Below are 57,671 nucleotides of genomic sequence, written 5' to 3'. Positions count from 1 at the left end.
GTATTTTTGGGCAGTCATTTTGGTAGCAAACTGTCCCCCAGGGTTATCCAGCCAATTATGGGAACCCTGTTATTAGCCATCGGTATGCGTTTTGTACTGGTGGGCTAATGGCTGGATAGTCTGAATTAAATAGAATTTCTGAATTGTAATTTTTATAGGGTGAGGGCCGGTTAGCCGGCGGTAATAGACATGTATCAATATAACGAACAGGATCAGACTCTGATCAATGCGCGGGTTGAGCAATACCGCGATCAGACCCGCCGTTTCTTGGCTGGTGAAATTCCGGATGAGGAATTCCGTGGCCTGCGCCTGATGAATGGCCTCTATATTCAGCGCCAAGCGCCGATGCTGCGGATTGCAGTGCCATATGGCCTGATGAACTCTGTACAGCTGCGTAAGCTGGCGGATATCACCCGTAAATATGATAAAAATTACGCCCACTTTACCACACGGACCAATGTTCAGTTGAACTGGCCGAAGTTGGAAGAGGTGCCGGATATTCTGGCTGAGCTGGCTGAAGTGCAGATGCATGCGATCCAGACCAGTGGTAACTGTCTGCGTAACACCACCACCGATCATTTTGCTGGCATTGTGCCAGAAGAGATTGAAGATCCACGTCCTTGGTGTGAAATTATCCGTCAATGGACCACTTTCCACCCCGAATTTGCTTACCTACCGCGTAAGTTCAAAATCGCCGTAACCGGTGGCCCTGAAGATCGTGCTGCGTCTCAGGTTCATGATATCGGTTTGCACATGGTGAAAAATGACGCCGGTGAAATAGGCTTTGAAGTGCTGGTCGGTGGTGGTCTTGGTCGTACGCCGGTGATTGGTAAATTGATCCGTGAGTTCTTGCCCAAGCGTGATCTGTTGACCTATCTCGAAGCGATTCTGCGGGTCTACAACCTTAATGGTCGTCGGGATAACAAATACAAAGCGCGTATCAAAATTTTAGTCAATGCGTTAGGTATTGAAGAGTTTAGCAAAAAGGTTGAAGCGGAATGGAACATCATTCGTGAAACCGAACTAGCGCTGACCGATGATTACATCGCTAAGATTAAAGGCTATTTTGAACCGCATCCTTATGCGGCTGATGCGGTCGATGGGTTGTCTGTGCTGGAAAATCAGCTGGCCGATGATCTTGAGTTCCGTGCTTGGTATGAACGTAATACCCGCGAGCATAAGATCGCCGGTTATCGGGCGGTGGTCATTTCGTTGAAACCTCATCTGAAGCCGCCGGGTGATATCACCGATGTGCAGCTGGATGCGGTTGCAGATCTAGCCGACACCTTTAACTTCGGTGAGATTCGCAGCACCCACGATCAGAACCTAGTGTTCGCTCATGTGGCCGCGGGTGATTTGTATACGCTGTGGCAATCATTGCGTGACCTGAATTTGGCACGCGCCAACATTGGCACCCTGACCGATATGATCGTCTGCCCAGGCTTTGATTTCTGTTCACTCGCGAACGCCCACACACTGGGCGTGGCTGAGCAGATCAATGCGAAGTTTGATGATCTCGATTATCTCTATGATATTGGTGATATCAAACTGAATATGTCCGGTTGTATCAATGCCTGCGCCCATCACCACGTGGCACACATTGGTATCCTCGGGGTTGATAAAGGCGGTGAAGATTATTATCAGATCACCCTCGGTGGTTCATCCCGCGAAGATGCTTCACTGGGTAAGATTATTGGTAAATCAGTGCCTCAAGTTGAGGTTGCCGATACCGTTGAAAAGATCCTGCAAGTCTATGTAGAAAATCGCCTTGAAGAAGAGCGTTTTATCGAGACCGTACGACGTATAGGTGTTGCACCGTTTAAGGAGAGAGTTTATGCCACTGTTAATTAATCGAACGGTTGTTGAAGACAGCTGGTTACTGGTTGACGAAGATAATCTGACGGCTCATATCAACGAAGATATTGTTGTCCCCTATGAGCTGTTTGCACAGCACCTAGACTCACTGCTTAACGCTAAGGGTAAACTCGGTGTCCGTATTAATGGTGATCAGGATCTTGATCTACTGTTGCAACACCTTGATGCCTTGTCTCTGGTGGCTATTGAGTTTCCGGCCTTTACCGATGGCCGGGGCTTTAGCTTTGCGCGGATATTGCGTCGTGCAGGGTTCACGGGGCAGATTCGTGCGGAAGGTGATGTCAGCCGTGATCGTCTCGATCATATGCAGCGTTGCGGCTTCGATGCTTTTGCTATTCCGGCTGATCGCTACAGCGATGATATTCTCAACGCATTTGGCGAAATCCCTGTCCATTATCAGGGCAGTGCCGATGATGAACGGCCTATTTTCCGCCAGTAACAGACTAGGATATGAGTCATGAGTGAGTTATTAACCGCAGAACTGGACGCTAAAGTTGCCCATACGATTGAGGTGCTAAAGCAGGCGGCGGCCGAGAATTCAGATGCGAGTGTGGTGTTTGCTAATAGTCTTGGCGCTGAAGATGTAGTGATTACTGATCTGATCAGTAAACATACGCCACAACTCGGCATGTTTGTGCTCGATACCGGCCGTTTACCGGAAGAAACACTGAAATTACTCACCGATGTGCAGGCGCTTTATGGCAACCTGAAAGTGCAGGTTTACTATCCTGAAGCGGCTGATGTCGAAGAGTATGTGCAGACTAACGGCGTCAATGCTTTCTATGAAAGTCAGGCGATGCGTAAAGGCTGTTGTTTTGTCCGTAAGATTAAACCGTTGAAACGGGCACTGGCTAACCGAGACGCTTGGATTACCGGCCTGCGTCGGGAACAGTCAGTTACCCGTGATGAGATCGGTTTTAAAGAGTTTGACGAAGGCAACGGCATCGATAAGTTTAATCCTCTAGCGGATTGGACTGAGCAAGAGGTCTGGGCCTATATTCGTGCTTACAAAGTGCCTTATAACGCACTGCACGATCAGCATTATCCGAGTATCGGTTGTGCTCCCTGTACCCGTGCGGTTGCCGAGGGCGAAGATGTTCGCGCCGGACGCTGGTGGTGGGAGAACCCTGAAACCCGTGAGTGTGGCTTACATTCAGGCGCACCGGCCGTTAAGTCTACTGAGGCTAAACCGGTCAATGTTATGGATTTTCTGCCTAAGTAAATTCATTCTGCATCATTTAAAAGAGCCCGCTATTAGCGGGCTCTTTTCTGCATCGCTTTTTTATATGCTATTTTAGATAGCAGTATTACCTTAATACCTTATCTCAGGTTATTTTACCGCGCTTGCTGAGGACGACACATTGGACTATTTGCCGTTATTTTTTAAGCTGAACGACCGGACTGCACTGTTAGTTGGGGGTGGCCAAGTGGCGCTGCGCAAGGCGAGCCTATTAACTCGGGCCGGTGCGCGGGTTATTGTGGTGGCCCACCGGGTCGAGCCGGAGCTGGTTGAGCTGATTGAGCAGCACAACGGTCAGGTCATTGTTGGGGAATATCACAGCGGTTTATTGACCGATGCTTATCTGGTGATTGCCGCAACCGATGATGATCAGCTTAACGAGCGAGTTCATTTTGATGCGGTTGAACGGAATATTCCGGTTAATGTTGTTGATAATCAGCCGCTGTGTACCTTTATTTTCCCCGCTATTGTTGATCGCTCGCCCATCGTTATCGGTATCTCCTCTGGTGGTGAGTCACCGGTGTTGGCTCGTTTGCTGCGGGCTAAGTTGGAAACCTGGATTCCACAAGGTTATAGCCGCCTAGGTAAGCTGGTTGGGCAGTTCCGGCAGCAGGTCAAAGAGACCTTTAGCAATGTCGAACGTCGCCGTATCTTCTGGGAAAAAATCCTGCAAGGTCAGGTGGCTGAAAAGGTGTTTGCCGGTCGAGATAAAGAAGCGCGAGCGTTGTTGGAATCCGCACTCGAGACCGCCGACCCTGATCATCAGGTCGGCGAAGTTTATCTGGTGGGCGGTGGCCCAGGCGATCCTGAACTGCTGACCTTTAAAGCGCTCAGGTTGATGCAGCAGGCGGATGTGGTGCTTTATGATCAGTTAGTATCACCCGCTATTGTCGATCTGTGTCGCCGCGATGCTGATCGTATCTTTGTTGGTAAGCGGCGTAATAACCACGCGGTTCCACAGGATGATATTAATGAGCTGTTGGTGAAGCATGCCCTGCAAGGGCGGCGAGTGCTGCGCTTGAAGGGAGGGGATCCTTTTATTTTTGGTCGCGGAGGGGAAGAGCTAGAAACCCTCAAACAGCATAATATCCCGTTTCAAGTGGTGCCGGGGATTACCGCCGCCAGTGCCTGTTCAACCTATGCGGGCATTCCACTGACGCATCGTAACTATGCACAGTCCGTCAGATTGGTAACGGGCCAGTTAAAAAACCGCACCTCCGATCTGAATTTTGACGAGCTAGTGCATCCCAACCAAACCATCGTATTTTATATGGGGCTGCATACGTTGCCCTCACTGTTTCAGCAGTTAATCGCCCATGGTAAACCGGCAGAGACGCCGGCGGCGATTATCTCTAACGGCACCCGTGCGGATCAGCAAGTGTTAACCGGCACCTTAAGCAGCTTGCCCGAGTTGCAAGAAAAAGCCAAACTGCCGGCGCCCGCGTTGATTATCGTCGGTGAAGTGGTGCAGTTGCATGACAATCTGGCTTGGTTTGGCGAGGAGGTTTTGCATAATCACGGCTTGATTCTGCCGGATGCCAATCCGCATTAAGTGCCGTTTGGCGTTATTTATCGGTCTGTAATTACTTTATGCACCAGAGTGGTTATGGAATAAACGGCCGATCGACAAATAGTAACTATAATGAAGGGGTCTATAGGTCGGAAGGTGGTGTTGTGCCGGAGCAAGCTAACGCAGTATTTAGCCTCGAATTGATCAACGAATGTATTCATACGCTACCTTTGTTACGCAGTGTTGCGACGCAGTTGGAACAGCGGAGTCACGAATCGGTTGATTTTTACCCGAAGGTTGCTGAACTCGCCGGTGAGGATCCTTTCCTTGCGGCCAAAATTCTCTCTGCGGCACACTCCGTTCCATGTGGTCCCCTAAAACCTGTGTATAGCATCGAAAAAGCACTCGAGCGGATCGGGGTATTTAATACGCTGGAACTGATCAAAGAGCTGACGCAGATAGATACAGAAACCATCACTCCAGGTTATAGAATCGGCTGGCGCCACTCTGTCGAGACTGCTGTCTTTAGTCGCTTTCTGGCGAACAATATATCTACTTTCAATGTGAGTGCTGATCTGGCCTATATGGCGGGGTTGCTGCATGATATTGGCCGTTTTATTCTGTTAAAGATGGCCCTCGATGCGGGTATTAGCGTTGAAACTGGGAGTTGGAGCTCGCTCGATGAGTTGCCTGAGATTGAGTTGCAGCAGTATGGCTTTACACATACCGAAGTGGGGTATATCGCGGCGCAATGCTGGAACCTCCCTCGAACCCTAACCAATGTACTGCGTTTTCATCAACACTATGATCTGTGGGAATTTAAAACGGTTTCGCTACCGTTTAAACAGTTGATGACCGTTGTTCAGTTTGCTGACTTTCTTAGTACGTTACTGATTAAAAATCCAGAGTGGCCCGCTTGGTCAACTACACAGCTAAAAGGTTTCATTACCGAACACTGTATACATGTTGCTTGGCCTGAGATCGATTTTCCGGTTGAATTATTGGCCGAGCAGCTGCCCGCTTTATCAGAGCAGTGTCAGCGGCTAGTGATTAATGCTGAGAAAACACCGGAAGTGGGTGATCTCTGATTATGATGGTGCGATTAATGCTGTCTGCTTTGGAGTCAGAGGAAGGTCGATCTTAAAGTATGCGCCGTGATTATTGGGTAGGCATTGGATTTGGCCTCTCAATAGCTGGCTGACTAAGTTATACACAATATGCATACCCAAGCCGCTGCAGCCTCGGTTGCGCTTGGTGGTCATAAAGGGCTCAAAAAGCCGCGTATGCCAACCCTCTGGAATACCCACGCCATTATCTCGATACTCAATCTGCATTCGGTCGGCATAAGGGGTAATCGTCATGGTGATTTTGCCACCGGTTTTGTTGTCAAAACCGTGTAGTAGTGAGTTAAGTATTAGGTTGGTAAAAATCTGATAATAGCCGCCGGGGTAGCTGTTGAGTATAAGTTGGGCAGGCCCCTTTATACTGATATCTGGATTGGACTGCTTTAATTTGGGTCTTAACGAGTGCTGGATTTCATCAAGGTATTGAATCAAATCAAAGCGGCGGCATTGTTCACTTGCTTGGTCGACAGACACCTGTTTAAAGGAACGAATGAGTTGAGCGGCACGTTCTAGATTTTGGCAGATCAATTGGCTACTTTCGACCGCCGTTTGGGCGAGCGGATTATCCTGATGTTGTTGTTGATAAAGTTGTGCTTGATCGGCGAGGAAGGAGGCGGCGGTATAACCGATGCCAATCGGTGTATTAATCTCATGGGCGACCCCAGCGACTAAACCGCCCAGTGCCGCCAGTTTTTTCGATTCGACCAGTTGTTGTTGCGCTTCTTGTAGTTTTTCTAACGTAGCCCGTAGCTCTTCGTTACTCTGCTCTAACGCTTGGGTGCGATCGAGTACGCGTTGTTCCAGTTCGGCGTTTAAGCGGGCCAGTGAGCGCTCGGCATCCTCCCGTTTACCCATATCAGTCAGCATGGCTTGGCGCATGTTGTTCATCGAATTGGCAACCTGACTCAGTTCATCCTCACTTTGACGTGGTTTACGTTTCAAAACCAGTGGGGTATTCAGTTGATCAAGTTTGAGTCGCTGGGCGTATTGCGCCATAGTGCTTAGGTGACGGGTAACCAGCTGATTAAATAGAGCCAGAATAAAGATCGATACCAGAAAGGTTTTGATGCCTTGCGAGGCGAGAATCAATAGCACTTTATCGGCGAGGCGATTGTAAACTTCATCTAGGCTGACGATAAGAGTCAGATCACCCACGTTAACCGCTGCGTTACTGCTATCGGTGTAATTCAGGGCATAATGTCGTTCGACCGTTGCGCCGACATCGGGTTTATCCCCAGCGGTATATTGATCGCCAAACTGAGATTTGAGTTCCAGATAACGGACATCGGGTAACTGCAAGATGCCATCCAACTGCACCTGAATCTGAGTCGGACTGATCTCCCATAGACTGTTGGCCAAGCTGTTGAGTGAACTCGCTTCAATCTGTTGCAAGCGCTCCTCGATGGCCGACCGCTCATAGCGATAATCGAGCCAGAGTTGGGTGGCGGTGGCGACTAGGGTAATGACGGAGCTGTAGAGCAAAATCGCGGCCAGCAGGCGTAATCCCAACGGCTTTTGGTTGCACAGTTCGTAAAAACGTTGGCTTAGGGACGATCTATTCAACTGGCTTACCTAGCATTGATCTCAGCCCTTAAACCGATAACCTTGCCGACCGTGCGGTTCCAGTTAGCAGCACATTCAGGGCCACAGCGCTGCGTCCAGCGGGGTAATATAACGTCTTTGGCAATCTGATCACGAATGGCGAGATCTGCTTCGGAGGGCGCAACGAGTGTCATATTGCCAATGTCGCCGATCGGGCAAGGCCCTCTTGATAAACAGGTCAGTGCGCTGTCATCAACGGTTGCGGTTTTCTGCCACATGTTGTCTGTGAGGGTGGTAATCTCCTGTTGCAGTAATACTTTTTGAGGGGCACTTAAGCGATTCCATTTATCCAAGTTCATGGCACCGAACGCCAGCCCCCAACCGACTCTGAGGGTAAAGCCATAGGGTGTTTGTGAATACAGCTTGGCGGTATAAGCCGACATACTGCCGGTGATGACACAATCGACTTTGTGCTGTGCGAGTGCATCAGGCACATCATGATAAGGCACGCTGACCGGAATCGCGCCAGCGCCATCAACGAAGTCAGCGAGGGTTTTTAGGAAGACTCTGATGCGTCGTCCTTGTAGGTCCTTAATGTTGTTGACCGGCTCCGTACACCAGATCATCTGGCTTGGAAATGGATAGAGCATCATTAACTTAGCATTGTACTTCTCAGAAAACGCCCGCTCTAACGTCGGGAAGTAAGCATTCGCCACTTTTCGTTGGACGGCTATATTCTGCACCAGTGATGAGAGGTCGGCGCCTTCGAATATTTCACTTTCTTCCATGGTGTAAGCGGGTAAACCAAAGGCGAAATCGAACACGCCATTCTTTAACAGGCGCATGATTTCGAAGCCCCGTACACCGAGTTCATCCTGAGGTTTTATCTCACCGACAATTTGTCCCTTGGACACGTCGGCAATATGTTGATTCCAAAAAGGTCCTTCATGTTTTGGGTAGTTATGGAAATAGCTCCAAGTACCCACGGCTTTGATAATGATGGTATCGTTAGCCACACTTAAACGGCTGATGCCGGTGATCACTAGGCCGATTAACAGTACCGCTATGTAGTATTTAATGGTTTTCATATCTGCCGTTTTTTATACATAGGGGGCGCTCGATGCGTCATGTCGCCTAGCCTATTATGATAAGGGTTGAGTATAACCTACTGTCTTAGGCAGGTGAGAGGTGGATTTTTAATTAACTGCTGAAATAGCTATTATTCAGTATTGTTTTATTATGGCGTCCTTTTTATGAAAATTGGTTATAAGTTAGGTATTAGAGGACGTTTTTTCTTAGCCTTTGGTGCCTTGAGTGCGCTGACCCTGTTGGCAACGATGATTAGTTGGATCTCCTTTGACCGTTTAGGGGATGAACTGAGCCGTTTGGTTGAAGGCAATATCCAGACCCTCAGTCTGATCTCTGATTTAAAGGAGGGCGGCACCAAAATAACTCTTATGGCGCCGACGCTGCTGGCGGTAGAGGATGAAGCGAACCGTCAACAAATCTTGGCGGATCTTGATCTCAGTATCACGATGATGAAGGGCTTGTTGCCGTTGATTGCTGCGGTGACGCCCGACCCGCAACGGCAAGGCTCTTTGCTGAAACAGATAACAAAACTGCAGACGACCCTGTCCGAACTCGATCAGAATGTTGTCAATAAACTCGCCATACAGCAGCACAAAGCACAGGAGAACCGGCGTCTTCGGTGGGCGGGTGCGAGCTTCCTGGCGGATATTAAAACGGTCACTGAAAATGCGCAGCTGCACCTGTTTAGTCGTATTAATGAGGATTATCCCGATGGCTGGGCGGTAACAAACTATTTTGGCAACGCGTCGGTGCGGGAGATCAATACTGATTTGCAACGTTTGTACCGTATTGAGGCGGACGTCAATTTGCTGACTAACTTAGTTGATCGCGCTGGGCATTTGCCAGACCTTAATTCTCTGATCGCGACCCAGTTGCATTCCGCTGATATTGTTAAGCGCATCCAGCAAGACTTGCAGGCCGTGAATGAACTGTATGCGCTGCAAAACCTAAAACAGTCGGTGGACAATATTGTGCGGCTGGCTCAGGGAGAGGGGAATATTTTTACCATCAGGCGTGAAGAGCGACTGACGGGGCAGGCTGGTGAACAGTTGTTGCTAGCGATCAGTCAAGAACTGGATGATTTAAATCAGCTGATTGCGGTGCAGACCGCGAATACCGAGGCCGCGGCGCAGAGCTCGGCTAATATTGTGCGAGCAACGATCAAGAAAGGTCGCGTGTGGATGCTGCTGTTGGTGGCCATGAGCTTAATGTTATCTACTTTGATTGTTTGGTTATACGTTGGCCGAAATATGGTGGCCAGAATCACTAGCTTAGATGCCAGTATGCGTTCAATTGCGAGTGGTAATCTTGATCAGCAGGTGGTTGTTAAAGGGGGCGATGAGATCGGCACAATGGCGGGCTCGCTCGTTAGCTTTAGGGATCAGCTCTCTAATCTGCAAGAAGAGTTGGTTCAGGCGGGTAAATTAGCCGCCCTTGGTCAGCTTTCGGCGGGTATTGCCCATGAGATTAATCAGCCATTATCTGCCATTGGGCATTACTCCCACAACGGCATTCGTTTTCTTCACGCCGGCAAGCTTGAGGAGGTCGAGAAAAATCTCAATCAGATCTCTAACCTTAAAAAGCGTGCGGCGACCATTATTACCCGGCTGAAGTCATTAGCTCGACCACAAAAAGAGAATTGGGAGGCGGTTGAACTGCAACAGGTGGTGGATAATGTATTGCTCATGTTGGCGGGGGACGAGGTCAGAAAGCTAACCGATATCCACGTTACCTTTGAAGACCCGCAAAACGTGGTCAATGCCGATCCGGTCCAGTTGGAGCAGGTGGTTTTGAATTTGGTCACGAACGCTTTGGATGCCATACATGAGCAACCGGAGAAACAGATCCATATTGATTGCCGACATCATAATGATTGGATAACCATCTATGTCAGCGATAATGGCCCGGGTATTAGTCGTGAGCTGCGGGAACAGATCTTTGAACCGTTTTTTACCACCAAACGCCGGGGGCAGAGTCTTGGGCTTGGATTATCGATCTCTTATAACATCATTAATAGTTTGGGTGGTAAGTTGAGCGTCGACCTTGAATCTCGTCAAGGGGCCTCATTTTCTATCCAGTTACCCGAATACCGGAGAAGCAAGTCATGAAATCATCGATCTATGATGGCCAGATAATCGTTATCGATGATGAAGAGATCGTCCGTGAATCGATGATTCAGACGCTGGAGCTAGAGGGTTATAACGCCCAAGCTTTTGAAAACCCATCGGAGGCGATAGCTGAATGTTCGTTGGGCTGGTTCGGTGTGGTGATCTGCGATGTGCGGATGGGTAGCATGGGTGGGCTTGAGGTATTGCAGAAAATAATAGACGTGGATGCTGAAATACCGGTCATTATGTTTAGTGGTCATTCGGATATTGCTATCGCGATACAGGCCATCAGGATGGGGGCTTATGATTTTTTGGAAAAGAATGATGACCCTCAACACCATCTGAATACTGTTCAGCGCGCTTGGAAGAAACGCCAACTGGTGTTGGAAAACCGTGCTTTACGGCAAGCGGTCGAGGGACAGCATGAAATCCATAATCGCTTGATTGGTCAGACCGCCAGCATCACGCGCTTGCGGGAAACCGTTATACAGTTGGCTCAGGTGGATGTTGATCTGATTATCAATGGTGCAACCGGAACGGGTAAGGAGGTGGTCGCCCGCTGTTTGCATGACTTCAGCCCGAGAGCCAAGAAGCCATTTGTTGCGCTTAACTGCGGTGCGCTAGCGGAAACGCTGATAGAGAGCGAGTTGTTTGGCCATGAAGCCGGTGCCTTTACCGGGGCCAATAACAAACGTATCGGTAAAATCGAATATGCCAGCGGTGGGACCCTGTTTCTCGATGAGATTGAAAGCATGCCGGCTTCGTTGCAGGTACGTTTAATCCGGGTGCTGCAAGAGCGAGTGTTGCAGCGGCTCGGTGGTAATGCCGATATTAAGGTGGATATCCGGGTGCTCGGCGCCTCGAAAGTTGATCTACGGGTGGCGGCAGATGAAGGCTCTTTTCGAGAAGATCTGTATTACCGTTTAAATGTTGCCAGTATTGATATTCCTCGTCTCGATCAGCGCAAGCAGGATATTCCCTTTTTGTTCAGTCATTTTGCCGATCTGGCATCTCAACGTTTTAATCGCGATAGTCAGCCGATACCGGAATCCCTTCTGCTAGCGCTCACTTCGCGGACTTGGCCGGGGAATGTGCGTGAATTGCGTAACGTGGCGGAACGCTGGGTCTTGGGGTTAGGGGTTGATGACAGTGAACCGACTTCTCTTGACCGTGAGGGGCAGTTGGATGAGATGGTTGCCGGCTATGAAAAGCGGGTCATTACGGCGGCACTAAAGGCCAACAAGGGACAGGTGGAGTTAACCGCCGATAAGCTAGGTATCCCACGGAAGAAGCTCTATCTACGTATGAAAAAACACGCTATCGAGCGAAGCGACTTTATCAGTGGTTGAGTCAAAAGTGACTCATTGGCTTTAAATGAGTCGAGTCAAAAGTAACTCATTAGTCTTGTGATATTTGTTTTTTATTTATCTAACTCTTTGTATTTTAATTAATTATTTTATTTTTGTCGGTTTGGTATAGCGATTGCTTTAGTCAGTGTTAGTGAATGGTCATTAATGCCACTGCTATTGCAAGCCAACCTATACTTGGAGAATAAAAATGAAATATCTAATTAAGCGAGCCGCGGTACTTTGTGCTTCTGTCATGATGTTGGGTTCATCCGGTGTGGCCACAGCCGCCTCTCAATGGCATATGCCAACCCCCTATGGGGATGCAAACCTACCGACAAAGATTGCCTATCAATTTGCTGAAGAGATCAAAAGCAAGACCGCTGGTGAGTTAGATATTGTGGTGCATTCCGGTGCCTCTCTGATTAAACACCCAGAAATTCCACGCGCGGTGAAAACCGGTCAGGTGCAGCTTGGTGAAGTCTTTATTGGCATCATGGGTAATACCCACCCGGTGTTTAAGCACGACAATATTCCATTTTTGGCGACCTCTTTCGATAGCGCTGAAAAACTTTGGAAAGCGGCTAAGCCTGAAGTTGAAAAGCAGTTGAACAAAGAGGGCATGATGCTGTTGTACACGGTGGCATGGCCTGCCCAGAGTCTCTACACCAAAGCTCCGGTCAATTCATTAGCCGACCTCGAAGGCTTAAAAATGCGCGCCTATAGCCCGTCGACCTCGCGCTTGGCTGATCTGATGAATACTTCACCGACTACCGTTCAGGTGCCGGAAATTCCACAAGCCTTCAGCACCGGTATTATCGACGCGATGATCACCTCACCGTCTACCGGCGTGAATGGTCAAGCATGGGATTATCTTAGCCACTACACCGATATTCGTGCTTGGATTCCAAAGAACATCGTGGTGGTAAATAAGCGTGCGTTTAAACGTCTCGATAAAGCGACCCAAGCGGTTATTTTAGCAGCGGCGGCGAATGCAGAAGCGAAAGGCTGGCTCGGTGTGCGGGCGAAAGCAGAAGAAGACACGAAAACCTTAGCCGATAACGGCATTGTTGTGACTGAACCTTCTGCCGAGCTCATGAGCGAATTGAATAAAATCGGTGCAACCATGATCGACGAATGGAAAGCTGAAGCGCCTGAAATCGAAACTATTTTGGCTAATTTCAAACAGTAATTTTGCGACCAATAAGCCCTGTCATACTGGCAGGGCTTCTAGGCAATAGGGGAGTACTATGCGTTCTCTACTGAACAAGCTTTATCTGGCATCCGGGTATCTATCGGGAGGCTGTATTGTCCTGATTACGCTGATTATCACCGCCCAAATTGTCGCTCGGTTATTTGGCTTTATTGTGCCATCTGCCGAGGATTTCTCCGGCTATGCGTTGGCCGCTGCAACCTTCTTTGGCTTGGCCTATACCTTCCGTGAAGGGGGGCATATCCGAGTGACGTTGGTGATTCAGAACTGGCGCAAAGGGAGTCGATATTATCAGGAACTGTTAGTGCTGTTATTGGCGCTGACGCTGGTTAGTTTTATGTCTTTCTATGCGGTTCATATGGTATGGGAATCCTACATTTTTGAAGAGGTGTCGTCCGGTTATGTATCGGTGCCTATCTGGTTGCCTCAGGTGCCCGTTGCGTTGGGGATCTTGATGTTGAATATCGCTATTGTGGATGATGTTATCGCCTTATTAAGGCGTCAAAGCCCGTCCTACCAAGTGCAGGAAAATGAGCTGCAACTGGAGGATGTGTAATGGATATCACCGTGATAGGCATCACGCTTGCTGTGTTGATGCTAGCTATGCTGGCGTTGGGTTTTTGGGTCTCACTGGCGTTATTTGGCGTGGGTGTTCTAGGGCTATTTTTATCGGGTAATGATCAGATCGGCCTGCTGTTTGCGACCTCTACTTGGGGCGCCAGTACCTCATGGTCATTGACGGCGCTACCGCTGTTTATTTGGATGGGCGAGATACTGTTTCGCACCCGACTGTCGGAGGATCTGTTCAAAGGTCTATCGCCTTGGTTAAGCGGTCTTCCTGGTAAGCTGTTACACGTTAATGTGCTCAGCTGTGGCATTTTTGCCGCGGTGTCTGGTTCATCGGCGGCGACAGCGGCGACCATCGGCCGCATGACGCTGCCGGAATTAAAGGCACAGGGCTATAGCGATCGTATGGCGGTCGGTACCTTGGCGGGGTCGGGCACCTTAGGGCTATTGATTCCTCCGTCGATAATTTTGATTGTTTACGGTGTGGCCGCGGAAGTCTCTATTGGTCGTTTGTTTATTGCCGGTGCGTTGCCGGGATTATTGTTGGTCACGCTATTTATGGGCTATACGGTAATTTGGGCGTTGCTGAATAAAAACGAACTGCCACAGCATGATAAAACCCATGTTTCACTGGCGGCAAAGATTAAAGCGCTGCGTTTACTGCTGCCTATTTTGTGTCTGATTGGCTTTGTACTGGGGTCAATATACGGTGGTTTTACCACCCCAACTGAAGCGGCGGCGTTAGGGGTTATTGGTGCACTCTTTTTAGCGGCTGTAACCGGTTCATTAAATGCACAAAGCTTTGGGGCGAGTTTGACTGGTGCGGTTAAGAGCTCCTGCATGATTGGGATGATTCTCGCCGGGGCGCACTTCCTCACATTGGCGATGGGTTTTCTCGGTATCCCTCGGGCTTTGGCCGAATGGATTGGGCAGATGTCGCTGTCACCGGGCATGCTGTTGATCTATTTGACGGTGTTGTTTGTTGCCCTGGGCTGCTTTCTCGATGGTATCTCGGTGGTGGTGTTAACGGTGGCGGTGGTGTTGCCAATGGTTCAGCAGGCCGGTATCGATCTGCTCTGGTTTGGTATCTACATCGTGTTGGTGGTTGAAATGTCGCAAATCACCCCGCCGGTCGGTTTCAATCTGTTCGTTATTCAGGCATTAACCGGTAAGAATATTTTATATGTCGCCCGTGCGGCACTGCCGTTTTTTCTGCTGATCATGTTCGCGGTGGTATTGATCTATCTGTTCCCGCAGATCGTTACCTATTTGCCGATGTCTATGAGTCAGTGAAGTTTAGAGTCAATTAAGCTTGGAGCCAGAGACGATTAACAATGCTGCGGCACTATGCTGTACCGTTGAGCTGTAAAGCGGTTGTCCTCCACTATTTACATCAAGAGAGTGACAACCGGTTTTTTATTAAGGAGGAGTCTGTGTTTTGTCAGTGGTTTATTCGCCGTGTTTTTCATCTTGTTAAGCCTGTTTGGCATACAAGGAGGTTTAATTGGCATGAAAGAGGGTTATTAAAAGTGCTTGTCAGCTATATTTTATTAGTATCTTCTGGGCAGCTCTCTGTCTGTACTTATATAAAATAATAAGAAGGTTTAAAAATGCCTGATCGTTCATCTGATAAATCAGTGTTGCTTACGCCGCTGAATGACTTAGTTATCGAAAAACTCCCAGCAGAGATGGCCAGTACAGCGGTCAATTTCGCTCATTATTACTACCAGACGTCGACCTATGACGAGCTCAAAGAACGCTCATTAGATAATCTCTATGGTTCAACCATATCCTGTTGGCAGTTCCTGCAAAGCTTTGCAGGCAGCGAGCCGAAAGTGCGGGTGTATAACCCTGATCTTGAGCAGTTTGGTTGGTGGTCACAACATACGGTGATTGAGATTGTGCAACGGGATATGCCATTTTTGGTTGATTCTGTCCGCATGGAATTGAACCGTCGAGGGTTGGGCATTCATACCGTCCATAACGCTGTGCTTCACGTTGAGCGAGATGAGGGTAAATTGGTCAGTATTGTGGATGCTGATCATGAAACGGCCCAGGCGGAATTGATTATCTATTTGGAAATTGACCGCACCAGCGATCCGGTTGAATTAAAAGCGATACTCACATCATTGCTGTTGGTACTCGAGAATGTCCGTATTGCGGTTGCTGATTACGCCTTGATGCAGGCACAGGCTCAGACTCTGCTTGATGAGCTATCCCAAGCATCCGCCCGGCCCAATGATGTCGAGGCGCAGGCATTTTTAAGTTGGATGCTCGATAATCATTTTACCTTTCTCGGTTACGATGAGCTGAGTGTCGAAGGTGAACGTGTGCGTCGTTGCGAAGGTAGCGAGTTAGGCACCTTAAAATTACATAAACATGCCGGCCAGGGACATTCGAGCCTACTGGATGATTTACGTGATGATGAACGGGATTTTCTCTTAGAGCCTAGCCGGCTAATGTTCGCGAAAGATTATCATTATTCTCTCGTGCACCGACCGGCTTATATGGACCGAGTGGTTATTAAGCGTTTTGATGCGCGGGGGAATGTCATTGCTAAGTGCCGTTTCCATGGGTTGTATACCTCATCGGTGTATTCCGAACCGATGCTGATGATCCCGGTGATCCGCCGTAAAGCTGAAGCGGTGTTGAAACGTGCGGGTTTTGAGCGTCGTAGTCATAATGGCAAAGAGCTTCTGCAAATCATGAGTAATTTGCCCCGTGATGAGCTGTTTCTCTCTAGTGAGCAAGATCTGCTCGATACGGCGATGGGTATTTTTAGCTTACACGATCGCCGTAAAGTAAAACTGTTGGTGCGTAAAGACCGCTGTCATCAATTTATTACTTTTCTCTACTATGTGCCGCGAGATATTTTTTCCACGGCGTTGCGGCTGCAGGTTCAGGACCTGCTGGTAAAGGCTTGTCATGCAGATGAGGCTGAATTTACCACCACCTTCAGTGAGTCTATTCTGGCACGGGTGCAATATGTTCTGCGTATCGATCCTGGGATGGCTGATGCCCTTGATCTGTCTCAGTTGGAAGCGGATGTTATTAATATTTCCCGTGACTGGCGGGATGAGCTGCATACAGCATTGACAGGGCTGTGTGGCGAAGAGCGGGGCAATCGACTGCATAACTATTATGGTCATGCCTTTACCAGCGCTTACCGAGAGCACTTCCCGGTTTTAAGTGCGGTATACGATATTCAACGTATCGAAGCCTTGAGTGATACTAATCCAGTGACCATGAGCTTTTACCGGGTGCTGGAGCAGAGCCAAGATGTTTTGCGCTTTAAACTGTTCCACGCAGATGAGCCGTTGGTACTGTCAGATGTGATCCCGGTGCTGGAAAACCTCGGCATGCGGGTGATCGGTGAGCATCCTTATGCGGTGAGTCGTAGTGATGGCAAACAGTTCTGGATGCATGATTTCACCCTGGTTAGTCAGGGGGCTGAACCGGTTGTGCTGGAAGAGGTGAAAGATGTTTTCCATGAGGCCTTTGCTAATATTTGGAGCGGTTGTGCCGAAAATGATGAGTTTAACCATCTGGTCATCGGCGCTAACCTGAATTGGCGAGAGGTGGCGATGCTGCGAGCTTATGCTCGTTATAATAAACAGATTCGGTTCGGCTTCTCACAATCCTATATCGCCGGTACGCTGGCACGACATATTCATGTGACTAAGTTGCTGGTGGCTCTGTTTCGGGCGCGTTTTGATCCGAGTCGCTGGGACAGTCCTAAAGCTGAGGCTCTGGTGGAGCGTATTAGCAATAGTATTCTTGAAGCCCTAGAGAAGGTGGATAATCTCAATGAAGATCAGATCCTGCGGCGCTTTCTTGAGTTGATCAAAGCCACCCTGCGTACGAGCTATTTTCAGCGTGATTCCGCCGGTGAGTTGAAGGATTACTTTGCCTTTAAACTCAATCCTCGGGCGATCGCTGGTATTCCTCAGCCTCGCCCCATGTTTGAAGTGTTCGTCTATTCGGCGCGGGTTGAAGGGGTGCATTTACGCGGGGGTAAAGTTGCCCGTGGCGGTCTACGTTGGTCGGATCGATTAGAAGATTATCGTACCGAAGTGCTGGGGCTGGTTAAAGCGCAGCAAGTGAAAAATTCGGTGATTGTGCCGGTCGGCGCGAAAGGGGGCTTTGTCGCGAAAAAGTTACCCACAACCGGTGGCCGTGAAGCTTTTCAGGCGGAAGGTATCGCCAGTTATCAGATCTTTATCTCTGCGTTGCTGGATATCACCGACAACTTGGTGGGCGGCGAAGTGGTTCCGCCCATTGAAGTGGTACGACATGATGAAGATGATCCCTATTTTGTGGTGGCGGCCGATAAAGGCACCGCGACTTTCTCTGATATTGCTAATGCTATCGCCGAAGAACGCGGTTTTTGGTTAGGCGATGCTTTTGCGTCCGGTGGCTCACAGGGCTATGACCATAAAGGTATGGGCATCACTGCACGGGGTGCATGGGAGTCGGTTAAACTGCATTTCCGTGAACTCGGCAAAGATATTCAATCGGAAGACTTTACGGTTGTTGCGATTGGTGATATGGCCGGAGATGTTTTCGGTAATGGGATGCTGTTGTCCGAGCATATTCAGCTCTGTGCGGCTTTTAACCATCTGCATATTTTCATCGATCCGACCCCAGATGCCTCCAGCAGCTTTATTGAGCGTAAGCGTCTATTTGAGCTGCCACGTTCTAGCTGGGAGGACTATAACAAAGAGCTGATCTCCGCCGGCGGCGGAATCTTCTCCCGTGGGGCTAAGTGGTTGGATATCAGCCCGCAGATGCAAGCCCGTTTTGATATTCAGGAGAGCCGCTTATCACCTAATGACCTGCTTACCGCGCTGTTGAAAGCACCGGTTGATTTGATTTGGAATGGCGGGATTGGCACCTATGTGAAAGCCTCCCATGAGAGTCATGCCGAGGTGGGTGATAAGGCCAATGATGGTTTGCGTATCAATGGCAATCAGCTGCGTTGTCGGGTGCTAGGGGAAGGCGGTAACCTTGGTTTTACTCAATTAGGTCGGATAGAGTTCTGTGCCCATGGCGGTAAATCCAATACCGACTTTATTGATAATGCCGGTGGTGTGGATTGTTCCGACCATGAGGTAAACATCAAAATACTGCTGAATGAGGTGGTTGCTAACGGTGATATGACCGTCAAGCAGCGTAACGCCTTGCTGCGTGAGATGACCGATGAAGTCGGTGATCTGGTGTTGCAGAGCAACTATAAGCAGGCACAGGCGATCAGTATCGGCCATAGCCATGCGCGTCGTTCGATGGATGAATACATTCGCTTGATTCATCGTCTTGAAGCCTCGGGTAAGCTGGATCGAGAACTGGAGTTTATGCCTTCCGATGAGCTGCTGCAGAACCGTAAACAAGCCCGAGAGGGATTAACCCGACCAGAACTCTCGGTGTTGATCTCCTATGTGAAAGCGGAGCTGAAAGAGGCGTTGAGCGAGTCTTGGATTACCGAGGATAGCTATCTGAGTCGCGAGGTGGTCTCTGCTTTCCCGCACCGGCTGGTGAATGAGTTTGGCCTTGAGATCTCGCAGCACCGACTGCGTTCTGAAATTATCGCCACCCAAATCGCCAATGGCATGATCAATAGCATGGGGATCACCTTTGCGGACCGGCTCTGTCAAATTAGTGGTGCTGGTTTTGGTGATGTCGCGGCGGCCTTTGTGATCGCCCGAGATGTGTTTAATATCGATGCCCTGTGGCACCAGATTGAATCCTTGGATAACCAAGTGGATTCGGCGCTACAACAGCAGATGATGGCGGATGTTATTCGTTTAATACGCCGTGCCACCCAGTGGTTCCTGCGCTATCAACGGCCTTTGGATGTCACCGCTGCGGTGGATAAGTTTAGTGAGGGTGTCGCGACGCTGAGCGGCCAGCTATCGCAGTTGCTCAAAGGTGAGCCGCTTAATCTCTGGCAGCACAAGCATGATCAACTCACGGGTGCGGGTGTACCTGGCAATCTGGCGGCGATTGTTGCCGGTGCCGACAGCCTCTACGCGTTACTCAGTGTTATTCGGTCAGCCGAACAGACGGGGAAATCACCACAGCAGGTTGCGCAGATTCACTTTGATCTGGGTGAGCGGCTGCAGTTGCAATGGTTTGATGAGCAAGTGAAAGAGCTCGCGGCGAGTAACCATTGGGAGTCGATGGCACGGGATGGCTTCCGTGAAGACCTGACCAGCCATCAGCAAGCGATTACAGTCAGTGTGTTGATGGCCGCCAATGGGACGGCATCCGACGCTGAGCTAGATGGCGATGCGCTAGTTGAACGTTGGCTGAGCAGTCATGATCGTCTGTTAGATCGGTGGCAGTCGCTGCTGAACGAAGTGCGGGGCAGTGCACAGCAGGATTTCGCGATTATTACCGTGGCAATCCGTGAACTGTTAGAGCTGGCTCAGGCGCAGTAATACTAAATGGGCAGTGGGCTACTGTTAGCCCTCTGCTACTATTGAGTATGAAATATGAGTAAGACTGAATTAATCCCCGCGAGCTTGGTAACAAGCGAATAATATTAATAATAAACGTGCAGAATTATGAAAAAGACTAACGGGCTTCTAGCGATCAATACGCTGCAATACGCACTTAATATCAAACAGATGGCCGCGGATAGCTGGTGGGTTTATCGTCATGAAATTAATGGTAACGGCACACTCAAACCGATGTCTCGGGTGGTTTTCTTTGGCCGCACACGGGATGATGTTGAGCGTTGGATCGATACCCAGCGCCAAGAAGCAACGGTGTATATGTTGTCCGATAACTAGGCTGTCGTTTACTGATATGTTTTCCGATTAACCTCGATTTCCTGAGCGTTAATCGGTACGGAGCACCAGGAGGGCGGGGTCAATTTTAAGGCCCTGTCTTCCGCCATCTAAGATCGGTCATTTAAGGCTGTCGATTAGCGTTTGCGATGCGGTTGAGAATGTCATCTGACGCCTTCGTCGTACTAAATCTTCGTCGTACTAAATCTTTTGCGTATTAAACCTTCAGCCTACTCAATTTTTACACACTACAGCAACGGTACTTGGCAGTTAATGGTACCGCGCTCATCTGGCTTGCTTAAGCGTCCTTGCAGTTGTCGACACAAGTGTTGCAGGTGATTTTGCAAACATTGTGACCAGTGGGTCGATGGAAACACGGGTTGGCCATCGTTCAAGCTAACGCTGATGAGCAGTTGTCCTTGCTGCGCTGCCGGTTGCAAGCTGAGTTTCAGGTCGGCACCGTTAGCTTGCAGAATCGCCAGCTCAATCGCGCTAATGAGTATCTGCCGTATAAGGATAGGATCACAATGAATCTCAGCGGCTAGCGCGGTATCGAGTTTGTAATCTAATAGCCAGCCATCTCGGCGACTCTGGGGTAAAAAAGTATGCAGTATCTCATCCATCAACGGTGCTAAGGCTACCGTATCGGTCTGAGTGACTGACACGCTGGGATTCAGCATGGTGATGCTATTATCCAGCCGTTGATGATGGGCGTGCAGGCCCACGGCTAAATCATTTGCCACTGGGTTGAGATCCATCTGCTGTAATCGTTGGCTCTGTTTGAGCAGTGGCCGGATCTGTTGATTCAACTGCTGTGAAATAGTTGCAAGGCGCTGTTCATCGGGGGCGCTAGAAAGGCTGTCTTGGGTGGCTTGAGTGCGGGCATTCTTGATATCGCGAAATGATCTTAACGCCACAACCACGGAGGTCAACAGGCGGGACGCCGACAGTTCCGCTTTGCTCAAATAATCGTTGATATCATAATTGACGATGACCTGTGATTCGGGTGCATAACCGGGGTGACCGGTCCGTAGAATGACTCGAATATCCTGATTATTGAGCTGGTTGCGAATATATTCAACCAACTGCAACCCTTCATCGTCGTTCTCCATCACAACATCGAGTAGTGCTAGGGCAATATCCGGGTGTGCGGCTAATTGTGTGCGAGCTTCGTAACCACTCTTGGCGCTGATTAACTCGATAGGCCGTTGCTCAAACTCATACCCGCGGAAAATCATTCGGGTAATACCGTGAATGCCTTCTTCGTCGTCAACGACCAATACTTTCCATGGAGTCATAAATTACTACATATTAGTGCTTTGCTTGAACGGCTATTTTGCCAGTAAAAGCGAGTAATGTGCTAGAAAAAGCGGCCAGCGATAGCCAAACAGGTGGTTAAGTTTATCCCGTTTTTGCCTGAGCACCCCATTGAGCATAAATATCGCGGCTTTTTTCGCGACAGAACTGTGCCAGCCGATCCTGCTGTTGCGCCTGTAAGAACTCCCCGTAGCGCTCATAGCACAGAGCTGAATGATAATTGACGCCGTGCTGTTCTGCACAGGCAATCGCCTGCTCAAATAATGAATAAGGGTCTTGATCTAGCAAACGGGCTTTTTCGGCTTGCAGTAATAAGCGTTGAGTATCGAAATTCTCGGGACAGTGCGTGGCCCAGAGATCAAAGCGAGACTCAATCTGCTCCACTTCAATCCGTCGGCGAGGCAGCAGCGCTTGTTGTTGCTGAGCCAGTATCAGTCGCATCATGGCGGTGCAAAATAGAGCTTCACTGACACAAAAATAACCGGGTAGATCATTTTCTAACCGTGCTTCCCAGGCGTATAAATCAGGCCATAGGTGCTGCTGATTGAGCAGGAAGGCGGCCATAATTGAGCTGACGGCTTGCCACCCGTGCTGATACGCGAGCGTTTGCGGCGGTGATTTTTGGCCAGTGAGTTGCTCTATCAACAGCAATGATGATGTCTGTAAGCGGGCGGCTTGATGGGGCTGCTGTTGTGTCATCATCTGTTGATAATGTTGACGACAGAGAGTTAGCTGCTCACTCAATGAGTTCGTGGTTAAAATCGATAGCTGGTGTTGTAGCAGGCGGCATTCGCTTTGAATTAACCAATGCCCATGTTGTTTTGCTAATGAATCAATCTGTTGCAGCGGCTTCTTAGTATGGCTAAGGGGGGTGAACCAGTGCTGTACCTGGCTAGATTGTATGAGGGCCGCATGGGTGGCGATATCGGTGTGGGGCTCGGTGTTAGGTAACGGGGTTGCTGTGGCGATTAAACCACCAAACTCATTGGCCAGTTGCATCCCCTGTACTGAGAAAATCTGCGCCAGCCGAATATCAGCGCAGAACCAACTAGCCACCCAAGCATAACTGACAAAGGCAAATGCCGTCAGCTGGCTGCGACCCTGTTGCAAGCTCAGTGTGGTCATCTGGCCAATGGCGCAGGCGGCTAACAGAGGTTGTCCCCGTCGACGGGCGATGAGGCTGATTTTTTCTAACAACTGTAGCTGCAGTTGATCTGTTTCATCCGTTAGTGGTGTTAGTGGCGGTATGAGCCGCTCATCCATCAGTTCGCTGATCGCTTGGTGTTGCGATAATAGCAGTAACAGCTGTTCATTTTCGTTGTCGGGTAGGGGGGCCGTCAGTTGTTTGAGGCTTTCCTGCAGATGGATTAACGCCGCTGAATACTGATCACGGTGCAGGTAGATCTCGGCGGTCATTAAGGCTGATTTGATTCGCTCCACCGGTTGAACTTTATCATTAGGCAGCTGTTGCAGGCATTGGTCCGCAAGATTGACCTCGCCGGCCAGTAGGTGCAACTGAGTTCGTTGTAGGAGTAATTGATGTTTCTTCTGGTATTGATCTCCACGTAATAGGCGATAGGCGTTAGACAGGTAACGGCTAGCGCTGCCAAACTGCTGTTCATGCTGGGCGAGAGTGGCGGCGCGGATATTGAGTCGGCGCAGCTGTTTTTTCTGCTTGGGATTCGTCTGCTGGTATGCCCGGTTGAGGTGTAGTAACGCCGGCGTGATCTGCTCTAGGGTAAAGTCGGTGGGGATGCGCGCCAAAAGGGTAGTGCCGCACTGGTGGTGCAACTGGCATTTTTCTACTTCATTGAGCCGCTGATAGATAGCACTACGAATCTCTGGGTGGCTAAAGCGACAGGGGCGCTGTCCATCGGGAGATTCTAGAGCGTTGTCTGTGTTTGGATGATCGGCGGTGCTAGCGGAACCTAGATCAATTAAGCCGAGTTGTTCCGCTGGCCAGAGGTGGATCGCCAGTCGAGCGACCGGATGCTGGGTCATCTGCTCTAGCTCGGTGAGATTAAATTGTTCGCCGAGCAGCGCCGCCCATTCTAGCAGTTCCAGCGTAAAACGGCTGAGTTGGTCGATACGCTTTTCAATGCGTTTACTTCGCCACCGGTTACTCTCCTCCAGCCATTCGGTTTGGTTATTAGCCGAGGTTGTTAGTGAGGAGGTTTCGATGATCGCCAAGGGTTTAATCTGCTGCCGGTAATGACTAGGGGCGACGCCCATCCAACGTTTAAAGGCTTTTTGAAAGGAGGACTGATTGGAAAAGCCTAATTGAAAGGCGATCTCGCCAAAACTTAAACGGCCCTGCTGAATCAGTTGTAGGCAGACTTCGCGGCGAGTTTGATCATAAATATCCTGAAAGTTTGTGCCTAGTTGACCGAGTTTTCGTTGCAGCGTGCGTAAACTGAGACCGACCGCCTCGGCGATCTGTTCACGCCGGACAGAACCTCGACCCTCCGCTAGTTGGCGGCGGATCAGGTTGCGGGTCTGCGCGGTTAAAGCACTCTGTTGAACTGATTTGCTCAGCAGCGAATCGGCAAACTCTCGGTGCAACTGGTGCATTTCGGGATTGGCGTCTAGGCAGCCTAAGGAAAGGTAATCACTGGCAAACAAGAGCTGGTTGCGGGGGGCATCAAAACGTACCTCTGCGGCAAAAAACTGTTGATAGGGCAGCGGATTTTCCGGTTCAGGAAAAGCTAGTTGTACCAGTCTTACCGGGACCTGATGACCGGTTAAACGGCGCGGCCAGTTGATCATGCAAGCCAGTAGATATTCAACCGGTGGCAGTTCTGGGTCATTCAGCTCGAGGGAGAGCAGGGTGCCATCAACGGTTTGTTCCATCTGAATCAGTGCGCCCTCAAGCAGCACCGGAAGGTAATCGGTTAGAGCTTGGTAAGCTTTACCCAAGGTTTCAGCAGATGACATGAGAAAGCCAATGGAGCCGAGCATTCGCGGTTGGGTCGCCTCGCCTAAATTCAGGGCGATACGGGGATTATCGGTTGCCTGTGCGAGGGTCTGTAATATCTGGCCGTAGGCTGAGGTTGGAAAGCGGGCATCGGGCTTGGCTAATTCTGCAGAAGTGAGTGCGGCGAGGTCGAGAATTTGCGCCTGATCCAGCCTGAAGTGTTGGATGAGCTGCAGTACGGGTTCTAAAAGCTTAGCGGAGGCAGTGGTTACGGACATTCGCGTAGGTTTGGCATGGCTGGACGTATTTTGGCGATACTGTTAGGCGATAAGATTAACATAGCCTGTTTTTAAAGTATGTCCTTGTGTGCCGATTAGGGCGGTCTCAATGATAGCGACTAATAATGGCGTTAATTTCGCCGGATGCCCGTAGTTGGCGAATAGAGTGATTAATCAGATCAATATCGTCCTGCGGAACGGTTTTTTTGCTGAACATTAAGTGGATCTTATCCACACTGGCGTTCCAATCTAAGGTCGTGATCTGCCCTTGCAGGCCGAACTCTTTGATCAGTTCCTCGCCGTTATACAGGTCATTGAGGACAATATTGGTACGCTGGATATGCAGCATCTTGAATAACTGCTCATATTTACTGAGCTGATGGACAAGTAGCGCGTCTTTTATTTGCTCCCACGCTTCGCCATAAAATGCGCCATGTATCACCGCCGCGCGGGGCTTTAAGCGGGCTAGTTGTGTGAAATTTTGGGCCGCGTTCCAGATAGGGTATTCATCCTTACGGACAAAAATAGCCATGGTTTCCGAGCGATAAGGCTCAGAAAAGTAGGCCCATGGGCGACGGTCAGCGGTTTTTGATGCGCCAATGGCGAGGTCAATCTCACCGGATTGGATATAGCGTTTAGTGCGCTCCCAGGGAATGTTTTTAAGGTGATAGGCACAACCGGCGTTATCCATGATCGCTTTCAGTAGTTCAATATCGATACCGGTCACCTGTTGGTCTTTTAGCATCTGATAGGGTTTCCATTCTAACCAAGCAACGGAGAAGGTTGTTTGGCAAGCGGCATGACTTACAGCGGGGATTAGTAATATCAGTAGTAGCGCCCGGGTGAGCATTTTTACAACAATGGCGGGGTAGTTCACAGGAAGGATGCCTAAATAGAGTCCAGTGGTCGCTTAGGCTTGAGTGAGCGTAGCGTCTTTCGATCTGATTATAGGGAGTCGAGTGGTCGACTAGCAACAGCCTTTGTTGGATCAACGGTGTTCTGTTTTCTACTAATAGCAAAAACCCGTGCTGTTGCCAGCACGGGCTTTTAGTTACATCGGTTATAGATCAGAGATCGATTGGGTTATACCGTTTCAGCCTTTTTCTTTGGCGCTTTTTTGGCAGCGGCCATTTTTTTATCGTAACGTTTTTCCCAGAAAGTGGCATTTTTAATACCAAGTTTCAGCGGGTTAAAGGTGTAGTGCTCCACGCCTGCTTTATGTTGCGCTTCATAGTCATGCAAGGCTTTTAGCGCAGGCTTAGACATAAAGAAGATGATCAAGATGCCGGCGATGTTTAACCACGCCATCAGACCAACACCAATGTCACCGAGCCCCCATGCAAGGTTGGCTGTTTTAACCGCACCGTAGAAGGTGGCTGCCATGATGACGAGTTTCAATGCACCGACCATCCCCGGGATTTTAATCGTCCGTTGGATATAGGCGATATTGGTTTCGGCGATGTAGTAGTAAGCCAAAATAGTGGTAAAAGAGAAGAAGAATAGAGCAAAGGCAATAAATGGATTACCTAAACCTGGCAATACGCTTTCGATCGCAGTTTGTGTGTACAGTGGACCGTTGGCGGCGATATCAGCACCCAGATTTTGTACTAAGAAGGTATCACCGACACCGTGTACGTTATACGCACCGGTAATCAAGATCATAAAGGCGGTTGCAGAACAGACAAACAGAGTATCGATATATACGGAGAATGCTTGTACTAAGCCCTGTTGTGCAGGGTGTTCTACCGCTGCCGCTGCGGCCGCATGGGGTCCAGTACCCTGACCCGCTTCGTTGGAGTAAACACCACGTTTAACACCCCAGCCAATCGCAGCACCCATACCGGCCATCGGTGTAAAGGCATCTTCGAAAATCATGCCGATAATACCTGGCAGCATATCGATGTTCAGTAAAACGATAACGCCAGCAATGATGATGTAAGCCAGTGCCATAAATGGCACAACAATCTGAGTGAAGCTGGCAATACGTTTAACCCCACCAAAGATGATGAAGCCTAGGATCAGCACAACAATGGTGCCGGTAACGATTTTAGCAAAGCTCAGAGTACCCATCGCTGTTTCGATCATTTGGCCTGAACCAAAGGTCGCTTCTACGGCGTTGCCGATACTGTTGGATTGAACGCCCGGCAGGAATACGCCACAGGCCATGATGGTGGCGATGGCAAAAATCCATGCAAACCATTTTTGCCCCATCGCTTTTTCAAAGTAGAACGCGGGGCCACCACGGTATTGGCCTTCGTGCTCTTCTTTGTAGATCTGAGCCAGCGTTGATTCAGTGTAAGCGGTTGCCGCGCCGAGGAAGGCAACGACCCACATCCAGAAAACCGCACCTGGGCCACCAAAACCGATAGCTGCTGCAACACCGGCAATGTTACCGGTACCGACACGACCTGACAGTGATACGGCCAGTGCTTGGAAAGATGAAATACCTTTTTCAGAGGCTTTGCCTGAAAACAGTAGTACCCACATTTCGCGGAACATTCGCACCTGTACAAAGCGTGTCAGGATTGAGTAGAAAAGGCCTGCGCCAAGGCACAGATAGATCAGAGCAGGACTCCAGATAATGCCGTTTGTGAAGTCGACAAATGCTTGCATGTGTAAATATCTCCGAAAGCAGTGTGCAGTGCACGAAATTAGAATTATTGTCTTGCTGTTTTTATCCGCAGGTTAAGGCGGATGGCTTTTAGCGGCGTTAGGCGCAAGATCGGTAGCGCTCGAATCGCTTGCTAAAAATGCCGAAAGAAAGGTCCATTTTCTCTATGGCGTATTAGACATAACCAGAATACTGGTTAGAAGATAGCCTGATGACGCAACTCGGTGTGCACCCCGGTTAGCCGTAACGCCATGAAGGGATACAAGACGCGCCGAGTTCTCATCGCTTATCTGCATCCTTAAAACTTTAGAGGGCTTGTCTAAGTGAGGGAATATCCTGCCGTGCCTTGTTTGCCTCCTTCTGTGCCAAATGTTCTATTGCACTGCTTATCGGGCGATTTGAAAGCAGGGAGAGCGGATCGAGCCATTGGTTGGGCGTTATCTTATGCTGCTGATTAGACTTAACTTTTCGGTCTATTAGGCCTATGGTGAGCGCCAGATAGAGAGTTGATTATAAAGGGTGTTGTTATGTCGAAAGGTCATTCAAAACATCAAGAAAGGCATCATAGTTTGTCGCAGTTTGGCAAAGACTTGGTGCGCCGCTGTGGCTCTAAATGTGAACTCTGTGAGGCGCACGGCGTTAAACTGGGTATTTATGAAGTGCCGCCGGTGGCCGAGGATCCCGATTACGATCACTGCATTATGATTTGTGAACACTGCAGTGCCCAGCTAAACCGACCGAAAACGATCGACCCTAGCTATTGGCGCTTTCTCGCTACGTCGATGTGGAGCACGCTGATGCCTGTCAAAGTGATCTCGGTGGTGCTGTTGCAGCAGTTGGCAAAGCAACAGAGTTGGGCCGCGGCTCTGCTAGAACAGCTGTATATGCAACCTGAGGAGCAGGCTTGGGCGGATCAGATCGATCTGTTTTCAGGGCGGTGATGCATGTTTGAACGGTTGTCTGATGATTTTTCATTATAGATTTCAGTCTTGCGGGCGATAACTGGTTAATTGAATCATAAAATGGGTCCCTGTGATGTTTAATCCCAGTTCATTACCTTTTGTTATTAATCCTGGATTGAGTCATTCTTCGGGCTCCCAGCAGAGCAGTGCTTCGACGTTTTCCGCCGCTGAAACACTGTTAGAGCAAGCGGCGGGTAATGGCGTCGCCGCGACACAACAAAGCTACTCCCTGTCAGAACGCTTTAGTAGGGATGATAGTTTTACCCTCAGTTTGACCACCCAAGATGGTGATCAGGTTGAAATCACTTTTAACAGTGAAACACGTTACCAGTCTGATTATGCCCAACGCAGCAGTCAGGGGCAGCAAGAGCAACGCTACAGTATCGATAAAGCGCAAAGCAGTGAGTTTGGCTTTAGCGTGGCCGGCGAGCTGGATGTGGATGAACTGGATGCCATTGCTAATCTGGTGCAGGATCTGTCATCGTTGGCGGCTAACTTTTTTAATGGTGATCTACAAACCGCTATGCAGCAAGCCGGTGATCTGTCGTTTGATGCAACCCAGTTGGCGCAGATGGACCTCTCGATGCAGCAGTCGATGGAGTATCGCGCGGTTGAGCAGTATCGGTCGGTGCAGTCGATGGGTGAGCCATCGGCAGCCGTTACTGAAAATGGTTTAATCCCCTTTGTTGAGCAGTTACAAGGGTTGGTGAGCCGTAGTGAAACCTATATCGAGAGCGCTTCGAGCGTATCGATGAAGCTCTTGGTGACACTGGTAGAGCATGACCTGCGATTTACCAGTGCCAGCGATGCTGAACAGAGCAATATGAAAGAGAGTCTGACTCAATTGAGTGACCGAGTTCATAACGGTCATCATGGCGACCGTCAAGCCTCGGGTGAGCGAGAACAGAAAACCGAGCAGGATGAACTCAAGCATGAACATAAGCATGATGCGCATGAGGCAGGTCGGGCTCGCCATGAGGGCGCACAGTCTATAGACAGTGATCAGGCTGCGGTTGAGCCGACTGTTATCATCGCTTAATCCCGTCTAGTGATAACGCCATCTTCTTGATGGCGTTTTTTTGCCTGAAATTCTATGTCTGGCTGTTAGAATACCCGCTTCTGTTTATCGTCAATACCGGAAACTCTCTACCGATGACCAATCTCCCCGTTTCAGATGTTCTGGATCAGCTGAATAACGCCTTGAACGATCATCATGATGTGGTGCTTGAAGCACCGCCAGGGGCCGGTAAAACCACGCTGGTGCCGTTAGAGCTGTTGCGTCATCCACTGCTGGTGGGGCAAAAAATTCTATTATTGGAACCACGTCGACTTGCTGCACGTATGGCAGCGGGACGGATGGCTGAACAGTTGGGCGAAGCGGTAGGTAAAACCGTGGGCTATCGGGTGCGAATGGATTCAAAGGTTGGCCCGCAGACCCGAATTGAGGTGGTCACCGAAGGTATCCTAACCCGGATGTTACAAGATGATCCTAGCCTTGAGGGTTATGGTTTGGTGATCTTCGATGAGTTTCATGAGCGCAGTCTGGATGCAGATTTTGGCTTGGCGCTCACCTTGCAAGGGCGAGAACTGTTCCGCGATGATCAGCCGCTTAAATTATTACTAATGTCGGCGACACTGGATAAGCGAGTGATTGAGCAATTACTCCCTGCGGCTCCCTTGATCAGTAGTCAGGGGCGCATGTATCCGGTTGAAATTCACTATCTGGGCGCTGTCGGTCGTGAACAGCGTTTAGAGCAGCAGGTTGCCCGGGCGGTGTTACAGGCGTTAGATGATGAGCCGGGCAGTTTATTGGTGTTTTTGCCTGGTCAGCGAGAGATTCGACGGGTAATGAGTGCCCTAGCGGGGCAGTTGGCTAACAGTGTTGTGTTAGCGCCTCTCTACGGGGATCTCAGTATTCAGGCGCAGCAGCAGGCGATTGCACCAGCACCGGAAGGGCAGCGTAAGGTGGTCTTGGCAACTAATATCGCCGAAACCAGTTTAACCATTGAGGGGATTAGGGTTGTTATCGACGCCGGTTTAAGCCGTGAAGCCCGTCTAGATCCCGCTAGCGGCATGACTCGGCTTCATACCTGTCGCGTGTCACGGGCCGCGAGTATTCAGCGTGCAGGCCGGGCAGGGCGGATGCAGCCCGGTTGTTGCTATCGGCTTTGGTCCCAGACCCAGCAAGAGCAGTTAGCGCCCCATGCCACCCCTGAAATTATGTCTACCGACCTGACGGCACTGGCGTTGCAATTAGCCCGTTGGGGCGTGGATGATCCGGCTGAACTTCGCTGGCTCAACCCACCACCCGATGCGGCGTTGAGTCAGGCGCGGGATCTCTTGGTGCGTTTGCGAGCATTAACGGCAACCGATAATGGATTTCAATTGACCCCCGCCGGCGAACTCATGGCACAACTGCCACTGCATCCTCGGCTTGCTCATCTTTTGCTGGTGGGTTGGGAAGCCGATGCTGCTCAGCTAGCCTGTGATGTGGCGGCGCTGCTGAGTGAACGTGATCCTCTTAATGGCGATGCAGATTTCGCTCGCCGCCTGAGTTGGTTGAAGGGCGAGAGTCACTGCGATGTGCGGCTAAAAGGGGCGTTGCAGCGGACTCGGCAGCTCAGTCAGCAGTTTTACCGGCTCTGTCGTCAGCATTTAAAGGGGCTGACTCAATCCTCGTCTGGACTACCAGTATCGGCACTGGTCGGAGTCTTGATCGCTCAGGCTTATCCGGATCGTATTGCCGCACGTCGACCATCCGGTCGTGACTATCAGTTAAGTGGTGGTCGGGCCGTGCGACTAGGGGAGGTTGATCCGTTGGCCAAGCATCGTTGGCTGGCGGTGGCTAACTGTGGCGGTATGCAGGGGCAGAGCGCCGACCGTGTTTTTCTCGCTAGCCCGCTATCGGAAGCGCTGTTCGAGACCGCCTTAGCGGGATTGGTACAGCAGCAGACGGTGGTTGAGTGGGATCGTCAGCAGAACCGTATGTGTTGTGAATTACAGTGCCGTATTGGCGTGTTAGTGGTGCGGCGGGAAGTATTACAAACCATCCCCTTGGCGGAGAAAAATCAGGTTCTGATCGAGCAGGTTCGCAAACAGGGATTAGCGTTGCTGCCTTGGAATGATGGGATAGACCGTTGGCGGCAGCGGGTTAATTTCCTCTACCAAGCACAACCCGCAGGTGGCCCCTGGCCTGATCTGTCGGATCAAGCGTTACTGGCTGGCTTAGAGCAATGGTTGGCCCCCTATCTTGATCCCGTTAATCATTTGAATCATTTCTCTCGCTTAGATTTGGCTGCGATTTTACAGGGATTACTGCCTTGGCCGCTGCCCAATGAACTGGAAAAATTGGCACCGGCACGATTAGCACTGCCGTCGGGTCATACGGCGGCGATTGATTACAGTGACAACCCGCCGGTGTTGGCGGTGAAGTTACAGGAGATGTTTGGCGCAACGGATACGCCGGTAATCGGTTATGGGGTGGCGTTAAAAATACACCTGCTGTCCCCGGCTCGTCGCCCATTAGCCGTGACTCAGGATCTAGCGAGTTTTTGGGCGAATAGTTATCGTGATGTACAAAAAGATATGAAAGGGCGCTATCCGAAGCATCAATGGCCGGATAATCCTCAAGAGAGCCGTCCTAGTGACGGTATAAAACGAAAAATTCGCAAATAATCTGTCGATGCCTTTAATAATTTTCAAGATAGATCCGCTTACTTTCTACTAATGTAAAAGTGCTCACATAGGTAGAGCATTTGAACCTCAATCCGTTGAGGTCACCATGAGAAAGGCAACAAGTGTTCGCATGTTTCATGTCGCCCCGCCAGCGCGGGGCTTTCTCTCAACGTTGAATCAATCATCTTTCGTAGACATGAATTATCTTTGCTTTAGAGTCTTGTCGAGGATCATTATTCTTTTGGGTGAGATCGTAAAGGAATGGGGATTAGTTTTAATGTTAGACCGGAATGATTGCTAATAAATGAGATTGAAATCGTTTTTTGGCTATGGATTCGAATGGTTTGTTGCGATGCGGAAAAAAAAGACCCGGCGGGCGCCGGGTCGAATCAAGCCAAATATGTGGCTCAAAAAGCAAAGTGCAATTACAATATAGCGAATTTTTTGTGCAATGCAAAATAAATTCAGTAAATTTTTTATGACAAGGCAATTTGCCGTGTCCAGCTTCGGTTATTGTTTGAATTTTATTCAGTTATGAGACGATCACCATTTAATCGCTGTTACCCTCTTGATAGTGCCTATTGATAGTGCATCAAGTACGCGCTAACCGGTGATTTAGCCATTTTATTGACGTGTTGCTTGAAGTGCTGCTTAAAGTAGCGAGAGCGTTGGCTGTTTTGATATGGAGAAAATAGCGACACGCGCTGTGTTGAAGAGATCCCATCAGTGGTCTTCGGCGAAGTATCTGGGTCGTGTTCGATATATCGAGAATACTAGGGGAGGGTGAAGTAAAAACCTTCGGCTCTGCTGATACCCCTTAGTGATATCATCGGTTCATCATCAAACAGCATCGCATCACCGGCTTCCAGTATGCTGCCATTCACTTCTAGCTGGCCGCGAAACAGGTAAAGAAACCCATGTTCGGAGGTGGGTAAACCGTAACTTTTGTGCTGTAAACGAAATTGATACATCTCGGCTTGCTGGCCTATTTGTAACGAGTCATCCCGACCATCGGTTGAGACAATCAGTTGTACCCCTTCGCGGCTAAGCAGTTTGCGCCATTGATAGCGCGGTGTTTGACCGGTTTTTTTCGGTACGATCCAGAACTGCAGCATTTTAAGGGTAGTTTCGAGGGAAGCATTCTGCTCTATGAATTCAGTTCCCGTGCCGGTGCTGAGCAGTTGTAGACTGCGGCTTTCGAGTAACTTGCGGGTGCCTAGGGAATCGGTGTGTAGGTTTTTACCGTCTAAAATAACCGAAATCACTTCCATATCGACATGGGTGCTCGGGTCGATGGCCGCGCCGGGATGAAGAAGGTCTTCATTGGCGACCCGCAGCTCGGATATGCCCATCCAGTCCGGATCGAAATAACTACCAAAAGAGAAAACATGTCGAGATTCAAGCCAGCCGAAATGGGCATATCCCCGGTCTGAAGCGCGTTTTATTCTGATCATGTGGGTTCGCAAGTCGAAACAGTTCCCGTTAGTTTTACCCTGTCAGCGTCGGACTGTAAATACGGTGATGAGTTTTCTCTTGTTAACGATCAGGATAAGATGCTGTTTTTATGGGGAATCATATGGATCAACTGTTATCTTTTAGTGTCGCTTTTTGGTTGTTAGCCGGGCTGGGGGTATTAATCACTGGGATCTCCAAATCCGGCTTCGCTGGAGGTGTTGGGGTGATCAGTGTGCCATTGATGTCGCTGTATATCGGGCCGGTGCAGGCTGCGGCTATCATGTTGCCGTTGCTAATTCTAATGGACTTTTTCAGTGTGCGAGCCTGGTGGCACAGTAAACGGGTTGATCTACTGAAGATTATGGTGCCTGGGGCAATCGTGGGCATTTTGGTCGGTTATTGGCTATTCGATTACTTGAACGATGATATTTTACGGATGTTACTGGGTGTTTTATCGATCGGTTTTGCTCTCTGGGGCTTACTGAAAGGTTCACGGCTAGGTCGTAGTAATTCGCCGGTGGTCGGCTATATTGCCAGCACCCTCGCGGGATTTACCAGCTTTATCGCTCACGCCGGAGGGCCACCGATGAACTTCTATCTGCTGCCAATGAAGTTGCCCCGAGAGCAGTTTTTAGGCACCGCGGTGGTTTTTCTCGCGATCGTCAATTTCGTCAAACTGTTTGCTTATGGAGCCTTGGGGCAGATCAATACGGATAACCTGTTGGTGGGACTCGTATTGGCACCCATTGCTTGGATCGGTACGCGGTTGGGATTAGTCGTCCATAAGAAGCTGGATGATCAGCTGTTTTACCGAATTATTTTATGGATGTTGCTGATTATCGGTGTGAAATTGATCGCTGATGGGTTTTGGTAGGTTTTTTGATATGTTCTTTGATAAGCCCTTTAAATGCAATCTCAAGCAGCTACGGCAGTTTGTGGTTATATGCGCGAGTTGTATCAGGTGCAAGTGGCAGAGACGACTAATATCGAGCAGATTAACCAGCACTATTGCTATAGTCATACCATGATTAATCCGACGCGGGGCCGTTAGGGGCTGAATATGATTTTAATGCACCCCGTGGGCGTGATAAGCGATAAAACAAAAAATCCGGTCGGTATTAGGTCGACCGGATTTTATTGCGCTTGCTAAGCTGGTTTAGATACGGACTGTATCCACCTCTGTTGATTTGTTGTAGATCGATTCGTCTAACTCATTTTCGCTTTTGCCGACGAGAATCGAAACCATCAGGTCACCACAGACATTCACGCTGGTGCGTGCCATATCCAAAATGCGGTCGATACCGGCGACAATGGCAAGTCCTTCGATTGGCAAACCAACGGTGGTTAATACCAGTGATAGCATGATTAAGCCTGCACCTGGAACACCGGCGGTGCCGATAGAGGCTAGCGTCGAGGTCATGATGATTAACACATAATCAGAAAACGCCAGATCAATTCCAAAGGCTTGAGCAATAAAGAGCGCGCAAACACCTTGATAGAGAGCGGTGCCATCCATATTGATGGTTGCGCCTAAAGGCAGAACGAAACTAGAGATACTTTTAGATACCCCCATCTCTTCCTGGGATGCTTTAATGGTAGCAGGCAGAGTGCCCGAGCTGCTGGTAGTGGTAAACGCAACCGCCGCTGGATTTAGCAGGCCTCTTAAGTAAGGCATGGGGTTGAGGCGGCCAAGTATGCTGATTAAACCGCTATAGAATACCAATACATGTATCAGGCAACCGATATAGACGACGGTAATTACCTTGATCAGCGGCAAGAGAATATCCATGCCGTATTTACCTGATACCCAAGCCATTAGGCCAAATACACCGTAAGGTGCTAGCTTCATGACCATTTCAGTTAGTTTGTACATGGCTTCTGCAAGGCTTTCAAACAGCTTGATGGCAGGTTCAGCTTTTTCGCCGCTGAGGGTCAATGCGATACCTAGTCCCAGTGCAAACACGATGATTTGCAGTATGTTGCCTGCCGCTAAGGCGCTGACTGGGTTTTTGGGGATCATGTTGAGCAGGGTTTGTACCAGTGTTGGCGCTTCTTTTGCAACGACAGTGGTATCGGTAATCGTCATATTCAGCCCTTCGCCGGGCGTGAAAATGGTGGCGAGCCCCAGACCGATAGTGATCGCGGCGGCGGTGGTACACAGGTAAAGCACTACCGATTTAAGACCGATACGGCCCATTTTTCGGGTGTCTTGCATGGAGGTCACTCCGACCACCAGAGAACAGAATACCAGTGGTACGATCAACATTTTAATGGCGTTAATAAACAGGGTGCCGATCGGTTTAAGCATCTCGGCATCGGGTCCCATGATTGCGCCAGCGGCAACCCCGAGTACCATACCAACGAGAATCTTTTTCCACAGGGCTAGGCCGCTCCAGAATCCTGCGCGGCTATCATTCGTTTTAGTTTTAGGCATAAGTCTTATCTCTTTATATAGTTATTTGATCGGCGCAATACGCGCTTTAGGCTTGTGTCGTTAGCTAAATTTAGTGGTTCGACGTTGTGGGTTAATCATGTTGCTCGGTTTGAGAATGTTCTGTAATGCGTCTTCACTCATCAGTTCTTCCTCTCTGATGAGTTCAAGTACCCCTCGACCGCTTTCAAGGGCGGCTTTGGCTATACGAGTGGAGTTTTCATAACCGATGTAGGGAACGACTGCGGTGATGATGCCAATACTTTGGTCAACTAGTTCTTGGCAACGATCCCGGTTGGCGGTGATGCCTCGCACACAGCGGTTTTTCAGCATATCCATCGCCTGCGTCAACATGCGGATGGATTCGAGAATGTTATAGGTGATCAGCGGTTCCATTGCGTTGAGTTGCAGTTGACCGGCTTCTGCCCCCATGGTGACAGCCAAGTCATTACCGATAACCTGGTAGGCCACCTGATTCATCGCTTCGGGAATAACTGGGTTTATTTTGCCGGGCATGATGGAGCTACCGGGCTGTTGTGCGGGCAGGTTAATTTCTGACAGGCCACAACGTGGTCCCATACTCAGCAGGCGCAGATCGTTGGATATTTTTGAGAGTTTCACTGCCAAACGTTTAAGCATGCCGGAAAACAGAACAAAGGCGCCCATATCGGAGCTGGCTTCTACTAGGTCGGATGCACGTTTGAATTCGAAACCGCTGATTTCAGATAGATAGTTGACCGCCAGTTTGGCGTATTCAGGATCGGTATTAATACCGGTGCCGATGGCGGTGCCGCCGAGGTTGATCTCTTTGAGTAATTCAGACAGTCCGGCAATACGGTCTATATCTTCACTCAAGGTACTGGCGAAGGATTTAAACTCTTGGCCTAGCGTCATTGGCACTGCGTCTTGCAACTGAGTGCGACCCATCTTAATCACATCGGCGAACTCATCACCTTTTGCCGCAAAGGCATCCCGTAATGAAGCCAGTGCTTTCACCAATACACCGTGTTTTAGCAAAATCGACAGCCGTACTGCTGTAGGGTAGGCATCATTGGTCGATTGGGACATATTGACGTCATTGTTCGGGTGCAGGTAGCGGTATTCGCCCTTGGCATGGCCCATCTGCTCGAGCGCGATATTGGCGATGACTTCGTTGGCATTCATATTGGTGGAGGTACCGGCACCGCCCTGAATCATATCGACCACAAACTGGTCATGATATTCACCGGCAAGAATTTTTTTGACCGCCTTTTCGATGGCTGAGGTCTTTATATCATCGAGTAACCCCAGCGAATTATTGGCCTTGGCACAGGCTAGTTTGACGAGCGCGAGTGCTTCTACGAGTTGCGGAAAGTGGCTAATGTGAACGCCGCTAAGGTCGAAGTTTTTCTGTGCTCGTTGAGTTTGGATTCCATAATAGGTATCAGATGGTACGAGTGCTTCACCTAGCAAGTCTTTCTCGCGACGTCCGTTTTCTTGTTGCTGTAGCTGTATGGTTTCAGCCATGTTGTTACCCTCGTGAATTTTTATTATGACCTGTGATCTGTATTACTTAGCAGCTAAGATGCCAATAGTGCGTTTTTTGTGTAACACATTGTTTTTGTAGAAATATTTTATGCTTTTACATGCGGCTGTATGGCTAAAAGGGGTATAACTAAAGGAATGGCGGTGTGTTGATAAAGATTATAAGTTATTATAAATCAATGTCTTATTGTGTTTTTGTTTGGTTATAGGTGGAGTGTTGGTTATAGGGGTTTGGCGGTCGAAACTGCCTATCTATCTAGACAGTTTCGGTAGGGTAACGGTTGTGAGAGGGGGCGTTTCGCTGGTCAGGTTAAAGTTGTTGTTTTTTTAACCGTTTGCTGAGGGCTGGTTGGGATATGCCTAGTAGTCGTGAGGCCAATGATTGGTTACCTTGAGCACGTTCCATCGCGGCCTCGACCAGTAGCTCACCGACTTCCTGTAAGGTCGGTAGAGGTTGGTCTGGGTTAAACAACGGGTTACTGGAGTTGGTGTCGGGCTGAGTTGGAATCTCTTGGCTTAGCACGCGGCGAAACACGTCCATCGACAGCATGCGGGAGCGGTGTTGGCTCATAGCGTCGTAGGCTAAGGCTCTTAGTTCACGGATATTGCCTGGAAATTCATAGTTAGCCAGTAACACGGGGAGTTCTTTGGGGATAGTGGGTTTGTTTTTGTTGAGCTCTTCGGCTGCTTCGGTGAGGAAATATTCTAGCAGTAGGGCTATATCACCTTTGCGCTGACGTAGCGGTGGAATTGTCACCTGATGGATGCGTAAGCGGTAATAGAGATCTTTACGAAATCCCCCAGACTGTTGTTTAGCGTCTAGATCTTGATGGGTGGCAACAATCACTCTAGCACGTATTCTTTTCGGCCGGTCACTTCCCAGAGGATAGTATTCCCCCTCTTGTAATAGACGCAGCAGTTTAACTTGTGAGGGTAAGCTTAGATCGCCGATCTCGTCGAGAAATAGAGTGCCACCGGCGGCCTGTTCAATCATGCCCGCCCGCGTGGTATCGGCACCGGTAAAGGCCCCCCGTTGATGACCAAAAAGAGTATCGGCAAAGACGTTATCGTCCAGTCCGGCGATATTGACACTGATGAGCGGCCCATTACCGTTACTCAGGGTATGAATGGCTCGGGCGATCTGTTCCTTGCCGACACCGCTTTCGCCCGTAATCAGAACAGGCTGACTGCTGGTTGAAATAGATTCGAGATACTGAAACACCGACCGCATCCCTTTGTCTTGAGTGATAATGTCGGCAAATACTTCGGGGCGTTCCAAGGTATCGGTGAGGAACCGTTGTCGCATTGCCTGACTTTCTTGGCGCATCTCCTGTAACTGGATTGCTCGACGTACCCCTTCAATCAGTCGGCCCTCTTCAGTGGTTTTAACGAAGTAATCAAAGGCACCGAGACGAATACACTTCACCGCGGTTTCTAATTGATTCAGGCCACTAATAATAATGACGCCCACTTCAGGATGTTCTTCAACGATCTGTTGTAACAATGTCTCCCCAGAGAGGTGGGGCATGGTTAGATCCAGTAGCACCAATCCGATCGGTTCGCAGGCAATCATCTCCATAACCTGCCGGCTATCATCACAGCGATAGATATTGTTGATGCCGCCGAGTCGTTCGAGGGCGATGCTGAGGCTGCGTAAAAAAGAGGCTTCGTCATCAACCAGTAATACACCAAAGCTGGGGTAACGATTGTTATTCATAGGTCAACGTCTCCTGGCGTTGCGAGTAGGAACAGAGTGACAAGGGTTCCCTCATGTGGGGTTGAGTTGTAAACCAGATTTCCGCCGTGTTCTTGTACGATGCTCGCCGAAACCGATAGTCCGAGACCCGTGCCGCCCTGTTCGCGTTTAGTAGTGAAAAAGGGATCACTTAGACGAGTTATATTGTCGGCTTCGATGCCGCAACCTTGATCCTGAATCGCCAAGCAGAGCGTGTAATCTTTTGCACGGTAATAGGTGTTGATTGTAATGCTTTGATCGGGTGAGTCTAACGCCTGACAGGCATTGACAATTAGGTTGATAATCACTTGCTCGATACGTTGAGCATTACCTTTAAACGGCGGCAGTTGTGTGCCATAGGTCACGCCAAAATGATCGGTAGAGCTGCGAATGGTGTTATCCACTAGACGAATGGCGGTCGCGAGTACTTCATTGAGATCCACTGTTTCGCTCAGGTCGGCTGGGCCTTGACGGGCAAAGTCCCGTAGATCATCCACGATTCGTCGAATACGGTTGGTGCCGGTCAGCATATCATCTAGCATCGGCGTAATTTCATCGCGCATACGGCTGTAGTTCAGCCCGCCCATGATGAAGTCGCCGTGAGCTTTATAATAACTTTCGAGAATTTCTTCAGCATCCTGAAACGCCTCTTTTAATACCGGTAGATTAAGTAACAGTAGGCTACTAGGATTATTGATTTCATGAGCAACACCGGAAACCAGTATGCCTAGTGAAGTCATTTTATCTGCCTGCAATAGCTGTTGTTGCTGTAGCTTTAGTTCTTTGGTGCGACGACTGACTTGCCGAGTTAGCATGCGGTTCCAGATAACGATACCGCCCAATACGAGTAATAACAGTGCTGAAATAAGTGCGGCGCCCTGACCAATTTTTTTCCACGGTAGTCCCGCGTTTTCTAAAGGGCCAAGCCAGCGATCATAAATAGCTTGTTGGCGCCCTGTATTTTTCAGAATGGCCAATCCTTCACTGAACTGAGAGAGAAGGTCTTCGTTATTTTTAATGACCGAATAGCCATAATGTTGCGCGCCGAATGGTTTACCAACGGGCACAATATTAGACAGCTCTAGTTCTTGACCTAAATAAAGGCCTGGCAGGTTGGCAACCAAAGCATAATCGTGTTGACCTGAGGCGAGTAAACGCAGGGCCGCGGTGTGAGTGTCGACTAAGATTAATTTGGCCCCCACATTATTTTGTTGCAGATAATCATGCATGATGCCGCCGCGCTGAACAATTACCTCGTGGCCTCGAAGCTCTGATAGTTGGGCAACTTTAGGCGTGCCTTTACGGGCAAAAATAGATTGATGAACAATCGCGTGGGGAGGCGAAAAACTATATATCTTTGCTCTGTTTTCTGAATAGATCATCCCCTGCATAGTATCGATCTCACCCTTTTCGAACTGTTTACGCATGTTGTCCCAGTCGCCTAGGGTGATTTTAATATTAATGCCCATCACTTCAGCAATCGCTCGAGTGAGTTCGGTGTTGTAGCCATCAGGTTCGCCATCTTCGTTGATAAACTCATAAGGCGGATAGTTATAATCACCGCCAACACGAATCACCGTATCTAGCGTCGCGGGGGTGGATTGAGCGGTTATGCTCACCAACAACGTGCTCGCTAGCCCGATTTTTTGGCTCATGTTTAGGCTTGTCCTGAGTGTTCTCTTTGTGGCGCTCTTTAGGCCGACCCATATGAAAAGTGAACAGAGCAGGGCAGTGATATGGTCTAGGGTCATAAATAGCGCTTTGCTTCTTGGGTTAATAAATAAAACGGTGCTAGCTAATAGGTTTGAGTGCCACCGTTAAAACACCACAAGGATAACCTTTATCTAGGATCTCTGGATAGCCGCCGTGGCTAAGCCTTTATCGTGGATGGGTTGGGGATTGAGGCGAGCAATGCTCAAATAGCAGTGGAAGCAAAGCAAAAACGTCATGCTTGGGGGAAATATAGGATCAAGGTCAATAGTTGATGCATTGCTTGCTACTCAATAGCGAGAAGCACTCGACATAAGAGAACTTAAGGCATTAAATAATACCTAAGCACAACGACTGTTTCACTGTGCTAGCAGGGACGGCACGAGATGTTAGAACTGAAGCATATATCATTTCAGGTGCAGCGCTGAGTGAGTGGTCAGGTGGTAGAGGGGCGTGTTTATAGATGCCACATTGAGCCGCCTAGTCATGTCATTAACTTTTTAAGATGAGGACATAAAAATGACTGATATAGATATTGGTATAAACAAACAAGATCGAACCGCAATTTCAGATGGTTTAAAGCGTCTATTGGCTGATTCTTACACGCTATACTTACAAACACATAACTTTCACTGGAACGTAACGGGTTTACAGTTTCGTGAATTACATCTGATGTTTGAAGAACAATATACAGAGTTAGCCGTTGCAGTTGACGATATTGCTGAGCGTATTCGCACACTCGATGTCCCAGCACCGGCAACCTATAAAGAGTTTGCTAAACTGAGTTCCATCGAAGAGGTTGAGGGTGTTCCTAGCTCCGCTGAGATGGTTGCGTTGTTAACCAAAGGTCACGAACAGGTCATCAGAACAGCGCGTCAAGTTTTGAAAATAGCGCAAGATGCGGATGATGAATCAACCGCTTCGCTGGTGTCTGATCGTATGCGGTTACATGAAAAAACAGCTTGGATGTTAAGAGCCACCAAAAAAGCATAAAATGTTTTTCAACTGAACATGATGATTCGCAACCCGCTACAGCGGGTTGCGATATTGTTATTCTCGTTTCTCGTTTCTCGTTTCTCGTTTCTCGTTTCTCGTTTCTCGTTGTTTAGGCGTTAAGCAGCGACTCCTCATGAAAGCACTGCAATCCTCATAGCATTTTGTGTGATACTAACCATACAAACAAATCTTTAAGTCACTGACAGAAATATTGAGGAAAACGAATGACTAGTCGAGTGTATGTATTAGCGCAATTCAAACCGAAAGACGGCAAAGAGGCTGAGCTGTTTGAGGTGTTAAAGGCGTTGGAACCTGACGCCTATCGAGAAGAGGGCTGTATTCAATATCGTGTGACTCGTCAAATCGTTCATCCCAGTGCGACAAACAATGAGTACACCCTTGTCTTCAATGAAATTTGGCAAGATGCCGAAGCTTGGTCAGCACATGGTCGCAGAAAACAGATACAACATTTTTTTGAAACCGAAGTTCAAGCGGAAGCCGGGCTAGTTGCAGATGCTATCGTCACGGCATATACCGACGAGAGTGCCGATTTTGATGCGCCGATCTTTGGGTAATCGCCCTAACGCCATATATGTTCTTTGGCCAACTGTCTATCGATAGCGATGCCTAGATGGGTCAAGTGATAGTTACTCTCCAGAACAGACTCGTCGAAAGGTATGAAGTTGAGGGCTAATGCGATTAAGGACAAGGCTTCTGCGATTAAGGATAAGAACGCCTCTAAGGATAGGAAAGTGTCTTAGATTTAGTCCGCCAGCAGTGTTTTTCGAGAGCTACTTTAGGGATTCATAACGGTGTCGCATTTCGTCATTGAATTCGCGCAGTTCTAATTTAGTTCATATAAAGGATTAATTGATATACATCAGAATCGTGGCAGGCTCATCGCGTAACATGGATAGAAGTTAAGTCTGTTTTCCGATTAGCTACAATCCTGTATTTATTTAAAATGCTATAGATAAGGATATCATCAGATGGCCTGCTTAGTGATGACTAAGGCATGGTTGGATGAGTGTGTTTCATGGGTGAAATAGCGTAGTTAACACTATTTCACCATCCGGTAGATACCTCTCTTTTAGTCACCGATTCTGGTGGCAGAAATGCATGTGTTTATTCAAAATATTAGGCTGGTACTGGCTCTTAGGTCGGTCTAATAGAACTTTTTTGAGCCAAAATGGAGAAAAAATGAAGTTACGTAGAATAGCACTGCTAATGGCTGTTTGCTTCTTGTTGCCGCTACAGGCGTTTGCGGAGTCAACATTATCTTATCGGTACTCGGATTCTGAATTAGTTAATATTTTAAAAGATGAAGGTTATGGCGCCGTTAAGCTGATTGATGATGGCTCCATAAGAATCAAGATTGATGGGCGGTCATATATGCTGTTCAATCAAGATGATGGCGACCTTCAGGCTTATTATGCTATCAGCGGTGTCGATGTATCCTATCGGGATATGAATGATTGGAATCGAACCAAACGTCTATCTCGTGCATATTTAGATTCAGATAGAGATCCTGTCATTGAAGCGGACTTGCTAGCAAACGGTGGTCTGACGGTCGAAAATGTAACTGAATTCTTTAAGGTTTTTAAAGGCTCCGTCATGCGGTTTAGAGACTTTGTTATTGAGCATGATAATAGTTAGTTTAGTTACCAGACAGTAGCCGATAGCGCGTCAAATGACTATTGGTTAGCGACTATTGGTTAGTGGTTGTGGATAGGGGGCGTTTAACAAGGCGCCCCTTATATCGACCCGTTTGCTGATGATACTGTGCCAATGGTTTTTTGCTTTTCGCAGAGATATTTATGCTTCAACCAATGACCGGTTTTCATAAAGATGATGAGGGTGACTGGGTCGCCGAGTTAGCGTGCGGTCACTTTCAGCATGTTAGGCATAAACCGCCCTTTATTAACCGGCCTTGGGTGGTCACGGAAGCGGGGCGGCTTGAGAGGTTAGGGGCTTGCTTGAAGTGTAAAAAGTGTGACCTAGGTGAGCCGCAGGATGTTTTGCCCTAATAGATGGCTGAGTCTATGAATCAGTCACTTGCCGATGAGCTGATCACCATGATGAATGACGATCAGCGCTTATTGCAGCAGATGTTTGAGACGGGTGAATTACCGTCTGACGCCTATCATCCTGTGATTAAGGCGTTACATGAACACATATTCAAGCAAAACATTCGTAACAAACATTCCCAAGAGTCGTAATGAGCTGGGCGGCCGTCTCGGCACTCATTCTATGGCTGTCCTCTAGGCGGCGACAATACCTAAGATCGCTGGTCATTATCGTTGCACAATCGCGACCGCTGACATTTTTCAGCCGCCTGAAAGTTGTGTCGCTAGGAAAACTTTCATGGAGAGTTGTGCTCTTTAGCGCTAGTCTTGATAAAACAGGTCGGTCGACAGCGGCTGTATATGATGATTTTTCTACCTATAACTATAAATAGAAGAGGTTTATGGAAAATTCGTATGAAGCCTTAAGTTTGATCTTAGATTCAATCACTGAGCATATCGTGGTGATTGATGACGATGGCGTTATTCAATATACCAATAAAAGCTGGTCTGAATTTGGCAATAGTAACGCCTGTGCTATTAGCGGTGACTGGCATGGCGTGAATTACATCGAAGAGTGCGATAAAGCGTCCGTCATGGGAGATGATTTTGGCGCTAAGGCGAAACAGGGTATTTTAAGCGTTATCAACAAGACGGTGCCCGTTTTTTATTTTGAATACCCCTGTCACAGTATTGATCAGAAGCGCTGGTTTATGATGCGGGTTACGGCTTTAAAGATGGCTGGTAGTGCCTACTTTGTGATTTCTCATCAAAATATTACCGAAAGAAAGTTAGCCGAAGAGGAAGTGAGAAAGTTAGCACGGCTCGATGGGCTGACCGATATCCCTAATCGCCGTACCTTTGATGAATTTCTGCATCATGAATGGCGTCGTTGTTTACGGCTTAATAAGCTTGTTTGTCTGGCGATTGTTGACTTAGACTATTTTAAATTACTCAATGATCGCTATGGGCATCAGGTTGGTGATGAGTGTTTGATTCAGATTGGCGAATTGCTTAAAGAGTTTGCTTGTCGCCCCGGTGATATATGTGCCCGTTACGGCGGTGAGGAGTTTGCTTTGATCTGGAGTGATACGCCATTAGAGCAGGCGGAGCGATTATCAAATGAGTTGTTGGTAAAAATAATGGCATTGGCTATTCCCAATCAAGAATCACCTATCGAAGATTACCTGACGGCCAGTGTTGGGCTAGCAGCCTGTGTTCCTAAGAAGGGCAGCAGTGAACGTGAACTCATTAGTCTTGCTGATAGCATGCTGTACCGAGCTAAAGCGAATGGTCGCAATCAGGTCGAGTGTTAGACCGGTTATTTTCTTGATGAATGTCGTTTCAACATGGAGTCGTTATGCTTAAGGTAAAGTCTCAATCCCCTCGTTTTAATCTTAAACATGAAACGCATGTTGAAGTGTTGTTAAAGTTTTTGATGTTGGCGTTCATTCTGGTGGCCTACTTCTTATATATGAGTTGGAAGTATGACGCATCGACGGGTTTTGCGGTGGCGTTGTTAAGCTGGACCTTTTTTGTGCTCTGTACGCCGGTGGCTGATGGTGGCTTTATTCTCGCTTTTCCCATTCGGTTGTTGTTCGGTATTAAGATGTCCATTACACAGGTGGTGCTGTGGTTTATCGCATTAGCGATTAACATTTTCATGTTGTTATCGGATTCAAACGCCTACGAACTGACCTATCTAACCCAGTTGCTAAAGCATATTTTGACGGTGCCTTATCCTTACTGGTGTATCTTAATGTTGAGTGCTGCGGGAACGCTGCTGTCGATCTATTTTGGTGATGAGATGATGGACGTGACGTCCCATAAAAACCGCGAGTTACACCACCGTCATGGTCTGAAATACAGAGCCTTGATCGTTGTTGGGTTCGGAGTGCTAACGGTAACGTCTTATTACTTTCTTCTTAAAAGTTTGAATATTCAGGTGCCTGGTTAATCTCAGGCTCGTGGGTGTTTGTGAAAGGTTTGAAAGATCAAAAATATGACAAAACGATCGATATTAAACCAAGCCCTGGTGGTAAAATTGATCGAACATTGAACCGCTCTGCAGTCACCCTGAAAATAGATCTATTAAGTTACTCCGCATAGATTTTGAAATAGGCTTCTGGGTATTGGGTTTTCGTCTTAGATAAACGTTGTTTTAGCCATGGTTATGGCGTTGCTACTTGGGAGGTGTTGTTTGGATAATGCTAGAGGCAGTATTTTTATGGTGGTGGCCATGGCTGCTTTTGCCGTTGAGGATATGCTTATAAAAGCCGCTGCCAGTACGATCGCCATCGGTCTTATTTTGATGCTGTTTGGTCTAGGTGGTATGTTGGTCTTTATCTTTTTAACCTGGCGCAGAGGCGAGTCTGTTCTCCATCCGGCTATTCTATCACGGCCGATATTATTGCGGGCGGTGTGTGAAGTGGTGGGGCGTATGAGCTTTGCCCTAGCGATCACGCTGACAGCCTTATCGAACGCCTCGGCTATTCTTCAAGCAACACCATTAATTGCGATGCTCGGTGCTGCGCTGTTCTTTGGTGAACAGGTGGGGTTAAAACGATGGCTGGCGGTGTTGGTCGGCTTTTTGGGCGTATTAATGATTATCCGTCCCGGTTTAGAGGGCTTCGAAGCGGCTTCTTTATTTGCTGTTGTCTCGACGCTAGGTTTTGCCGGACGGGATCTTGCTACTCGGGCCGCTCCATTAGCACTGTCCAATATGCAGTTAGGGGTTTATGGCTTTTTTATATTAATACCCACGGGGTTGGCTCTGCTGCTTTATAGCGGTGATGCTTTATACGTTGAACCCGTGGCGCTAGGACAGGTTGTTGGGGCCATCTTTTTTGGTGTTCTTGCTTATAATGCTCTCACCATTGCGATGCGGACAGGGGATGTTTCAGTGGTTTCTCCGTTTCGTTATACCCGCTTACTGTTTGCATTACTCTTAGGTATTTTTGTGTTTGGCGAAAGTCCGGATGCGATCACGCTACTCGGTAGTCTGTTGATTGTTTTAAGTGGTGGTTATACGTTGATACACAGTCGTCGTATTGCGGTGGCCAAATTGAACAAAACGATCAGTTAAAACCTGAGTGGTCGTGACTATCTAAACGAGTGACTGATGCAGGTTTTGCGACTCAAACCCACCGGTATGCCTTTGGGTTTGAGTCGCTTTATAGGCTCTTTTATTCCTGCAGAAACTGGTTTTGAGTGCGGAACTCGTGAGCTTCGTAAGTGCCAAGGTTACGCATCTCTTTGGTGAAGAAAGCCAGTTCCTGGAGTGCATACTGCATCATACGATCATCCGGATGACCCTCAACATCTAGGTGAAAGCTGGCCCCTTTGGTTAGCCCATTACGGATATAACTTTCCAGCTTCACCATATTGATGCCGTTGGTGGCAAATCCACCCAGTGCTTTATAGAGTGCCGCTGGAATATTGCGCACAGTAAACATAAGTGAGGTGATATAGGGGGTATCTGCTTTGCGCTCTGGGATACCTTCTTCTCGTGAAAGAATCAGAAAGCGGGTGGTATTACCGGTGACATCTTGAAAGTTCTCTTGCAGGATATCAAGATCATAGAGTTCTGCCGCCAAGCTTGAGGCGATGGCGCCGTGGCTTGGGTCGGGGTTTTGGGATAGTTCGTAGGCAGAACCGGCAGTATCAAAGCCTGCAATGGGTTCGATATTTAACTGCTTAATATGGCCGTCACACTGAGCTAAGGCTTGAGGGTGTGAGGAAACGGTTTTCAGTTGCTCGATTGAACCGCCTTTTACGCCTAATAGACAGTGGCTGACCGGCTCGAAATGTTCGCCAATAATGTGTAACTGGCTCTTAGGCATCAAACGGTAGATCTCTTCGACCCGTCCGGCGGTGGAGTTTTCCAGCGGAATCATCGCCAGCTTGGATTTACCCTGATCGACCATCAGCATTGCTTCAACAAAGGTTTCACAGGCAAACGCTTCCATCTCGGGGAAAACCCGGCGACAAGAAAGGTGAGAATAGGCGCCTTCGACGCCCTGAAACGCGATGATGTTCGGTGCAGATGACATGGGGATTCCGTTGTCGATATTAATAAGGCGGTAATTATGTCATAGATTTTAATATTTGCAGTGAGCGGACCGAAGTTTTTCAGTAATATGGCGGCAACTTATTGACCCGTTTAATTTTACCCGCTTAATGTGAGAGCACGATGACTCCGGAACGCACCGCTAAACTTATTCAGACCCTAAACCGGCGACAGCCTGATTTGACCCTGATTACTGATCAGGTGCATAAGCCTCGCAATATCGCGGCGCTGATTCGTACCTGTGATGCGGTGGGAATCTCCCGTATTCATACGGTTAGCCCAAAAGAGGGCTATGAGTTTACCGGTACCACCCGGGGCAGCGATCGTTGGGTCGCCAGTGAAAACCATAACAGTATTGGTGAAGCGGTTGGTGTGGCTAAGGCTCAAGGGATGAAAATCTATGCCGCGCACTTTTCTGATCGGGCGATTGATTATCGGGATGTGGATTTTACCGTTCCCTGTGCCTTATTGATGGGGGCCGAAAAAGACGGAGTAAGCGATGCCGGTGCAGCGTTAGCGGATGAGCATATTTTGATTCCGATGATGGGTATGGTTGGTTCGCTGAATGTATCGACAGCGGCGGGTATTATTCTCGTTGAGGCGCAGAATCAGCGTTTGAAGGCAGGGCTATATGAGCAGTCTAGGCTTGACCCTCAGGAATATAGCGATACTCTGTTTGAGTGGAGTTTTCCTGATCTGGCTGATTTCTGCCATAAAAAAGGCTTGGAGTATCCGCCGTTGGATGAGTTGTTAGCGTTACAGGATGCGCCTGCTTGGTATCAAGCGGTCCGTGAGGGGCTGGCGGCGAAACGGCAATGGTAGCCTGAGCTTATTCTCCGTGAGTTTGTCCGCCGAGGCGAATTGGCCTCGCCGTTGCCGACTCGCTTCGTTTGACATGACCGCCTACGCCTATAATCGGAGAGAGTAAGTGCAGTTTCCGCGTTTTTTCCCACTAGCCCTGCTGATGCTGTTGCTGTCTTTGATTGGCACCACGCTGGTGACACAGTTTGTCCGCAATTGGGCTTTGAATGATCTACAGGAGAGTGGCGAGAGTCAGTTACTGAGTATTATCAGTCAAACCCGTTCGGAGTTGGCGGAGTATCAATATCTGCCATTTCTCGTGTCACAGAGTCGAGAGGTGGCAGAACTGCTGCAGCAACCTTCCGCTGAGCAAGCCGCGCGGGTGAGCCGTTATCTTGAACAAACCAACTTAGTGGCGGGTACCACGGCGCTGTTTGTGTTGGATGCGGATGGACATCCTCAGGCGTTTAGTCACTGGCGAGCGCAACAGGATTTCTACTCGGTTAGCCATGATCAACAGGCGTATTTTCTCCAGGCATTAGAAGGGTTGCAGGGTTTGCATGTCGTGCTGCCCTCGGCTGAAAACGATGGCGCGGTGTACCTTTCTGCCCCTGTTTATGTGCAGCGAAAGTTATTAGGGGTGGCTACTATTCGGATCAATCTGGAGCTCCTACAGGCGGGTTTGGAGCAGAACAGTCAGTACCTGTTTAGTCAGAATGAGCATATCCTCATGGCGAGTCAGCCTTTTCAGCCACAAAAACAGTTGCGTGATGTGTTTGTTAAACGGCAAACATCGCAGCTTTACGATGGTTCCGATATTACTCTGGTTGAACTAGCGACAGGGGATAGAGGCATTCTGCAAACGGTCACCTTGGATGACCTAGGTTGGCAGGTGTCGGTATTTAATGATCTGGGTGAAGTGACAAGGATTCAACGGAATGCGAGCCTGTTCACGATCGCTTTCTGTATTGTTATCTCGTTGCTGGTGTTTTTGCTGCGTGAACGGCAACTCAAACATATCTCCCGGCGGGAAACACAGCAAGCCTTGGAGCGAAGTGAAGCACGGCAGCGGGATATTATTAATAATGCTCATGTGGGGATGATCACGCTCAATAGTCAGGGGTTAGTGCTGTTTATTAATCCCATGGCGATGCAGCAATTTGGCGTTTCGATGCCGCGTATTCTCGGCACCTATATTGGCGAATTGATAGAGCCGGAAGTCTTTCAAGGGGTGATGAAGCGGGTGTTAAGTCGTTTAGGCACACGGGGATTTGCCCAGGTGACGGCGATGGAGACCGTGGGTAAGCGTTCGGATGGTAATAGTTTTCCGATGTTGTTCTCGATTAAACAGATGAAGCGGGAATCAACCGAACACTATTTGGTGACGGTGATGGATATTACCCAGCGTAAACGACTCGAACGGGCTTTACGCAAGGCCAATGATGAACTTGAGCATCAGGTGCAACAACGGACTCAGGCACTTCGAGAAGCGCAGGATGAGTTGGTGCAGGCTGAAAAAATGGTGGCGCTCGGGCGTATGTCCTCTGCGGTGGTGCATGAGCTCAACCAGCCTCTCACCGCACTGAGAACCTATATTGCGATCTGTCGTAAATTGATTGAGCGGCATGAAACCGAACAGCTAGATAGTAATCTACAGCTGATTAACGATCTGATCAGTCGTATGACGGTGCTAACACGACAGCTGAAAACCTTTGCCTATCAGAAACCACAACATCTCTCGCCGGTTGATCCGGTATTGGCTCTCGATCAGGTGATTAACCTGTTTCGTGGACGGATGGAGCGTGAAGGTATTGAATTAGATTATTCCAGCACCGATCTACAGGTGCAGGTGAGTGGTGATAGTGCTCGGCTAGAGCAGATTTTTGTTAACCTGATTAGTAATGCCTGTGATGCATTGGCTGATGTCAGCGGAGCACAGTTGACGATTCGTTTACGTCAGGATGCCGAAACGGTCAGTATTGAGGTGGCGGATAATGGCGCGGGTATTAATGAGCAAGATCAGCGACAACTGTTTGAGCCATTTTTCACCACTAAGCCGATTGGTGAGGGCTTGGGATTAGGGCTGTCGATTATCCGTTCGATTATCCGCGATCTGCAAGGTGATATTCGGGTCAGTAGCGAGCCAGGGCACACCTGTTTTACGGTGACCCTGCCATTAATTTTGGCTGAGGAGTGAAAATGAAGAGAGGTCAGGTTTTGCTGGTGGATGATGATCCACTGATCCGCCAATCAACATCTCAATGGTTGCAAATGGCGGGCTTCGACGTGATTGCCTGTGATCGGGCCACCGAAGCGTTAACCCATCTGGATGAGCATTTTCCTGGGGTGGTGGTCAGTGATGTCAAAATGCCGGAGATGGATGGTCTGGAATTTATGCAGCAGGCCCGTTCTATCATTCCTGAATTGCCGGTCATTTTGATCACCGGCCATGGTGATGTGGATATGGCGATCGGCGCGATGCGTGATGGCGCCTATGACTTTATCGAAAAACCTTTTGTGCCTGAGCGGCTGGTTGAAACGATCAACCGAGCCTGCGAAAAACGTTTGCTGGTGCTGGAAAATCTGCGTTTACAGCAAGACTTAGCATCTCGGAGCGGCATCGACGGTAAGATTATCGGTATATCACCCTCTATTCAGAAGCTACGACGGGATATTCTTAAATATGCGGCGCTTAATACCAATGTCATTATCTATGGCGAAACCGGTAGTGGTAAAGAGCTGGTGGCCCAGTGTCTGCATGAATTTAGCCTGCGCAGTGAGCGCAACTTTGTGCCGATCAACTGTGGTGCTATCCCTGAAAATTTGATCGAGACCGAACTGTTTGGCCATGAAGCGGGGGCCTTTACTGGCGCCGCGAAAAAACGGACCGGTAAGTTTCAACACGCGGATGGTGGTACGCTGCTGTTGGATGAGATCGAGAGCATGCCGGCCAACTTACAGGTGAAAATCCTGCGCAGTATCCAAGAGGGGATGATTGAACCGCTAGGGTCAAATAAGCAAGTGCCGGTGGATCTACGGATTATCGCCGCATCTAAAGCCGACCTTTCAGTGGAAGAGAATTTCCGTCAGGATCTGTATTATCGTCTGAATGTCTCTTGCCTTTATCTTTCGCCGCTGCGTGAGCGCACCGAAGATATACCACTGCTATTTGAATACTATGCTCGCCAGGCGGCAACCCAACATGGCCGTGAATTACGGGCAATTACTCGGCAAGATCTGACCAATCTGCAGCAACACCCTTGGCCGGGTAATGTCAGGGAACTGAAAAATATCGCCGTGCGTTATGCGATCGATGACACCCTACCCGTGGCGGACCTGATCTACCCTGAAGCGGCGATCGAACCGATGGGCATTGAGCGGATGGAAAGTGGGTTACCGTTGGCGGCTCAGGTGGCTAATTTTGAGTATAAAGTGATCTGTGATGCGTTACGGCAACATAACGGTAATATTAAGGCGGTAATGGAGGTGCTTGATCTACCTCGGCGAACACTGAATCAAAAGATGGTTAAGTATCAAATCGACCGCGCTCAGTTTATCGATGATAGTAAAGAATAAGAACGGTGTGACGGCTCTGTTATACCTATTCACCTTCAATAAGCAAAAAATTGCTTATTGACCCTCCATTGCTACAAATCTGTGCTTAACTTTAGGGTGAAGCACGAATTAAGTCGCGGATTTTGTCGCTCAGGCGCTCAATGTACCGGGTTATAAGCAAGATATTGCTTATGCTTGATCGTCGCTATAGGCAATATTTTGCTTATTGAGCTTCTTTGTGAAATTGCCTATTGATGGATAATTGTTAGTTATCAATAGGTTATATTTTTTATTGGAAGTTGGCATTAGCATTGCTTATAAAGTTAAAACACTAACAATAAATTTTAAATCCCGAGTGAAGGAATCCAACATGCAAAGCAGTAAACGAACTCTGATTAAAGGTATTGGCCTTGCTATGACATTAAGTGCCGCGCTGGGCGGTGCTACGATGGTACAAGCAGCAGATAATCGCTCTTATATTCTGGCAACCGCTTCTACCGGTGGAACCTACTATCCTGTCGGTGTGGCGCTGGCGACCCTGACTAAAGTAAAACTCGAACCTAAACATAAAGTGTCGCTGTCAGCGATTAACTCTGCAGGTTCTGGTGAAAACATTAAGTTGCTGAGCGAAAATGAAGCTCAGTTTGCCATCCTTCAAGGTCTATACGGCGCTTGGGCTTGGAATGGTGAAGGCGCATTTGCACAAAGCGGCCCTAAGAAAAACATCCGTTCAGTTTCAATGTTGTGGCAGAACGTTGAACAGTTTGCAGTTAAAACTGATCTAGCGAAAACCGGAACCATTGATGATATAGCGGGCCTTGATGGCAAGAAATTCTCTATCGGTAAGAAAAACTCAGGAACAGAAGGCTCCGGTCTACAGATTCTGGGTGGCTTAGGCGTTAAAACTGATAGCCTAGATATGGCTTACATGGGTTATGGCCCAAGTGCCGATGCTCTGCAAAACGGTACCATCGTGGGTATGAACATTCCATCGGGCGTACCTACCTCTGCGATTACCCGTGCGTATGCTGCGCTGGGTAGTGATATGACCGTATTGGACTTTACCGATGAGCAGATCAAAAGAGCTAACGGTAACTACCAGTTGTGGACTCGTTATGTGATCCCTGCGAACACATACCCAGGTCAGGTTAAAGATATTAACACCATGGCACAGCCTAACTTCTTGGCAGTACGTGATGATCTGTCAGAAGAAGATGTTTATCTGCTGACTAAATCGATCTATGAGAACCTGTCGTTCCTGAATGGTATTCACAAGGCAACTAAAGCGATGTCGCTAGAAAAAGCGATTGCCGGTTTGCCTATACCACTGCACCCAGGTGCTGCGCGTTACTACAAAGAAGTAGGGTTGACTATCCCTGCACACCTTATCGCTGAGTAATCAGCGTCGCTGAATCATTCAGCGAACCTGCCGGGGTCGATTATGGCCCCGGCTTGCGTTTTATGTTCACCGTCAACGGGATACCGTTATGAGTTCTATTGATACCCATACTGATCAGGAAACGGCTGCAAAGCTGAAGAGTCTGGAGCTGGTTCAGCGTCCGGAACATTCACTGACAGGCCGTTTTATTTACTGGGCCGGTGTAGTATTTGCACTGGCACATATCTATTTTAATACCCTCAGTACCGTTTCTGAACTATGGGTGTCTGCTATCCATTTTGGCGGCTTTGCAATGCTTTGTGCCTTGATGGTGCCAGCGATGCGCAGTAATACTGTGGCGGGCCGTCGGGTAGCACTGATACTGGATATCTTATTAGGCTGCGCCGCGATTCTCTGTACCCTCTATTTGATCGGTTTTGAGGATGCACTGTACGCCCGTGGCGTTAAGTTTGACGACCTCGACTGGGTGTTCTCGCTATGTGCCATCTTTATTGCACTGGAAATGGCGCGCCGTACCACCGGTTGGTTTATCCCTTGTATGATCTTGTTTGCACTGACCTACGTGTTTTGGTGGGGACAGTACATCGATGGGATTTTTGGTTTTCCCGGCCTGAGCTTGGAAACCCTGCTATATCGTAGTTACTTCTCTTCGGAAGGGATGTTCGGCCAGATCGCGCGAATTTCCTGGACCTATGTGTTTATGTTTATCTTGTTTGGCGCTTTCTTGGTGAAATCCGGTGCCGGCGACTTTATTATTGAACTGTCTCGCTGTGCTGCGGGACGGATGGTGGGCGGCCCAGGTTTTGTCGCCGTACTCGGTTCTGGCTTGATGGGCTCTGTTTCAGGTTCATCGGTTGCCAATACCGTATCCACCGGTGTTATTACTATTCCACTGATGCAGAAAGCCGGTTTCCCCGCGCGTTTTGCCGCCGGTGTTGAAGCCGCCGCATCTACCGGTGGTCAGTTGATGCCTCCCGTGATGGGTGCAGGGGCCTTTATTATGGCCTCTTATACACAGATCCCTTATGTGGATGTCATCTCTGTTGCTGCGCTGCCTGCGCTGTTGTACTTCCTGTCGGTGGGCTTTTTTGTCCGGGTGGAAGCGATGCGTAGCCAAGCTCAAGCGGTTGAGCTTGATACACGGCCGATCGGCGAAGTGTTCCGTGATGGTTGGCACTATCTATTACCGCTAGTGGTCTTGGTGAGCTTACTGATCTATGGCTTTACGCCAACCTATGCTGCGGGTATCTCCATTATTTCGGTCGTTGCCGCCTCTTGGTTATCGAAGCACCCGATGGGGCTTAAAGATATTTTCGATGCCCTCGCGCAGGGATCCAAGAATATGGCGACAACCGCGATGCTGTTGATTGCCGTAGGCTTAGTGGTCAATGTGGTTGCCATGACCGGTATTGGTAATACCTTCTCGCTGATGGTAGCCGATTGGGCGAATGGCAGTTTGTTAATCACTATCTTGTTGGTGGCGCTGGCGTCATTGGTGCTGGGTATGGGCTTGCCGGTAACGGCTGCGTATATCGTTTTGGCGACGCTGTCGGCTCCTGCACTCTATAATCTGATCGCTGAAATGCAACTGATTGAGATGATGGTTGATGGCACCTTGCCTGAGGTTGCTCGGACGATCTTCATGTTGGTCGATATGGATAAAGCGGCGTTACTGGCAGAGCCGATGAGTAAGATTGATGCTCAGCAGCTGTTGGCGATGGTTCCCGGTGATTTCAAAGGTCAGCTGCTAGAACAGGCGATTGATCCCGCCCGTTTGGCCATGATCTTGTTGGCAGCCCATATGATCATCTTCTGGTTATCCCAGGACTCCAACGTGACACCTCCTGTTTGTCTAACCGCCTTTGCCGCTGCGGCGATCGCTAAAACGCCGCCGATGGCAACCGGCTTTACCGCTTGGAAGATAGCCAAGGGGTTGTATATCGTACCGTTACTGTTTGCTTACACTAACTTTATCGGTGGCACCACGGCAGAAGTGATGAGTATTTTCTTCTTCTCTGTGTTCGGTATATACGCCTTGGTTGGCTTTATGGAAGGCTATCTCGAAAGCCCGCTTAACCTACTGCTTCGGTTAGTCTCTGGTGTGGCCGGTATGCTAATGCTTTGGCCTCATGGTGAATGGATGATTAGCACGGTGGGCCTGTTGGTCTTCCTCGCGCTGTTTATCTACAGCCGTTATAACCGTAAAGAGGAAGATGGCGTTGCTGTAACCGCTGGTTAATACGGTGGTTGTTATAAAAAAAACCGGCCTAATGGCCGGTTTTCTCGTTTTTTGCGCTAAATAATGGGAACAGTTACTTATTCCACGGGCGACAATTTGTTAAATTAGCCTCTTGATAGCTGATTCCTATAGGCTTGCATACTGGGTATGGCTTTTGTTTACGGCTGTTCTAATGCTATTGTCAGTAGAATCAAGAATGGATTGATTTTTAGCGGTCGACTGTGAATTGCTATAGTCGTCAGCTTTCGCTTAATTCCGGGGGGGAATTAAGCTGAATAAATGTTATGAAGCGGTCTCAATAAGACGCTTCTAACTCGCGGTAGGGACTATGTTAATAAAACTGAATGTAACACGATCACAGTTGTTTTTTCGTTTACCCACTATTATTGGCGTGAGTTCCGCGCTGCTGTTGTCGTCAATTGCTGCCGCCAATGATTCGAAGCAGGATGACTGTTATCGGCTATTTACCGCCACTAAATACCAAGAAGCCCGTGATCAGTGCCAGGAGCTTGCTGAACTTGGTGATGCCAAAGGTGCATTTCTATTAGCGACGATGTACTACCAAGCACTGGGTACGGAACGTGATGATCAGCGGGGCATATTCTGGGATCAAGTGGCGGCAGAAAAAGGACATCCAGAATCAGCATATCGCTTAGGACTTGCTTATCAGTTAGGCCAGGGCGTCAGTCAGAGTAATAGTCAGGCGCGTCACTGGTATCAGCAAGCGGCATTGGCACAGCATGCTAAAGCGCAAAAGTTACTCGGTTCCATGTTTGAATCTGGCGCGGCGGGTGAGAAGGATCAACAACGCGCCTATCAGTGGTATCTCAAAGCGGCTCAGCAAGGCGTTATGGGGGCACAGCTAAAAGTCGGCACCATGCTGTTAGAAGGGCGTGGCGTTAAGGCTAACCGAGCTTCGGCTCAACATTGGATTCGTAAGGCTGCCGAAGCCGGTAATTCTAATGCTCAGGTTGCCATGGGGGTTATTTTGGCAGAAGTTGACCCCGATGAGAGTTTGAGCTGGTATCAACAGTCGGCTGATCAGGGCAACGGATTGGCGCTTCAAAACTTGGCACTGGTATATTACGCCGGTCAGGGAGTTGATGCGGATCATGAGAAAGCAGCCGCATTGGCGCAACAGGCGCTAGATGCTGGGAATACCGAAGCGGCATCATTATTAAATCTTATTCGCTTAGAAACCGAACAGAAAAAGGTCGTCGAGTTACAAGCTGAAAAACAGCAGCTGGCACGGCAGATACGTGAGTCAATTCCAGATAATGGTTCAGGTGAGCAGCAACTGTTGTTAGCGACACTCTCGGTTGAAGATGAGCCATCTGAAACAGATATAAAAGATGCTCCACCCGTGTTATCCGATAAACCATTACCCATTGCATTACCCGTTGAAACCCCTGTTGAACCGCCAGCTGCAAGCGCTTCGACTACAACCACCGCGGCGTTAGAGCAAGAGTCATCACAACCCGTCGCTAACGTTGCAACGGCAGAGACTCAGGCCACACCGTGGCAACCTGATAATC

Annotated in this window: 43 protein-coding genes (2 of these 43 running past the window's edge); 31 read left to right on the top strand and 12 right to left on the bottom strand. The window is 48.8% G+C overall.

All coding sequences use genetic code 11. The features are described 5' to 3' along the window. The 6 genes from KO512_RS07950 to KO512_RS07925 form a co-directional block, all read left to right on the top strand. Positions 1-108 carry the final stretch of a sulfite exporter TauE/SafE family protein gene (locus KO512_RS07950; protein WP_215951797.1) on the top strand. The gene continues 678 nt to the left of window position 1, outside the view, so only the last 108 of its 786 coding nucleotides appear in the window; the start codon falls outside the window, past its left edge; its stop codon occupies positions 106-108. An 81-nt stretch (positions 109-189) separates the two neighbouring features. After that, a complete protein-coding gene (locus KO512_RS07945) occupies positions 190-1,851 on the top strand; it encodes a nitrite/sulfite reductase (RefSeq protein WP_215951796.1) in 1,662 nt (553 codons plus the stop codon). Then, positions 1,835-2,314 carry a DUF934 domain-containing protein gene (locus KO512_RS07940; protein WP_215951795.1) on the top strand — a complete coding sequence of 160 codons (480 nt, stop codon included), beginning with the start codon at positions 1,835-1,837 and terminating at the stop codon, positions 2,312-2,314. Before KO512_RS07945 ends, KO512_RS07940 begins: the two co-directional genes overlap by 17 nt. Before the next feature lie 18 nt (positions 2,315-2,332). Next, the gene (locus KO512_RS07935; protein WP_215951794.1) at positions 2,333-3,097 is read left to right on the top strand and encodes a phosphoadenylyl-sulfate reductase; all 765 of its coding nucleotides are present in this window, start codon (positions 2,333-2,335) and stop codon (positions 3,095-3,097) included. A 139-nt stretch (positions 3,098-3,236) separates the two neighbouring features. After that, positions 3,237-4,667: a siroheme synthase CysG gene (gene cysG, locus KO512_RS07930; protein ID WP_215951793.1), complete on the top strand. Its 1,431-nt coding sequence runs from the start codon at positions 3,237-3,239 to the stop codon at positions 4,665-4,667. A 122-nt stretch (positions 4,668-4,789) separates the two neighbouring features. After that, complete coding sequence (locus tag KO512_RS07925; RefSeq protein WP_215951792.1) at positions 4,790-5,713, top strand: HDOD domain-containing protein; 924 nt, start codon at positions 4,790-4,792, stop codon at positions 5,711-5,713. On the opposite strand, the gene KO512_RS07920 is transcribed toward KO512_RS07925, so the two are convergent. Together KO512_RS07920 and KO512_RS07915 are read right to left on the bottom strand one after the other, a co-directional pair. Next, positions 5,714-7,312: a sensor histidine kinase gene (locus KO512_RS07920; RefSeq protein ID WP_215951791.1), complete on the bottom strand. Its 1,599-nt coding sequence runs from the start codon at positions 7,310-7,312 to the stop codon at positions 5,714-5,716. It lies immediately after the preceding gene. Positions 7,313-7,317: 5 nt separating this feature from the next. Then, on the bottom strand, positions 7,318-8,379 hold the full coding sequence (locus KO512_RS07915) for a TRAP transporter substrate-binding protein (protein ID WP_215951790.1): 1,062 nt from the start codon (positions 8,377-8,379) through the stop codon (positions 7,318-7,320). A 165-nt stretch (positions 8,380-8,544) separates the two neighbouring features. Here KO512_RS07915 and KO512_RS07910 point away from each other — a divergent pair, with 165 nt between their 5' ends. From KO512_RS07910 to KO512_RS07880, 7 genes are all read left to right on the top strand, one after another. Continuing rightward, entirely contained in the window at positions 8,545-10,488 is a 1,944-nt protein-coding gene (locus KO512_RS07910; RefSeq protein ID WP_215951789.1) for an ATP-binding protein, read from the top strand. Beyond that, positions 10,485-11,837 (top strand): sigma-54-dependent transcriptional regulator, encoded by a 1,353-nt coding sequence (locus tag KO512_RS07905; RefSeq protein ID WP_215951788.1) that lies wholly within the window; start codon positions 10,485-10,487, stop codon positions 11,835-11,837. The genes KO512_RS07910 and KO512_RS07905 overlap by 4 nt, the downstream gene beginning before the upstream one ends. A gap of 208 nt (positions 11,838-12,045) precedes the next feature. Beyond that, entirely contained in the window at positions 12,046-13,026 is a 981-nt protein-coding gene (locus KO512_RS07900) for a TRAP transporter substrate-binding protein (RefSeq protein ID WP_215951787.1), read from the top strand. A gap of 58 nt (positions 13,027-13,084) precedes the next feature. After that, positions 13,085-13,603 (top strand): TRAP transporter small permease, encoded by a 519-nt coding sequence (locus tag KO512_RS07895; RefSeq protein WP_215951786.1) that lies wholly within the window; start codon positions 13,085-13,087, stop codon positions 13,601-13,603. After that, a complete protein-coding gene (locus KO512_RS07890) occupies positions 13,603-14,907 on the top strand; it encodes a TRAP transporter large permease (RefSeq protein WP_215951785.1) in 1,305 nt (434 codons plus the stop codon). The genes KO512_RS07895 and KO512_RS07890 overlap by 1 nt, the downstream gene beginning before the upstream one ends. Before the next feature lie 317 nt (positions 14,908-15,224). Continuing rightward, positions 15,225-20,051 carry an NAD-glutamate dehydrogenase gene (locus KO512_RS07885; protein WP_215951784.1) on the top strand — a complete coding sequence of 1,609 codons (4,827 nt, stop codon included), beginning with the start codon at positions 15,225-15,227 and terminating at the stop codon, positions 20,049-20,051. A gap of 126 nt (positions 20,052-20,177) precedes the next feature. Then, on the top strand, positions 20,178-20,405 hold the full coding sequence (locus KO512_RS07880) for a hypothetical protein (protein ID WP_215951783.1): 228 nt from the start codon (positions 20,178-20,180) through the stop codon (positions 20,403-20,405). A gap of 245 nt (positions 20,406-20,650) precedes the next feature. Here KO512_RS07880 and KO512_RS07875 read toward each other — a convergent pair whose 3' ends face one another. The 4 genes from KO512_RS07875 to KO512_RS07860 form a co-directional block, all read right to left on the bottom strand. Continuing rightward, on the bottom strand, positions 20,651-21,700 hold the full coding sequence (locus tag KO512_RS07875) for an ATP-binding response regulator (RefSeq protein WP_215951782.1): 1,050 nt from the start codon (positions 21,698-21,700) through the stop codon (positions 20,651-20,653). A 103-nt stretch (positions 21,701-21,803) separates the two neighbouring features. Continuing rightward, a complete protein-coding gene (locus KO512_RS07870) occupies positions 21,804-24,911 on the bottom strand; it encodes an AraC family transcriptional regulator (protein WP_215951781.1) in 3,108 nt (1,035 codons plus the stop codon). Between the two features lie 106 nt (positions 24,912-25,017). After that, complete coding sequence (locus tag KO512_RS07865) at positions 25,018-25,788, bottom strand: substrate-binding periplasmic protein (protein WP_215951780.1); 771 nt, start codon at positions 25,786-25,788, stop codon at positions 25,018-25,020. 206 nt (positions 25,789-25,994) lie between these two features. Then, positions 25,995-27,524 (bottom strand): alanine/glycine:cation symporter family protein, encoded by a 1,530-nt coding sequence (locus KO512_RS07860; RefSeq protein ID WP_215951779.1) that lies wholly within the window; start codon positions 27,522-27,524, stop codon positions 25,995-25,997. A gap of 525 nt (positions 27,525-28,049) precedes the next feature. Here KO512_RS07860 and KO512_RS07855 point away from each other — a divergent pair. The 3 genes from KO512_RS07855 (at position 28,050) to hrpB (ending at position 32,159) form a co-directional block, all read left to right on the top strand. After that, positions 28,050-28,463, top strand: a complete 414-nt coding sequence (locus KO512_RS07855) for a phnA protein (RefSeq protein WP_215951778.1) — start codon at positions 28,050-28,052, stop codon at positions 28,461-28,463. Positions 28,464-28,557: 94 nt separating this feature from the next. Next, positions 28,558-29,523 (top strand): hypothetical protein, encoded by a 966-nt coding sequence (locus KO512_RS07850; protein ID WP_215951777.1) that lies wholly within the window; start codon positions 28,558-28,560, stop codon positions 29,521-29,523. Between the two features lie 113 nt (positions 29,524-29,636). After that, on the top strand, positions 29,637-32,159 hold the full coding sequence (gene hrpB / locus KO512_RS07845; protein WP_215951776.1) for an ATP-dependent helicase HrpB: 2,523 nt from the start codon (positions 29,637-29,639) through the stop codon (positions 32,157-32,159). A 773-nt stretch (positions 32,160-32,932) separates the two neighbouring features. On the opposite strand, the gene KO512_RS07840 is transcribed toward hrpB, so the two are convergent. Next, complete coding sequence (locus tag KO512_RS07840) at positions 32,933-33,613, bottom strand: pirin family protein (RefSeq protein WP_215951775.1); 681 nt, start codon at positions 33,611-33,613, stop codon at positions 32,933-32,935. 122 nt (positions 33,614-33,735) lie between these two features. Between KO512_RS07840 and KO512_RS07835 the strand changes: the two genes are divergently transcribed. Beyond that, positions 33,736-34,488 carry a sulfite exporter TauE/SafE family protein gene (locus KO512_RS07835; RefSeq protein ID WP_252734905.1) on the top strand — a complete coding sequence of 251 codons (753 nt, stop codon included), beginning with the start codon at positions 33,736-33,738 and terminating at the stop codon, positions 34,486-34,488. Positions 34,489-34,770: 282 nt separating this feature from the next. Here KO512_RS07835 and KO512_RS07830 read toward each other — a convergent pair whose 3' ends face one another. From KO512_RS07830 to KO512_RS07815, 4 genes are all read right to left on the bottom strand, one after another. After that, positions 34,771-36,048, bottom strand: a complete 1,278-nt coding sequence (locus KO512_RS07830) for a dicarboxylate/amino acid:cation symporter (RefSeq protein WP_215951773.1) — start codon at positions 36,046-36,048, stop codon at positions 34,771-34,773. A gap of 60 nt (positions 36,049-36,108) precedes the next feature. Beyond that, positions 36,109-37,551 carry an aspartate ammonia-lyase gene (locus tag KO512_RS07825; RefSeq protein ID WP_215951772.1) on the bottom strand — a complete coding sequence of 481 codons (1,443 nt, stop codon included), beginning with the start codon at positions 37,549-37,551 and terminating at the stop codon, positions 36,109-36,111. A 328-nt stretch (positions 37,552-37,879) separates the two neighbouring features. Then, a complete protein-coding gene (locus KO512_RS07820) occupies positions 37,880-39,286 on the bottom strand; it encodes a sigma-54-dependent transcriptional regulator (RefSeq protein WP_215951771.1) in 1,407 nt (468 codons plus the stop codon). After that, positions 39,283-40,959, bottom strand: coding sequence for a transporter substrate-binding domain-containing protein (locus tag KO512_RS07815; RefSeq protein ID WP_215951770.1), 1,677 nt, complete (start codon positions 40,957-40,959; stop codon positions 39,283-39,285). Before KO512_RS07815 ends, KO512_RS07820 begins: the two co-directional genes overlap by 4 nt. A gap of 574 nt (positions 40,960-41,533) precedes the next feature. Between KO512_RS07815 and KO512_RS07810 the strand changes: the two genes are divergently transcribed. The 8 genes from KO512_RS07810 to KO512_RS07775 all read left to right on the top strand — a co-directional run bounded on the left by KO512_RS07810 (position 41,534) and on the right by KO512_RS07775 (position 47,158). Then, positions 41,534-42,007: a Dps family protein gene (locus KO512_RS07810; RefSeq protein WP_215951769.1), complete on the top strand. Its 474-nt coding sequence runs from the start codon at positions 41,534-41,536 to the stop codon at positions 42,005-42,007. A gap of 227 nt (positions 42,008-42,234) precedes the next feature. After that, on the top strand, positions 42,235-42,585 hold the full coding sequence (locus KO512_RS07805) for a putative quinol monooxygenase (RefSeq protein WP_215951768.1): 351 nt from the start codon (positions 42,235-42,237) through the stop codon (positions 42,583-42,585). A gap of 625 nt (positions 42,586-43,210) precedes the next feature. Then, positions 43,211-43,666, top strand: coding sequence for a YbjN domain-containing protein (locus KO512_RS07800; protein WP_215951767.1), 456 nt, complete (start codon positions 43,211-43,213; stop codon positions 43,664-43,666). Positions 43,667-43,827: 161 nt separating this feature from the next. After that, complete coding sequence (locus tag KO512_RS07795) at positions 43,828-44,037, top strand: DUF3565 domain-containing protein (RefSeq protein WP_215951766.1); 210 nt, start codon at positions 43,828-43,830, stop codon at positions 44,035-44,037. 15 nt (positions 44,038-44,052) lie between these two features. Continuing rightward, on the top strand, positions 44,053-44,229 hold the full coding sequence (locus tag KO512_RS07790) for a hypothetical protein (protein WP_215951765.1): 177 nt from the start codon (positions 44,053-44,055) through the stop codon (positions 44,227-44,229). Positions 44,230-44,477: 248 nt separating this feature from the next. Then, positions 44,478-45,389 (top strand): sensor domain-containing diguanylate cyclase, encoded by a 912-nt coding sequence (locus KO512_RS07785; protein ID WP_215951764.1) that lies wholly within the window; start codon positions 44,478-44,480, stop codon positions 45,387-45,389. Positions 45,390-45,433: 44 nt separating this feature from the next. After that, positions 45,434-46,030 (top strand): hypothetical protein, encoded by a 597-nt coding sequence (locus tag KO512_RS07780; RefSeq protein ID WP_215951763.1) that lies wholly within the window; start codon positions 45,434-45,436, stop codon positions 46,028-46,030. Positions 46,031-46,273: 243 nt separating this feature from the next. After that, on the top strand, positions 46,274-47,158 hold the full coding sequence (locus KO512_RS07775) for a DMT family transporter (protein WP_215951762.1): 885 nt from the start codon (positions 46,274-46,276) through the stop codon (positions 47,156-47,158). 100 nt (positions 47,159-47,258) lie between these two features. Here the strand turns inward: KO512_RS07775 and KO512_RS07770 are convergent, their stop codons facing one another. Continuing rightward, the gene (locus tag KO512_RS07770) at positions 47,259-48,125 is read right to left on the bottom strand and encodes a prephenate dehydratase (protein WP_215951761.1); all 867 of its coding nucleotides are present in this window, start codon (positions 48,123-48,125) and stop codon (positions 47,259-47,261) included. Positions 48,126-48,265: 140 nt separating this feature from the next. Between KO512_RS07770 and trmH the strand changes: the two genes are divergently transcribed. From trmH to KO512_RS07740, 6 genes are all read left to right on the top strand, one after another. Next, on the top strand, positions 48,266-48,964 hold the full coding sequence (trmH, locus tag KO512_RS07765; RefSeq protein ID WP_215951760.1) for a tRNA (guanosine(18)-2'-O)-methyltransferase TrmH: 699 nt from the start codon (positions 48,266-48,268) through the stop codon (positions 48,962-48,964). Positions 48,965-49,070: 106 nt separating this feature from the next. Beyond that, the gene (locus KO512_RS20165) at positions 49,071-51,140 is read left to right on the top strand and encodes a sensor histidine kinase (RefSeq protein ID WP_215951759.1); all 2,070 of its coding nucleotides are present in this window, start codon (positions 49,071-49,073) and stop codon (positions 51,138-51,140) included. A 2-nt stretch (positions 51,141-51,142) separates the two neighbouring features. Continuing rightward, positions 51,143-52,519: a sigma-54-dependent transcriptional regulator gene (locus tag KO512_RS07755; protein ID WP_215951758.1), complete on the top strand. Its 1,377-nt coding sequence runs from the start codon at positions 51,143-51,145 to the stop codon at positions 52,517-52,519. A 349-nt stretch (positions 52,520-52,868) separates the two neighbouring features. Continuing rightward, positions 52,869-53,897, top strand: coding sequence for a TAXI family TRAP transporter solute-binding subunit (locus KO512_RS07750; protein WP_215951757.1), 1,029 nt, complete (start codon positions 52,869-52,871; stop codon positions 53,895-53,897). Positions 53,898-53,985: 88 nt separating this feature from the next. Further along, complete coding sequence (locus tag KO512_RS07745) at positions 53,986-56,136, top strand: TRAP transporter permease (RefSeq protein ID WP_215951756.1); 2,151 nt, start codon at positions 53,986-53,988, stop codon at positions 56,134-56,136. Between the two features lie 328 nt (positions 56,137-56,464). After that, positions 56,465-57,671: the 5' portion of an SPOR domain-containing protein gene (locus KO512_RS07740; protein ID WP_215951755.1), read on the top strand. The gene runs 299 nt beyond the window's last position; only the first 1,207 of its 1,506 coding nucleotides appear in the window; the start codon lies at positions 56,465-56,467; its stop codon lies off the right edge, out of view.

Origin of the sequence: Amphritea atlantica (assembly GCF_018860855.1) — a bacterium.
Classification (GTDB): domain Bacteria; phylum Pseudomonadota; class Gammaproteobacteria; order Pseudomonadales; family Balneatricaceae; genus Amphritea; species Amphritea atlantica_A.
Note: the sequence above shows the minus strand (reverse complement) of the source record. Positions and strands in the feature narration are given on the sequence as shown.

Coding starts and splice junctions, on each gene's coding strand:
- KO512_RS07945 (WP_215951796.1), top strand. CDS start 190: ATGTATCAATATAACGAACAGGATCAGACTCTGATCAATGCGCGGGTT.
- KO512_RS07940 (WP_215951795.1), top strand. CDS start 1,835: ATGCCACTGTTAATTAATCGAACGGTTGTTGAAGACAGCTGGTTACTG.
- KO512_RS07935 (WP_215951794.1), top strand. CDS start 2,333: ATGAGTGAGTTATTAACCGCAGAACTGGACGCTAAAGTTGCCCATACG.
- KO512_RS07915 (WP_215951790.1), bottom strand. CDS start 8,379: ATGAAAACCATTAAATACTACATAGCGGTACTGTTAATCGGCCTAGTG.
- KO512_RS07910 (WP_215951789.1), top strand. CDS start 8,545: ATGAAAATTGGTTATAAGTTAGGTATTAGAGGACGTTTTTTCTTAGCC.
- KO512_RS07905 (WP_215951788.1), top strand. CDS start 10,485: ATGAAATCATCGATCTATGATGGCCAGATAATCGTTATCGATGATGAA.
- KO512_RS07900 (WP_215951787.1), top strand. CDS start 12,046: ATGAAATATCTAATTAAGCGAGCCGCGGTACTTTGTGCTTCTGTCATG.
- KO512_RS07895 (WP_215951786.1), top strand. CDS start 13,085: ATGCGTTCTCTACTGAACAAGCTTTATCTGGCATCCGGGTATCTATCG.
- KO512_RS07890 (WP_215951785.1), top strand. CDS start 13,603: ATGGATATCACCGTGATAGGCATCACGCTTGCTGTGTTGATGCTAGCT.
- KO512_RS07885 (WP_215951784.1), top strand. CDS start 15,225: ATGCCTGATCGTTCATCTGATAAATCAGTGTTGCTTACGCCGCTGAAT.
- KO512_RS07880 (WP_215951783.1), top strand. CDS start 20,178: ATGAAAAAGACTAACGGGCTTCTAGCGATCAATACGCTGCAATACGCA.
- KO512_RS07875 (WP_215951782.1), bottom strand. CDS start 21,700: ATGACTCCATGGAAAGTATTGGTCGTTGACGACGAAGAAGGCATTCAC.
- KO512_RS07870 (WP_215951781.1), bottom strand. CDS start 24,911: ATGTCCGTAACCACTGCCTCCGCTAAGCTTTTAGAACCCGTACTGCAG.
- KO512_RS07860 (WP_215951779.1), bottom strand. CDS start 27,524: ATGCAAGCATTTGTCGACTTCACAAACGGCATTATCTGGAGTCCTGCT.
- KO512_RS07855 (WP_215951778.1), top strand. CDS start 28,050: ATGTCGAAAGGTCATTCAAAACATCAAGAAAGGCATCATAGTTTGTCG.
- KO512_RS07850 (WP_215951777.1), top strand. CDS start 28,558: ATGTTTAATCCCAGTTCATTACCTTTTGTTATTAATCCTGGATTGAGT.
- hrpB (WP_215951776.1), top strand. CDS start 29,637: ATGACCAATCTCCCCGTTTCAGATGTTCTGGATCAGCTGAATAACGCC.
- KO512_RS07840 (WP_215951775.1), bottom strand. CDS start 33,613: ATGATCAGAATAAAACGCGCTTCAGACCGGGGATATGCCCATTTCGGC.
- KO512_RS07835 (WP_252734905.1), top strand. CDS start 33,736: ATGGATCAACTGTTATCTTTTAGTGTCGCTTTTTGGTTGTTAGCCGGG.
- KO512_RS07830 (WP_215951773.1), bottom strand. CDS start 36,048: ATGCCTAAAACTAAAACGAATGATAGCCGCGCAGGATTCTGGAGCGGC.
- KO512_RS07825 (WP_215951772.1), bottom strand. CDS start 37,551: ATGGCTGAAACCATACAGCTACAGCAACAAGAAAACGGACGTCGCGAG.
- KO512_RS07820 (WP_215951771.1), bottom strand. CDS start 39,286: ATGAATAACAATCGTTACCCCAGCTTTGGTGTATTACTGGTTGATGAC.
- KO512_RS07815 (WP_215951770.1), bottom strand. CDS start 40,959: ATGAGCCAAAAAATCGGGCTAGCGAGCACGTTGTTGGTGAGCATAACC.
- KO512_RS07810 (WP_215951769.1), top strand. CDS start 41,534: ATGACTGATATAGATATTGGTATAAACAAACAAGATCGAACCGCAATT.
- KO512_RS07805 (WP_215951768.1), top strand. CDS start 42,235: ATGACTAGTCGAGTGTATGTATTAGCGCAATTCAAACCGAAAGACGGC.
- KO512_RS07800 (WP_215951767.1), top strand. CDS start 43,211: ATGAAGTTACGTAGAATAGCACTGCTAATGGCTGTTTGCTTCTTGTTG.
- KO512_RS07795 (WP_215951766.1), top strand. CDS start 43,828: ATGCTTCAACCAATGACCGGTTTTCATAAAGATGATGAGGGTGACTGG.
- KO512_RS07790 (WP_215951765.1), top strand. CDS start 44,053: ATGAATCAGTCACTTGCCGATGAGCTGATCACCATGATGAATGACGAT.
- KO512_RS07785 (WP_215951764.1), top strand. CDS start 44,478: ATGGAAAATTCGTATGAAGCCTTAAGTTTGATCTTAGATTCAATCACT.
- KO512_RS07780 (WP_215951763.1), top strand. CDS start 45,434: ATGCTTAAGGTAAAGTCTCAATCCCCTCGTTTTAATCTTAAACATGAA.
- KO512_RS07770 (WP_215951761.1), bottom strand. CDS start 48,125: ATGTCATCTGCACCGAACATCATCGCGTTTCAGGGCGTCGAAGGCGCC.
- trmH (WP_215951760.1), top strand. CDS start 48,266: ATGACTCCGGAACGCACCGCTAAACTTATTCAGACCCTAAACCGGCGA.
- KO512_RS07755 (WP_215951758.1), top strand. CDS start 51,143: ATGAAGAGAGGTCAGGTTTTGCTGGTGGATGATGATCCACTGATCCGC.
- KO512_RS07750 (WP_215951757.1), top strand. CDS start 52,869: ATGCAAAGCAGTAAACGAACTCTGATTAAAGGTATTGGCCTTGCTATG.
- KO512_RS07745 (WP_215951756.1), top strand. CDS start 53,986: ATGAGTTCTATTGATACCCATACTGATCAGGAAACGGCTGCAAAGCTG.